51 protein-coding genes and 3 tRNA genes (1 of these 54 only partly in view) are annotated in these 57,671 nt (G+C 60.1%); 17 read left to right on the forward strand and 37 right to left on the reverse strand.

Annotation, left to right across the window (positions count from 1 at the left end; genetic code table 11):
- The 8 genes from PAB09_RS10200 to PAB09_RS10235 form a co-directional block, all read right to left on the reverse strand.
- A protein-coding gene (locus tag PAB09_RS10200; RefSeq protein ID WP_271033560.1) for a heavy metal translocating P-type ATPase crosses the window boundary here: on the reverse strand, positions 1-2,143 show its 5' portion. 167 nt of this gene lie to the left of the window's left edge; 2,143 of the gene's 2,310 nt are visible here — the first part of the coding sequence; it begins with the start codon at positions 2,141-2,143; its stop codon lies off the left edge, out of view.
- A 3-nt stretch (positions 2,144-2,146) separates the two neighbouring features.
- Entirely contained in the window at positions 2,147-2,377 is a 231-nt protein-coding gene (locus tag PAB09_RS10205; protein ID WP_271033561.1) for a heavy-metal-associated domain-containing protein, read from the reverse strand.
- Positions 2,378-2,479: 102 nt separating this feature from the next.
- A complete protein-coding gene (locus tag PAB09_RS10210) occupies positions 2,480-3,088 on the reverse strand; it encodes an ABC transporter ATP-binding protein (RefSeq protein WP_271033562.1) in 609 nt (202 codons plus the stop codon).
- Positions 3,089-3,095: 7 nt separating this feature from the next.
- Positions 3,096-3,809, reverse strand: a complete 714-nt coding sequence (locus tag PAB09_RS10215; RefSeq protein WP_271033563.1) for an ATP-binding cassette domain-containing protein — start codon at positions 3,807-3,809, stop codon at positions 3,096-3,098.
- A 38-nt stretch (positions 3,810-3,847) separates the two neighbouring features.
- Positions 3,848-4,717, reverse strand: a complete 870-nt coding sequence (locus PAB09_RS10220) for an ABC transporter permease (RefSeq protein WP_271033564.1) — start codon at positions 4,715-4,717, stop codon at positions 3,848-3,850.
- The gene (locus PAB09_RS10225) at positions 4,714-5,703 is read right to left on the reverse strand and encodes an ABC transporter permease (RefSeq protein WP_271033565.1); all 990 of its coding nucleotides are present in this window, start codon (positions 5,701-5,703) and stop codon (positions 4,714-4,716) included. The genes PAB09_RS10220 and PAB09_RS10225 overlap by 4 nt, the downstream gene beginning before the upstream one ends.
- A gap of 23 nt (positions 5,704-5,726) precedes the next feature.
- A complete protein-coding gene (locus PAB09_RS10230) occupies positions 5,727-7,277 on the reverse strand; it encodes an ABC transporter substrate-binding protein (protein ID WP_271033566.1) in 1,551 nt (516 codons plus the stop codon).
- Positions 7,278-7,681: 404 nt separating this feature from the next.
- On the reverse strand, positions 7,682-8,830 hold the full coding sequence (locus tag PAB09_RS10235) for a L,D-transpeptidase (RefSeq protein ID WP_271033567.1): 1,149 nt from the start codon (positions 8,828-8,830) through the stop codon (positions 7,682-7,684).
- 673 nt (positions 8,831-9,503) lie between these two features.
- Between PAB09_RS10235 and PAB09_RS10240 the strand changes: the two genes are divergently transcribed.
- The 3 genes from PAB09_RS10240 to PAB09_RS10250 all read left to right on the forward strand — a co-directional run bounded on the left by PAB09_RS10240 (position 9,504) and on the right by PAB09_RS10250 (position 10,992).
- Positions 9,504-9,576, forward strand: a tRNA-Lys gene (locus tag PAB09_RS10240).
- Between the two features lie 60 nt (positions 9,577-9,636).
- Positions 9,637-9,709 (forward strand) — tRNA-Lys (locus PAB09_RS10245).
- 608 nt (positions 9,710-10,317) lie between these two features.
- Positions 10,318-10,992 (forward strand): tyrosine-type recombinase/integrase, encoded by a 675-nt coding sequence (locus tag PAB09_RS10250; protein WP_271035370.1) that lies wholly within the window; start codon positions 10,318-10,320, stop codon positions 10,990-10,992.
- Positions 10,993-11,431: 439 nt separating this feature from the next.
- Here the strand turns inward: PAB09_RS10250 and PAB09_RS10255 are convergent, their stop codons facing one another.
- Together PAB09_RS10255 and PAB09_RS10260 are read right to left on the reverse strand one after the other, a co-directional pair.
- Entirely contained in the window at positions 11,432-12,445 is a 1,014-nt protein-coding gene (locus PAB09_RS10255) for an AAA family ATPase (protein WP_271033568.1), read from the reverse strand.
- Positions 12,442-12,837, reverse strand: coding sequence for a hypothetical protein (locus tag PAB09_RS10260; protein WP_271033569.1), 396 nt, complete (start codon positions 12,835-12,837; stop codon positions 12,442-12,444). Before PAB09_RS10260 ends, PAB09_RS10255 begins: the two co-directional genes overlap by 4 nt.
- Between PAB09_RS10260 and PAB09_RS10265 the strand changes: the two genes are divergently transcribed.
- Positions 12,820-13,143: a hypothetical protein gene (locus PAB09_RS10265; protein WP_271033570.1), complete on the forward strand. Its 324-nt coding sequence runs from the start codon at positions 12,820-12,822 to the stop codon at positions 13,141-13,143. The two genes, PAB09_RS10260 and PAB09_RS10265, sit on opposite strands and share 18 nt — an antisense overlap.
- Positions 13,144-14,301: 1,158 nt before the next feature.
- On the opposite strand, the gene PAB09_RS10270 is transcribed toward PAB09_RS10265, so the two are convergent.
- The 3 genes from PAB09_RS10270 to PAB09_RS10275 form a co-directional block, all read right to left on the reverse strand.
- Positions 14,302-15,039, reverse strand: coding sequence for a hypothetical protein (locus PAB09_RS10270; protein ID WP_197693080.1), 738 nt, complete (start codon positions 15,037-15,039; stop codon positions 14,302-14,304).
- Between the two features lie 133 nt (positions 15,040-15,172).
- A complete protein-coding gene (locus PAB09_RS13370) occupies positions 15,173-15,673 on the reverse strand; it encodes an SdpA family antimicrobial peptide system protein (RefSeq protein WP_442873750.1) in 501 nt (166 codons plus the stop codon).
- Positions 15,674-15,762: 89 nt separating this feature from the next.
- The gene (locus PAB09_RS10275) at positions 15,763-16,452 is read right to left on the reverse strand and encodes a hypothetical protein (RefSeq protein WP_271033571.1); all 690 of its coding nucleotides are present in this window, start codon (positions 16,450-16,452) and stop codon (positions 15,763-15,765) included.
- A gap of 289 nt (positions 16,453-16,741) precedes the next feature.
- Here PAB09_RS10275 and PAB09_RS10280 point away from each other — a divergent pair, with 289 nt between their 5' ends.
- Entirely contained in the window at positions 16,742-17,290 is a 549-nt protein-coding gene (locus PAB09_RS10280; RefSeq protein ID WP_271033572.1) for a recombinase family protein, read from the forward strand.
- A 55-nt stretch (positions 17,291-17,345) separates the two neighbouring features.
- On the opposite strand, the gene PAB09_RS10285 is transcribed toward PAB09_RS10280, so the two are convergent.
- Positions 17,346-17,624, reverse strand: a complete 279-nt coding sequence (locus tag PAB09_RS10285) for a hypothetical protein (RefSeq protein ID WP_271033573.1) — start codon at positions 17,622-17,624, stop codon at positions 17,346-17,348.
- A gap of 275 nt (positions 17,625-17,899) precedes the next feature.
- Between PAB09_RS10285 and PAB09_RS10290 the strand changes: the two genes are divergently transcribed.
- A complete protein-coding gene (locus PAB09_RS10290; RefSeq protein ID WP_271033574.1) occupies positions 17,900-18,454 on the forward strand; it encodes an isochorismatase family protein in 555 nt (184 codons plus the stop codon).
- A gap of 78 nt (positions 18,455-18,532) precedes the next feature.
- Here PAB09_RS10290 and PAB09_RS10295 read toward each other — a convergent pair whose 3' ends face one another.
- Positions 18,533-18,808, reverse strand: a complete 276-nt coding sequence (locus tag PAB09_RS10295) for a DUF3618 domain-containing protein (RefSeq protein WP_271033575.1) — start codon at positions 18,806-18,808, stop codon at positions 18,533-18,535.
- Between the two features lie 166 nt (positions 18,809-18,974).
- On the opposite strand from PAB09_RS10295, the gene bcp reads away from it, so the two are divergent.
- The gene (gene bcp / locus PAB09_RS10300) at positions 18,975-19,451 is read left to right on the forward strand and encodes a thioredoxin-dependent thiol peroxidase (RefSeq protein ID WP_271033576.1); all 477 of its coding nucleotides are present in this window, start codon (positions 18,975-18,977) and stop codon (positions 19,449-19,451) included.
- Positions 19,451-20,116 carry a TetR/AcrR family transcriptional regulator gene (locus tag PAB09_RS10305; RefSeq protein ID WP_271033577.1) on the forward strand — a complete coding sequence of 222 codons (666 nt, stop codon included), beginning with the start codon at positions 19,451-19,453 and terminating at the stop codon, positions 20,114-20,116. The genes bcp and PAB09_RS10305 overlap by 1 nt, the downstream gene beginning before the upstream one ends.
- Positions 20,117-20,149: 33 nt before the next feature.
- Here PAB09_RS10305 and acpS read toward each other — a convergent pair whose 3' ends face one another.
- On the reverse strand, positions 20,150-20,539 hold the full coding sequence (gene acpS / locus PAB09_RS10310; RefSeq protein ID WP_271033578.1) for a holo-ACP synthase AcpS: 390 nt from the start codon (positions 20,537-20,539) through the stop codon (positions 20,150-20,152).
- Positions 20,540-20,879: 340 nt separating this feature from the next.
- Here acpS and PAB09_RS10315 point away from each other — a divergent pair, with 340 nt between their 5' ends.
- Positions 20,880-22,004, forward strand: coding sequence for an HNH endonuclease signature motif containing protein (locus PAB09_RS10315; RefSeq protein WP_271033579.1), 1,125 nt, complete (start codon positions 20,880-20,882; stop codon positions 22,002-22,004).
- Between the two features lie 58 nt (positions 22,005-22,062).
- On the opposite strand, the gene PAB09_RS10320 is transcribed toward PAB09_RS10315, so the two are convergent.
- The 3 genes from PAB09_RS10320 to PAB09_RS10330 all read right to left on the reverse strand — a co-directional run bounded on the left by PAB09_RS10320 (position 22,063) and on the right by PAB09_RS10330 (position 32,180).
- Positions 22,063-31,116 carry a type I polyketide synthase gene (locus PAB09_RS10320; RefSeq protein WP_271033580.1) on the reverse strand — a complete coding sequence of 3,018 codons (9,054 nt, stop codon included), beginning with the start codon at positions 31,114-31,116 and terminating at the stop codon, positions 22,063-22,065.
- Between the two features lie 215 nt (positions 31,117-31,331).
- Positions 31,332-31,493 carry a hypothetical protein gene (locus PAB09_RS10325; protein ID WP_271033581.1) on the reverse strand — a complete coding sequence of 54 codons (162 nt, stop codon included), beginning with the start codon at positions 31,491-31,493 and terminating at the stop codon, positions 31,332-31,334.
- A 602-nt stretch (positions 31,494-32,095) separates the two neighbouring features.
- Positions 32,096-32,180, reverse strand: a tRNA-Leu gene (locus tag PAB09_RS10330).
- A 209-nt stretch (positions 32,181-32,389) separates the two neighbouring features.
- On the opposite strand from PAB09_RS10330, the gene PAB09_RS10335 reads away from it, so the two are divergent.
- A complete protein-coding gene (locus PAB09_RS10335) occupies positions 32,390-32,833 on the forward strand; it encodes a hypothetical protein (RefSeq protein ID WP_442873751.1) in 444 nt (147 codons plus the stop codon).
- Positions 32,834-32,856: 23 nt separating this feature from the next.
- The gene (locus PAB09_RS10340) at positions 32,857-33,213 is read left to right on the forward strand and encodes a DUF3817 domain-containing protein (RefSeq protein WP_271033583.1); all 357 of its coding nucleotides are present in this window, start codon (positions 32,857-32,859) and stop codon (positions 33,211-33,213) included.
- A 55-nt stretch (positions 33,214-33,268) separates the two neighbouring features.
- On the opposite strand, the gene rdgB is transcribed toward PAB09_RS10340, so the two are convergent.
- The 8 genes from rdgB to clpS form a co-directional block, all read right to left on the reverse strand.
- Positions 33,269-33,904 carry an RdgB/HAM1 family non-canonical purine NTP pyrophosphatase gene (gene rdgB / locus PAB09_RS10345; protein WP_271033584.1) on the reverse strand — a complete coding sequence of 212 codons (636 nt, stop codon included), beginning with the start codon at positions 33,902-33,904 and terminating at the stop codon, positions 33,269-33,271.
- Complete coding sequence (rph, locus tag PAB09_RS10350; protein ID WP_271033585.1) at positions 33,904-34,641, reverse strand: ribonuclease PH; 738 nt, start codon at positions 34,639-34,641, stop codon at positions 33,904-33,906. The genes rdgB and rph overlap by 1 nt, the downstream gene beginning before the upstream one ends.
- Positions 34,642-34,664: 23 nt before the next feature.
- Positions 34,665-35,432 carry an MBL fold metallo-hydrolase gene (locus tag PAB09_RS10355; RefSeq protein ID WP_271033586.1) on the reverse strand — a complete coding sequence of 256 codons (768 nt, stop codon included), beginning with the start codon at positions 35,430-35,432 and terminating at the stop codon, positions 34,665-34,667.
- Positions 35,433-35,495: 63 nt separating this feature from the next.
- Positions 35,496-36,314, reverse strand: coding sequence for a glutamate racemase (murI, locus tag PAB09_RS10360; protein WP_271033587.1), 819 nt, complete (start codon positions 36,312-36,314; stop codon positions 35,496-35,498).
- Between the two features lie 87 nt (positions 36,315-36,401).
- Positions 36,402-37,085, reverse strand: coding sequence for a rhomboid family intramembrane serine protease (locus PAB09_RS10365; RefSeq protein WP_271033588.1), 684 nt, complete (start codon positions 37,083-37,085; stop codon positions 36,402-36,404).
- Between the two features lie 34 nt (positions 37,086-37,119).
- A complete protein-coding gene (locus PAB09_RS10370; RefSeq protein ID WP_271033589.1) occupies positions 37,120-38,100 on the reverse strand; it encodes a P1 family peptidase in 981 nt (326 codons plus the stop codon).
- 31 nt (positions 38,101-38,131) lie between these two features.
- Complete coding sequence (locus PAB09_RS10375; RefSeq protein ID WP_271033590.1) at positions 38,132-38,680, reverse strand: DUF2017 domain-containing protein; 549 nt, start codon at positions 38,678-38,680, stop codon at positions 38,132-38,134.
- Positions 38,681-38,765: 85 nt separating this feature from the next.
- Complete coding sequence (gene clpS, locus PAB09_RS10380) at positions 38,766-39,113, reverse strand: ATP-dependent Clp protease adapter ClpS (protein ID WP_271033591.1); 348 nt, start codon at positions 39,111-39,113, stop codon at positions 38,766-38,768.
- 221 nt (positions 39,114-39,334) lie between these two features.
- Between clpS and PAB09_RS10385 the strand changes: the two genes are divergently transcribed.
- The 4 genes from PAB09_RS10385 to PAB09_RS10400 all read left to right on the forward strand — a co-directional run bounded on the left by PAB09_RS10385 (position 39,335) and on the right by PAB09_RS10400 (position 44,135).
- On the forward strand, positions 39,335-39,913 hold the full coding sequence (locus tag PAB09_RS10385; RefSeq protein WP_271033592.1) for a hypothetical protein: 579 nt from the start codon (positions 39,335-39,337) through the stop codon (positions 39,911-39,913).
- Between the two features lie 181 nt (positions 39,914-40,094).
- On the forward strand, positions 40,095-41,372 hold the full coding sequence (locus PAB09_RS10390; RefSeq protein WP_442873752.1) for a nicotinate phosphoribosyltransferase: 1,278 nt from the start codon (positions 40,095-40,097) through the stop codon (positions 41,370-41,372).
- A 248-nt stretch (positions 41,373-41,620) separates the two neighbouring features.
- On the forward strand, positions 41,621-43,546 hold the full coding sequence (locus tag PAB09_RS10395) for an ATP-dependent DNA helicase (RefSeq protein WP_271035371.1): 1,926 nt from the start codon (positions 41,621-41,623) through the stop codon (positions 43,544-43,546).
- Positions 43,547-43,580: 34 nt separating this feature from the next.
- Entirely contained in the window at positions 43,581-44,135 is a 555-nt protein-coding gene (locus PAB09_RS10400) for a GNAT family N-acetyltransferase (RefSeq protein ID WP_271033594.1), read from the forward strand.
- Here the strand turns inward: PAB09_RS10400 and PAB09_RS10405 are convergent.
- The 4 genes from PAB09_RS10405 to nrdF form a co-directional block, all read right to left on the reverse strand.
- Positions 44,132-44,923 carry an aminoacyl-tRNA hydrolase gene (locus PAB09_RS10405; RefSeq protein WP_271033595.1) on the reverse strand — a complete coding sequence of 264 codons (792 nt, stop codon included), beginning with the start codon at positions 44,921-44,923 and terminating at the stop codon, positions 44,132-44,134. The genes PAB09_RS10400 and PAB09_RS10405 overlap by 4 nt on opposite strands.
- Entirely contained in the window at positions 44,910-46,184 is a 1,275-nt protein-coding gene (serB, locus tag PAB09_RS10410) for a phosphoserine phosphatase SerB (RefSeq protein ID WP_271033596.1), read from the reverse strand. Before serB ends, PAB09_RS10405 begins: the two co-directional genes overlap by 14 nt.
- A gap of 109 nt (positions 46,185-46,293) precedes the next feature.
- Positions 46,294-48,021, reverse strand: coding sequence for an aa3-type cytochrome oxidase subunit I (gene ctaD / locus PAB09_RS10415; protein ID WP_271033597.1), 1,728 nt, complete (start codon positions 48,019-48,021; stop codon positions 46,294-46,296).
- Positions 48,022-48,530: 509 nt separating this feature from the next.
- On the reverse strand, positions 48,531-49,517 hold the full coding sequence (nrdF, locus tag PAB09_RS10420; protein WP_271033598.1) for a class 1b ribonucleoside-diphosphate reductase subunit beta: 987 nt from the start codon (positions 49,515-49,517) through the stop codon (positions 48,531-48,533).
- A gap of 682 nt (positions 49,518-50,199) precedes the next feature.
- Here nrdF and PAB09_RS10425 point away from each other — a divergent pair.
- A complete protein-coding gene (locus tag PAB09_RS10425) occupies positions 50,200-50,685 on the forward strand; it encodes a ferritin (protein WP_271033599.1) in 486 nt (161 codons plus the stop codon).
- Between the two features lie 179 nt (positions 50,686-50,864).
- On the opposite strand, the gene nrdE is transcribed toward PAB09_RS10425, so the two are convergent.
- The 4 genes from nrdE to ykgO form a co-directional block, all read right to left on the reverse strand.
- Entirely contained in the window at positions 50,865-53,018 is a 2,154-nt protein-coding gene (gene nrdE / locus PAB09_RS10430) for a class 1b ribonucleoside-diphosphate reductase subunit alpha (RefSeq protein WP_271033600.1), read from the reverse strand.
- Positions 53,019-53,155: 137 nt separating this feature from the next.
- Positions 53,156-53,644, reverse strand: a complete 489-nt coding sequence (gene nrdI, locus PAB09_RS10435; RefSeq protein ID WP_271033601.1) for a class Ib ribonucleoside-diphosphate reductase assembly flavoprotein NrdI — start codon at positions 53,642-53,644, stop codon at positions 53,156-53,158.
- Between the two features lie 170 nt (positions 53,645-53,814).
- Complete coding sequence (nrdH, locus tag PAB09_RS10440) at positions 53,815-54,048, reverse strand: glutaredoxin-like protein NrdH (RefSeq protein WP_271033602.1); 234 nt, start codon at positions 54,046-54,048, stop codon at positions 53,815-53,817.
- Positions 54,049-54,893: 845 nt separating this feature from the next.
- Entirely contained in the window at positions 54,894-55,016 is a 123-nt protein-coding gene (gene ykgO / locus PAB09_RS10445) for a type B 50S ribosomal protein L36 (protein WP_005511141.1), read from the reverse strand.
- 322 nt (positions 55,017-55,338) lie between these two features.
- On the opposite strand from ykgO, the gene nadE reads away from it, so the two are divergent.
- Positions 55,339-56,178: an ammonia-dependent NAD(+) synthetase gene (gene nadE / locus PAB09_RS10450; protein ID WP_271033603.1), complete on the forward strand. Its 840-nt coding sequence runs from the start codon at positions 55,339-55,341 to the stop codon at positions 56,176-56,178.
- Between the two features lie 44 nt (positions 56,179-56,222).
- Here nadE and PAB09_RS10455 read toward each other — a convergent pair whose 3' ends face one another.
- Together PAB09_RS10455 and PAB09_RS10460 are read right to left on the reverse strand one after the other, a co-directional pair.
- Positions 56,223-57,011 carry a fructosamine kinase family protein gene (locus PAB09_RS10455; protein WP_442873667.1) on the reverse strand — a complete coding sequence of 263 codons (789 nt, stop codon included), beginning with the start codon at positions 57,009-57,011 and terminating at the stop codon, positions 56,223-56,225.
- Between the two features lie 92 nt (positions 57,012-57,103).
- On the reverse strand, positions 57,104-57,532 hold the full coding sequence (locus PAB09_RS10460) for a pyridoxamine 5'-phosphate oxidase family protein (RefSeq protein WP_271033604.1): 429 nt from the start codon (positions 57,530-57,532) through the stop codon (positions 57,104-57,106).
- Positions 57,533-57,671 lie beyond the last annotated feature (139 nt).

Raw genomic sequence — 57,671 nt, forward strand, 5'->3', positions numbered from 1 at the left:
AAAACAGGTTGCCCTTGATCGTGCCCAAGGTTTTCCGCGACAGCCGGATGGCGTTGGCGGCAGACAACAGGTCGGAGTTCATCAGCGTGATGTCGGAGGCTTCGATCGCAACATCGGTGCCGGCCCCCATCGCAAGGCCAAGATCGGCCTGTGCGAGTGCTGCGGCGTCGTTAACGCCGTCGCCCACCATAGCCACCGTCTTGCCTTGTTCTTGCAGGCGCATGATCTGCGTGACCTTGTCCTGTGGCAAGACCTCGGCGATGACGTGGGATTCCTCGATTCCCACCGCGCGGGCAACATGCCGGGCGGCGTCGGGGTTATCGCCGGTCAGTAGCCACGGATCCAGCCCCAAGCGCTTGAGCTCCGCGATGGCCTGCGCCGAGGATTCCTTCGGGGTATCTGCCACCGTGAGCACCGCGCGCGGGGCGTCAGCAACGCTGAGCAACACCGGGGTGGCACCGGTTGCCCGCGCCTGGGTGAATGCCTGGGCAAGGACGTCGGGCAGCTCGCTGACGTCGGCCGGGCGGCCAACGCGCACGCGCTTACCCTCCACGGTTCCCACCACGCCGAGGCCTGCTAGGTTGTCGAAGTCCGTGACTGGCGGCAGCTCCTGTGTGCCCGCACCGCGCACGATCGCCTTGGCGATCGGGTGCTCGGAGCTGTGTTCGACGGCGGCAGCCAGGCGCAAGGCCTCCTGCTGGGAGATGGTTTCGTCGGCGGTAACCACGCCGGCAAAGGTCATCACTCCGGTGGTAACGGTGCCGGTCTTGTCCATGACGATGGTGTCCACCTTCTTCGTGGACTCCAGGATCTCCGGGCCCTTGATGAGCAGGCCGAGCTGGGCGCCACGGCCGGTGCCCACGAGTAGCGCGGTGGGGGTTGCTAGCCCCAGCGCGCACGGGCAGGCGATGATCAACACGGCTACGGCCGCCGTGAAGGCAGGCGCAAGGCCATCGTCGCTCAAGAAATAGTGGCCAAGGAAGGCAAGGACCGAGATGGCGATGACCACAGGAACGAAGATCTGGGAGATCTTATCCACGAGCTTTTGCACGGGTGCCTTGCGAGCCTGGGCGTCGGTGACCAGCTTGGCCATGTGGGCCAGAGTGGTTTCCTTGCCCACGCGGGTCGCCCGCACCACCAACTTGCCGGAGGTGTTTAGCGTTGCGCCGGTCACCGGATCCTCGGGATCCTTTTCCACCGGCACAGACTCGCCGGTGATCATGGATTCATCCACTGCGGAGTGCCCCTGGGCCACGATGCCATCGGTGGCGATCTTCTCACCGGGGCGCACGACAAACAGGTCGCCGACCTGTAAGGAATCCGCGGCGATACGAACCTCCTTGCCGTCACGCAGCACCGTCGCTTCCTTCGCCCCCATCGCCAACAGCGTCCGAAGTGCCGCCGAGGATTGCCCCTTGGCGCGGGTTTCGAACCAGCGGCCGAGCAGGAGGAAGGAGATGACCACCGAAGCGGATTCCAGGTAGAGCTCATCCATCGTGGAGTTGCCGGGCATAAGATGCATGCTCATCTTCATGCCGGGCATGCCGGCATTGCCGATAAACAGCGCCCACAAGCTCCACAGGTAGGCTGCGGAGGTGCCCATGGTCACCAGGGTGTCCATGGTAAAAGATCCGTGGCGCAGGTTGGTCACCGTTGCCTTATGGAACGGCGCCCCACCCCAGAAGAAGACCGGGGTGGCCAGCGTGAGGATCGCCCACTGCCAGTTGTTGAACTGCAGCGCCGGGATCATGCTGATGAGCAAAACCGGAACCGACAGCAGCGTGGAAATGATCAGGCGATGTTTGAGGTCTTCGGCCTCCGCGTCGCGGGCGGCGTCGATCGCCTCCTGCGCACTGGCAGGCTGCGCCCCACCGGCGCCCGCGTTGGCGTCCTTGTTCGGCGCCAGCGAGAAGGCATCATAGCCGGCGTTGCGCACGGTTTGGATGAGGGTGTCCTCATCGACGGTTTCGGGATCGTATTCCACGCTGGCAGACTCGGTGGAGAAGTTCACGCTAGCTTGAACGCCGTCAAGCTTGTTGAGCTTGCGCTCCACCCGAGCCGAGCAGCTCGTGCACGTCATGCCGGTAACCCCGAGGTCGATGTGGGCAAGTGGCTTTGACGTTTCAAAAGTCGGTGCAGTCATGGCCTAGACCACCTGGTATCCAGCCTCTGCGATCGCATCACGCACAGCCTGCTCAGAGATGTTCGCCCCTTCGACTACCACCTTGCCGGTGGCAGGGGTTGCAATGACGAGACTGACGCCTGCGACGTCACCCACTTCTTCCTCCACGGAGGCCTTGCAATGCCCGCAGGTCATCCCCGTAACGTCAAAAACCTTGGCATCAAAGGTTGCGGTTTCTTCAGCGGCGTTGCTCATGATGAGTCCTTCTTGCTTCGATTGTGAAAGCTGAATGCTTGTGGAGCCTTTCTCCACCCACAACCCAACTATACCCCCATGGGGTATATTGTCAACACCTAACTATGCCAGGGTCACAACCCGATCCGCGACGCGCTCGAGGATCACCTCGTCGTGGCTGACCAGTAACAATCCCACCTCATGGCGCCTGGTGTAGTCGATGAGAAAGCGCCAGATCTTCGCCTGGGTATGAAAGTCCAGCATGGTGGTGATCTCATCGGCAATCATAAAGCGAGGCTGTGCGGCAACAGTGCGCGCGATCGCTAGGCGCTGCAGCTGCCCGCCAGAAAGTTCATGGGGGAATCGGCTCAGCCACTCCTGCTCAATACCCAGGCCTGTGACGACGGTTCCCACGAGCGCGCCCGAGTGCCCGATGGAAGTGCCAACGCGCAGGTAGGGGTCGAAAGCCTGCTCCGGGTGTTGCCAGATAAGCTGCACCGGGTTCGGCTGGCCGGCCACAATCTGCGGCGGTGCGCCGTCGTAAAGCACCACGCCTGCGGTGGGGGCAAGGTAGCCGGAAAGGACCTGGCACAAGGTGGTCTTGCCGGTGCCACTGGGACTCGATAGCCCGACGCGCTCCTGCGTGGACAACTCAAGGTCGATGCCCGCTAAGGTGGGCGTTTTTGCGCCGGGGTAGCAATATTCAACCCCCCGCGCCTGAAGCGTGTGCATGGTTTCCTTAAACCTCCATCATCGCTTGTTGCCACGTTTCGAGCTTGCCGACGCCGAAGGTCGTGGCAATGCACCCCTGGTCGAAAATGGCCACCCGATCCGCGCAGGCCCGCGCGGCGGGAAGATCGTGGGTGATCAGCAGCACCGCCATGCCCTGGCCGGCGAGGTCCCTCAAATCGCCGACCACCTGTTGGGAAAGCGCCTGGTCTAGCCCGGGAGTGGGTTCATCGGCAAGGAGAAGCGCAGGCGAACCCATCAGCGCCATCACCAGCAATACCCGGCGCGCCATTCCCCCGGAAAGCTGCGTCGGATACATGCACTCGACCTCGGGACCAAGGTTGTAGCGCTGCATCAATGCACGGCGGCGGGCAGGCTCACCGCCGATGGCTTGGCCCACCCGCATCCGCGGATCAAGCGCGTCGATCGACTGCGGCACGTAGGCAATCTCGTGTCCACGCAGCCGGGCAAGCGAGAGTGCGCTTTGGGTTTCTCCGTCGAAACTCACGTGCCCGGTAACGAAGGAGTTCGGCTCATACAACCCCAGGATCGACTCGGCAAGCAGGGACTTTCCCGCCCCGGATGCACCCAGAACCGCCAACACCTCACCTGGGTAGATCCTTAAGCATAGGTCTTCGATGACGGGGGTCCGTTTCTTCTTCGCCCGCCAAAAAGCCCCCGACTCATACATCTCGAAACCCACCGTCAGGTGGGAAATCTCCATCAGCGGGCGCCGATTTCCTAACGCATCCACTCTCGTACCTACTTTTGTGATTGTTGGGGATCGAGCATGACCCGAAGGCGCGTACCTGTGGCGTCGATAAGCACGATGAATGCGATGAGCGCGCAACCGGGCAAGACCGCCTGCCACCAATTGCCCACGGCAATCTGACGGGAGGCCTCAGCGAGGATGATGCCGATGCTGGGCGTTTCCGGCGCAAGACCAAACCCCAGGAAGGTCACCGCTGCCTCGTGCAAAATGGCGTGTGGAAACATCAGCACCACCCCTACCAAAAACTGCGGAAACACCGCCCGCACCACGTGGCGGGTAAACACCTGCAGCCGGGTCGCACCCAATTGGCGCGACACAGCCACATATCTACTGCTGCGCACCTGCATGACCTCGGCGCGAATCACCCGCGCCAGGCTGGGCCAGTGGGTCAACGCAATGCCCACACTCACGCCGACGATGCCCTTGCCTAAGGCGAAGGCCACCAGAATCAGCGCGACAAGGTGTGGGATCGACAACATGAGATCGATTAACCATCCGAGGAAAGCATCCACTCGGCGACCACCGAGGCCCGCGGCCACCCCGACGATGACTGCGATGACCGACGAGACGACCGCCGCCCCACAACCGATGGCCACACCGATCGCCAAGCCCGAAATCGTGCGGGCGAACAGGTCGCGGCCGAGCTGATCGGTACCGAACACATGCCCGGCACCCGGCGCGGCATTTTTCGCACCCAAATCGCTGCTGATGGCCTCGGGCCACAATAACCACCCGGCGAGCGCGAGACCCACAACCACACACGCGCAAGCCACAAGCAGAACCAGGGTCGCGCGCCGATTGTTGCGGCCGTGGGCAACCGGCAGGTGAAACACTCCCTGGGTCACGTTCGTGCCGATCATCTATTCTCCTTCGCCAGCCTAGGCCCTGCGCCCTGCGGTCCCAGGCCCCGGCTGATGGCATCGGCAGCCGAGTTGCCCAGCATCACGATCACCGCGGAAACCACCGCGATGCCCACGAGGAGGTCGGCGTCGCCGCCAAGGCCCGCCACCACGGCCGCCTGCCCTAGACCCGGGTAGGAAAAGACCTGCTCCACCAGCACCGAACCCCCAAAGATCTCCGCAACCGACGCGCACTGCACAACCAATGCGGGAACGGCGACGTTGCGAACCCCATGGCGCCACGCCACCTGCGCGCGCGAATAGCCGCGGGCCTGCGCGAAACGCGCGTACGGACGTGCCATCACATCGATGGTCTTCTCCCGGGTATGCAGCACGATCTGGGGCATGCCCACCAGCGCCAGGGTGAGCGCAGGCAAGATGAGGTGGCGGAGGCGGTCAACGCCTTGAACATCGGCGGCCGCCACCCCGGCCGGGGCGGACAGCCCCGACGGCAGCCACCCCAGCCACCCGGAAAACACCGCGAGGATCACCAGGCCAAACCAAAACGCCGGCGCCGACGCCAGCACCAGCATCACGGCCTTGATCACCCGGTCGACTACCCGCCCCTGACACGTCCCGGCGACCATCCCTAGCGCGAACCCGACGAGGCCCGCAAGCAGCCATGCCACGAACATCAGCAGCACGGTATTCCCGGCGCGAGAGACGAGCACGTCTACCACGGGCTGATTAAACCTTAAGGACACGCCCAGATCGCCGCGCAGCGCATTCCGCAGCCACCCCATCCACGCGGTGCAAAAACTCTGGTTATCGCCCCAATAATCGGCAAGGCGCTGTCTTTGCTCCTGCCCGAGGCCCGCCATACCCACCTGGCCAACATTCGTGCTCAAAGGATCCACCAGCGAGGCCTTCACCAGCGCGATCGTCAGCGCGCTCAGGGCGATAAGCAGGGCGGCCATCCGCGCCAGATACCCGATCAGACCCCGCACCTGCACCATACTAGGCCGGTGGGTCACTGCCAGCCCCAGCGATCCACATTGTTCACCAACGACCAGCCGTGACCATGCGGATGCGGCTTTTGGGCGCCCACATCGAGGCCATCGCGCTTGAAGTAAAGATGATTGACATTGGCCAGCCAGATCCAGCTCGCCCCGCCCACCGGCGCCACCCCCTCGGCACCATCCCACTGGGCCAGCTTCCACTCGTTATAGGCCCCTTCAACCGTGGGCGCGGCCAGCGCTGCATTAAGGTGGGCATCGACGGTGGCATTGCGGTAGCTGGAGAAGTTAGAGGCGCTGGTGCTAAAGGTGAGGTCGTAGAGCTGGGTGGGGCTGTTGGAACCCCAACCCCACACGATTGGATCCGCATACTGGTGCGCATATAGCCCATCGCTGTCATACGTCCAGGTTGCACCGCTGGTGTGGACCTGGATGCCAAAATCTGTCAGCTGATTCTTGATTTCCTCGGCAATGGCCTGACGGGTGGAATCGTCGGTGGGATACATCAAGGTAAAACCGGCCAGCTCCCGACCACGGGCGTAGACCCCCTCATCGCTTTTCGCCCATCCTGCCTGCTCCATGAGGGCGGCTGCCTGTTTCCAATCGGTAACCACCTCCATAGCCGGGCTGGCCCACGGCAGCCCATCCGCGACACCATAGGCGATGCGCGCATGACCGGAGAAGACATGATCGATCAGCTGCTGGCGGTCCACCGCCAGGTTGAGGGCGCGACGCACAAGCACATCACTGCTAAATGCCGCGCCCACGGGAAATTCGTGGCCCTGGCCATCGGTGGTGGGTGCCTCCGGTTCCACACAGGGCAAGGAGATTCCTCGGCAATCATTCGTGGCGCACTCCAGCAAGCTATATCCGCTCATGCGAGCCTGCGCGAGGGTGGCGGAAGTATAGGCGATATCGACCTCCCCCGCCCTAGCGGCGGCGAGTGCGGCGTCCTCCTGCATAAACAACACCGTAACCTTCCTCATCGAGGGCGGCGTGCCGTAGTAGGTAGGGTTAGCCTCCAAGATGACCTGCTGCCCACGATCCCACTGCACCAAGCGATAACGCCCGGAGCCGATGGGGGCCTGGCCATAGGTGGCCGCATCATAGGAGGCCTCCGGGATGATTCCTACTACCGCGAGGGTGTACAGCAAGGCGTTATATGGCTTGGTGAGATAGATGACCGCCTTAAAATCAGTCTCGGCGACCGCCCGGTCCACGTAGCTAAGATCCAGTTGGGAGCCCGCCGAGGCCTTGACCGCGTTGATGCTAAAGGCAACGTCGCGCGCGGTAAGCGCGGTGCCGTCGGAGAACACGACATCGTCGCGGATGTCGAAGGTCCAGCTCATCGCGTCTTCGGCGACGGCATAGGAGGTGGCAAGATCGTTGACGAAGGCGAGGTTTTCATCAGTGGTGATCAGCGTGGACTGGATGAGCGGCTCATGGACATGCTCACCACAACCCCAGTTGAAACACGGATCAAAGCCGGCATCCGGCTCGCTGGTGGTGTTCATCACCACGATGACCTCATCGTCATTGCCGGACACACCTCCCGTACCAGTCATCGCGGAGTTAGCCCCCGAATCCCTGCTGCAAGAGGATAGGGCCCAAGCCCCGCCGGCAAGGCCTGCCACTTTGAGCAGCGATCGCCTCGTCAAAGCCCTCGAAGTCGCTGCCACGAATCAGTCCTTTCTCCTCACCATGCCGCGGATTGTCCTTGTTAGCGGGCCATCCCATCCACCATGCGCACGGTGGTGGTTGTCGGGTTCCATGCTAGGCCACCGAGAAATACCGTTCCTATTGCGCAGCAACGCAAAAAGTTGCACAGCGCAAAGCCCCGCCGGGTGCCCGCAGAAAAACACAAGCTTTGCTGCATGTTTTAGACACCCCGGCGGGGCTTAGCATTGACACTCTCGTGAAACTATCCAGGCAACGCAGGAGTAGCAAACTACGCTACCGCGCAGTCGGGCTACGCGTTGCCGGCGCTCCAGGTCTCCCACGGGATCATCCAGTCACCCAAACCGTCCAAACCGTTAAGCTCGCCGCCGACGGTGTTTTTCACCGTCACGAGATCGCCGCGCTTGACAAAATCCTGGAACCACTGGGCATTCTCGGTGCTGACGTTGATGCAGCCGTGCGAAACGTTGGCGACACCCTGCGATCCGACCGACCACGGCGCGGCATGGACATAGATACCCGAGTAGGACATCTGGGAGGCGTATTGAACGTTCGTACGGTAACCACCCGCATCCAAAGCTAGGCCGTAGGTGGTGGAGTCCATGAGCAAGCTTGGGTAAAGGTCACCGATGGTGTAGACACCGTTGGGGGTCGGGTTGGCGTTCGACCCCATCGAGATCGGCATGGTCTTCACCGCCTCGCCGTTTTTGTACACGGTCATCTGCTTCGTCGCATCATCGGCGACTGCCTCGACGCGGTCACCGATGGTGAAGTTGGTGGAGTTATCATCCGATCCGTACACCCCGCCGCCTAGATCAACACCGTACAGGTTGGCCTCGACGTTGACGGTTGTGCCCGGTTCCCAATAGTCCTTCGGACGCCAACGTAGTTCAGTCGCCGTGAGCCAGTAGAATGCACCGTCAACCTTTGGCTCGGTGGTAATCGTGATGGCGTCCTGGGCCGCCTGACGATCCTGGATGGCAGTGGAGAAGTGGAATTGGATTACTTGACCCACGCCCACAGTGGAGTCCGGGATCGGCGTCAGCGAGGCGGAATCCGTAGCCGCCGGCGTCATCGTGGAGAAGGCGGTGGTGGAGGATTCCCCGTTCTTGTCCTTGGCGACGATGGTGTAGTGGCGGTTGTATCCCAGCTGTTCGGTGGTGTGCCAGGTTCCATCGGCGCCGATCTCGGCTTGGATAACCTTGCCTTCCTCGTTGGTCATCGTGACCTCATCCAGCCCGTCGCCGAGGGATTTAACAACCACCTCGGTGGCAGGGCTGACGTCGGTTGCACCGTCGCTAACGCTTGCCACCGGTGCCAGCGCCTTCTCCACCACAGGGGACGTCTGGGTGTCCACGGTCTCCTGTGCCTGCTCGGCCCTGTCAATCGTGCATCCGGTCAACACGAGCGAGGCCGCCAGCACTGCCGATGCCACGGACATTCCCTTGAGTTTCAAAGACCTATTCACCGTCTTGTCCAACACTTAAAAGTTTCCTCTTCGCATTTCACAACGCATCAATAATTAAAACCACAGGGCGCAGTACCGAGTCCGCAACCTAATGGTGCAATCCTACGACCGATTTGCCCGAGTTCTCCCGACAGAAATCAACTCGTTGCCCAACTGTTATACGGGCGCCGAGATATCGCAGGCATCCACCGACGAGTCACACCAGTTAACAAGCGCCCCAGCAGTCCATTTCATGAATGGAAAGTGGAAATCACCACCATCCCTTCCATCGCATTTCATTCAGCGCCGTTACCCATACCCGGCCTTGACGCCTACACCCATCACCCCCCGGAATCACCCGTCCGTGTTCCACGCGCCCCACTCGGCCATTCATCCACATGGCAGAAACATTAAGACCTCATTGCGACATCACACTCCGATATTTCGTACATGTGTTCGATGTCTTTGCTTAACGACGAACGTCGCGCAGCACCACACAGGCGCCATTACGCCAGCACCGTTTCCATACCCAGTGCACCCTAGCGACACCCGCACCACCAGCACTCACCCAAAACAAGCGCTGAGCTGGGGATTTTACAAGCTTCACCCCGGTGGGTAATATTTCTCTTCGTTGAACGGCAGCCCGAAGGGTGGCCGGAAAGCGGATGCGCCATTAGCTCAATTGGTAGAGCAACTGACTCTTAATCAGTGGGTTCGGGGTTCGAGTCCCTGATGGCGCACTCATGAAAAGCCAGATGGTTTAACGCCGTCTGGGTTTTTTCTTTTCATGTTTCCACCATGCGCCATTAGCTCAATTGGTAGAGCAACTGACTCTTAATCAGTGGGTTCGGGGTTCGAGTCCCTGATGGCGCACAATAAGGCCAGGTCAAACGGTATTTTTACTGTTTTGAACCTGGTCTTTTTTGGTAGTCAGCCCTGCTTAGGACAGGAATTAGACTATCACAACCCCCGGCGCGTCTTCGCTGTCCGCGACGCGTTTGGAGGAAGGTTTTAGGGCACGCGTGGGCACAAATTGGGCACGCGGATTCGGGTCAGTACGTCAGCTTCGCTCTGGCAGATTCCAGGCGCGCTACACAGCACCCGATGGCAACCGATACAAGGCCGAAGACACATTCCCAGATGAACTAGCCGCCTTTGGATGGCTGGCAGATGTTCGCAGGAGCATCGACCTTGGTACATGGACACCGCCACAGGACAAGCCTGCTCCCCCGAAGATTCCCACCGTTGGGGAATTTGTTCGGCATTGGCTGGAGGTGCAAGCTCCCAACATTCGGGCATCGACGTTGAACACATACACCGAAGTACTTTCGAGCAGAGTGCTTTGCCACGAAGGCCTGTGCAAGACTCCTGTAGATACGCTCACCCCGAAGAAAGTCGCTTCGTGGTGGCAAGACACTGTTACCGCAAACGCTGGCACAGCTCACAGAAACACGAAGGCCTACCAGAAACTAAGGTCGGTGATGCAACTAGCCGTTGAGTACGGATACATCACGTATAACCCTGTCTACGTCAGAGCAGCAACGAAGCGAAGCAAGCCGCATCGCAAGGAGCTACCAGACACCGCAGAGCTTCGGGCAATCCTTGACGAAGTACCTCACAAATACCGCTTAATCACCGTTCTTTGCCTGTTTCACGGCCTTAGGATCGGCGAAGCACTTGCACTCAAGGGACAGGACATAAACCCGTCAAACGTGCGTGTACGCGGCACTTTGTCACGGGTTCCCAACGGAGTCGGTGGCATGAAAATGGCGTTGCATCCGCCGAAGACGATGGCAGGCTATCGCACCGTACCTGTCCTTCGTGAGTTCCGAAGCATCATCATCGACCACATCACCACCTACAACCCCGGCATGGATGAGTACGCCACCATAACAGACAAAGGCAGCGTTGTCTTCGATACCAGCTACCGAAGCATCTTCAACAGAGCGAAGGCGAAGGCAGGAGTTACTTCGGAGATCACGCCACATTACGGGCGTGTGTACCTCATCACCCGGCTTGCCGAAGCCGGTGCCACTCCATCGGAGATAGGCCGGATACTAGGACAGGAGGATACAGCCACCATCGTTGGCACGTACATGCGAGCAAGGGAACACAGGCCACAGGAGTTGATGGATCACCTCAACCTTGGAGACTGATCGCGCCGGGTTGTCCCCGTCGCTCATCTCGAGGGTACGAACGAACACCTGGGGCGGTGTGAGTGAGTAGAACGAGCCTTTTTTCGGTGGCCGACGAAGATCATCATTCTTCGGAGGCCTACTAGGTGACGGAGATGCTTAGTCATCGACGGAACCACTATTCTCCACTACCCCGCCGGGGCTTGGTGCCCGGCGAGGGAATATAACTTAGTTATCCTTGGTCGGCTGGAGCTTGATGGCTCCAGCCTTCCACTGTGGTTGGTCGTTCATACCCAAGGCCAATCCCCAATTGGCCGTTGGATATTCACTCTCCGATGAGACAAGAAAGAATTTTGACCAGGGGATACATAAGGGGAAACTTCGGTCAGAAGTCAAGCCTGTGACCAGCGGTTATATGACCACTTGACCGACTTGACCGAAGCCCCATCGGTCAACTTTCCTAGGTGAATCGCTTCGATTCGGCATCCCATCGCAAGGATGAGTCATCGGACTTCACCATCTGGTTGATGCGATTCTTCACCGTGTTTTCGCTGTATGGCGTGCCATTGGCGTTGTATACGCCTTGCCGGTCCAGCTGGGAGGTGACGTAGCGGAACACATCGGCTTTGGATGTACACGAAGCCGGGGCGCTTCGTGCCAACTCTGCCATTGCAGCCAATGCCTTGTTAGCTTCGGATGCTTCGGGCTTTGCATCCTCCACCCGTTCAGCCTTGCCGTTCTCGTCAAAGCGGATGCGTAGACTCCCACTGTCTCCTACATTGCCTTCGGTGGTCAGCTTCACCGCATCCTTTGACTTCACCACGCCCACGACGTGGCGCATCAATCCGACGATGCCGTTGTTACCCATCGACGCAGCCAACGGGTCACTACCACTTGCCTTGGCACTGTGGTGGATGAACACCACAGGCACCCCGGCGCGGTTAAACCGCTCTGCTACTTCGGTCAATGCCGTAATAGCTTCGGGCTTGTTGATGTCGATGCCACGGCAGACACCTAAGATGTTGTCGATTATGACCAGGCCGACGTTTCCAGCTTCGGCAGCTTCGTAGGACAGCTCTGGTACGCCTTCGATGCCAACGCGGTTGACGAAAGCGTGTTGCAGGTCAACACCCAGGGCTTGCAACCTTCTAACGTTCTCCTTCTCACCATTGGCTTCGGTGGTGACAATTAGGACGTTATTGCAGCTCAAGGCCTTCGCAGGCGAAACACCTATAAAAGGTTCACCGGAGATAAACGAAGCGGCAAGGTTCACTGCAAGTAGCGATTTACCTTGTTTGGGCTTGCCGACGAACATCGTGTAGCTATCGCAGACGAAGCCGGGATAAACCCACTCCTCAAGATCGCCGTTGAGTCTTTGGGCGATGTCATAAGCCGAAGGCGTTGGCAGAATCGAAGCAAAATGCTCATCTACCAGGCGTTGAATGTCCTGGTCGGTGTATGCATCGACGGTCATCGACCACCGCCCACGGTGTCATCTTCGGGCACGTAGAACGTGATGGCAGGGGAATCGCCGTCGCTCCACCCTTCGATTCGCGCCGGGGCGTTGGGGTTGCCGTAGCAGTCAGTGCCCGCCATGCCTTCGGCAAAACCTGCATAGCATTGGATGGGTTGGAGATGTTCCGGGGCGGTCATCACGGCTTCGATGGCACGCTTATCACGCTTGAAATTGTTAAACGCCTTGGTGGCGGGTACTACGTTGCCCACAGAGTGCGTGGAACGCGGAGCGCTCATCGGCTTAACATGGTCCAGCTCCATGAACGTGCTGGCATCGGACTTGTCATTGCTTTGCAACGGGGTTCCGGTGTAGTAGCAGCGATCAATGTCAGCATGGCGTTTCTTGACCATGTGCTCCTTCCATTCCCCAGGCGTGAACGGATAGACCCGCTTGCCGTTCCTTCGGAATCGCTTAACCGCAGAGTCAAGACGGCCTTGGACACCGTTGGCTTTTCGGGCACGGTTGCGCTGGCGCTCACTCTGGCATGGCTGGCACTCTCCCGCCTTGCCACGATTGCCCTTCTTATCGTTGGGGAATGCATCGAAGTCGATGACGTCGAAACAGGTCTTGCAAAGGCGCTTGCCTTGCAGTGCGTAGAACTCTCGGAGTTCAGAGAAAGACTTTTTGACTTTAGAAATAGGAATCTCCTTTGTTAGTTGGGTGATGCTGTCAACGTGATATTGGACAGCGTTGGGTGAGGGGGTGTAGTGTCGTGGCTACATGATTTTTCGTACCTCCTTGACTTTGTTGTGCTCGGGAAATTGTGGGCGCATGGCAGTGCGCCGCAACTGAAAAATGACAGACTTCTCCTGTGGGCATCGGGGTTCACTGTTCAGTTCTCACATAGCAAGCTAGAACAAGCGTTCGACAGAAACGCAGAGTCTAGCCCTCAACACTACAGCAACCCCTTTGGCAATATCAAGTCAGAGGGGCGTTTTGTGATGTAAATTACAGACTTTTCCCCCAAAATGTCGAAAACTCCAGGTAGTTCACAATGCAAAATAGTTGGTGAACACCAACCATAAACCTCAGACTCGTACACGAACTGACACCCGCATTACGCTTCGGTGGCACCCCCAGGGCAGGGGTATACCCCCCTGGGGTACGTAGGCCATGCAAGTCAAGACTGCCTTCCCGGAGTTGAGTATGTGCCACCCGCTCAGACATTCCCGATCAAACCTCACCAGAATTGGGACGGCTACAGCATCCCAACTGCAAACGCTCCCCAATACATCCCAAAGGCCACACAGGACAGCAAGCCCAATCCACGCCGCAGGCAAGGCCATCCATCCCACCATCCCGGCGCGAGGACACTATGCCACCCCGAAGCGATGCCATACCCAAACCTGTCCGTTGGACTATGCTTTTGGTTGCCAGTTGTGTCGGCACCGGGGGCTTAACTGTGAGAAGCGGGTCGAATAGCGGAGTTCTCCGCTAGGAGGTGTAAAAATTCCTCTGGGTCTTTAACCGTCAAGCGAATGGGTCTTCCGATATTGCGGTGTAGGAGGATATTTGCAGAACCGGCATGGAATGAAATAGTGCCATCCAGGAAGTGAACCCCAAACGTTTGGGATTCGAGTATGGGGCCCGAGGGAAGGATCTCCGCCCCCTTCAGAGATTCCAAACGAACGTTGCTAACTGGAATGCCAAGAACTGAAATCCGAAGGATTTCATCATTCAGCAACACCCCGACATTAAAGAAAATTGCCAGAGACACTAAAAGACCGCATGTGATAAAGGCGGTTTGATCTCTTCTGGTCAAGAAGTAGACACACAATAAGAGTACTGCGAAGATAAGTACGATCCGACTAAAATTATATCCAAATACTCTTGATCGATAACTTGAACCAGTCATGAATATCACTCAACTTCCTTCCAACTATCTTCATGGGTAGTAAGGCGAAAATCACCACTGTGAGCATCGTGAGGGAGAATGAGGTAATTCCCATGAATAAAGCAATTCCCCCGTGCAAAAACACAGCTGCCAAGATCGCCGTAGATTTCCATTTGTCGGATGCGAAAGTAGCTGCAGCTATGTACAGCTCAACCGCAATAGTGCCCCAAGTGAGAAACGTAATAAAAGCGGGGCTCGCTAAAATCGGAGCAAAGAGGATTTGCCTGAGCCCAGTGAGCCCGAAGAATGGAGAAATAAGGTCATAATAGACTTCAGTCCCATTTGCCCAGTTGTCTACTCTAATTTTTGCGATTGCCGCATTTGCATAAACAAATGCCACCTGAACTTTAAACAGTAAAAATGAATAGAAAGCTAGAAGGTAGCCAAGCCGACGTGTCGGGAATTGCTTGATGATCCATCTTGCCAAACCGAGGGTCAAGCAGAAGATACTCGCGATCAAGCCAATCTGATCGCCTCCGTCTGGAGTGATTGCCGTATTGTGTAGAGAGTAGAAGATCCACGCTACTCCAATAGAGGATGCCCCCAATATAGATGCTAAGCACAGTATCAGGCCTATAACTCTTGCAGCTTCGGGATGATCGCTGAGGATGAAGAACAAGGAAAGCTTGTTTATCCCTTCGAACACTGGATTGGGCACTTCGCCTATAAACCGCGGGGGAACTAGTTTATCCCCGGGCGTAAAAAGGAGTGTGGCACCGGCGCAAGCCGCGAGACCCGACCGAAAAACTGAGAAACTAGGGCCAATTACATTCGGCAAAAATACTTTAGATTTAAGGCCTGCTCGCGCAGTGTACGTCAATTCTTGCGAATCTGACGGCGATGATATCTTCATCAACATAGCTCCTATACATGAAATCAGCGGGCTTAGTTTCTAAGAGCATTATTTCTCCGCACAAACTGGGGCTTCTCGTAGTGGAATGCACGCTAAACTTGTCGCCACCTTCTACCTTTGCTTTCTGCAAGCATCTTGTAGGGGGGGCTAGGTCGGCACATGAAGTCCACTGTTCATCGGAAAGTTGGCTCTGGAGAGATCCAACTTCCACGCCTTGAGCCCGTCCCTCTCGATTTAGTCCAAAGAAATTCACCCAGCGAGAAGTCGGTAGGTGCGAGAGTGGCAAACCATCCTTGCTCCAAGGAGTTACCAAGGGCTCTTGGGCGCTTCTAGTGAAGAAACCCCACCCTTGGGGGAAAACATGGCCTTGTATACTTTCCCATTTCGTCCCCTTCCAGGGGGGATCGAACGCCAATGTAGGTAGTGCTGTAAACGTCATTGTTAAAAAGAGCACTGAAAACACGAAACTCAGGATGTAATGGGAACTCCTCCGCAGAGGCACTGCTGTCGATGATCTATTCCCTGAGATCACGGGGCGTAAGTCTCCAAGATCGCTGTAACAACTCGCTGACGCTCCAGACTTGCCTGCTCCTCGGAAATGACAGCCCTGGACTCAGCGAGCTTAACCTTATGATGGACAAGCGCATACGTCTCAATATTTACGGCCGCACCGTAGTTGACCAAAACAGCGACTGCCCAGGCAAAAACGAATGCGCATTGTGGGGATGCGTTTGCGCCTGAATTGTTTAGGTCATTTTCAAGGGACTGGGTAATGAGATCGCTTCCTCGTTCGAGCGCCCTTTCGATCCGATAAGGGTTTCCAGTCGCGATTTCATTGTTGAAGCCCTCTACAAAACCAGGCTCCATGGACTCAACCTGGGTCCTCACCTTTAGGTGAAGTTCATCATCCTCGCGGGATGCCTCCTTTTCTTTAGCTAATGAAGCGTAAATGGGATCTTTTAGGTTCTTTGCGAGGATCTTAGCGTTGGGGCCATTGCCGAAAAATATTTCATCAAAAGCATGGTCCGTTTTTGAAGTATTGGACGATTCTTGTGCTTGGTTTCCCAAACCTCTGGACATTTCTCCAGTGTGCCGCGTTGTTACCCTCCCTTCGTCGTCTTCCTTATTCCATACATCCTGGGCATTGGCTGTTGCCCCTGCGAAGACTGCGCTTGCAGTTACAAGGGCAAGACCGGTGAGACGTTTTCTGTTCTTCACTTAAAATCTTCCTTCATGAATGCGGTGTGAGAAAGGGAGGTGTAGCCTTGAAAAGTTTAAGGTGGTTCTACCACAATTAGGTTTGCAAAATGGATGATTTTTCAGAAAGGTTCTCAATTCGGATTGCTGCCTTAAGGTCCTAATGTGTGTATAGCGTACAGCCATACGTACATCACCACCCCAACCTGTTCCCGCTGTACGTTAGGGTCAAATCTCCCATTGTTTGACAGTTGTCCGGTTAGGTCTTAGACTTATCCGTACACACCACGGCAACGAAGGGACTAGGACAATGGCAGTGATCGGATACCAGCGCGTTAGCTCTGTAGGCCAAAACGAGCAGCGGCAATTAGAAGGCATCCACGTCGATGAGATGTTTACCGACAAGGCAAGCGGCAAGGATGCGAACCGTCCACAGCTGCAAGAAGCCATCCGCTACGCACGCAAAGGCGATACCTTCACCGTCCACAGCATGGACAGGCTGGCGCGTAACATCGTTGACCTTCGCACCATCGTCGAGGAACTGAACGGCAAGGGTGTCGCTGTCCGATTCATCAAAGAAAATTTGGAGTTCACCGGCGAAGACTCCCCTATGTCCAACTTGCTCCTGAACATGTTGGGAGCCGTAGCAGAGTTTGAACGTTCCATGATTAAGGAGCGACAAGCCGAAGGCATTGCCATCGCAAAGGCACAGGGCAAGTACAAGGGCCGCAAGCCATCGCTGTCTCCAGAGCAGATGCAGCAAGTGCGACAGCTCAAAGCCGAAGGCGAAAGCATCTCTGCCATCGCCAAACAGTTCGGAGTTTCTCGGCCATCCATCTACCGGGCGTTGGAAGACTAACCACGAACACGACGAAGCCCCCACAGCGCGAAGCTGTGAGGGCATTTTTCATGTCTTAGGCGAACCAGCGTACACGTTCCAATGTGGACAGGTATTGTTCAGATTCCCGCGTGATGTCGCTATCCGCCACCAACCCGGCGCGCCGGGCAAGGTCAATCACGGGGGAGATGATCGGGTGTTCGTCACTCAAGTTCTCATCATGGATGAGGAAAATGCGGCCGTCTTCAACGCCTGCGAAGGCGATTCGGTCAACATCAACTAGATCACACTCACCTTTGATGACGATGGCCTTCAAAGCTTTATCTAGCGTCAGCAAGTCTTGAAACAACTTCATGGTTTTACCTCTCTCTGGGCACGAATTGGGCACAAAGCCCGTGTATGGTTATTTTCCAGAGCAGAGCATCTACCAAAGTATGCCGTTGACCAGTGCAAACGCACTGTTATTCAGCTTCTAAAACCCTTCGGGGTTCGAGTCCCTGATGGCGCACTGTTTTCCCAGCACAAGACCCCCGCCAGGCAAGCGCAGCCTAATTTGGCGGGGGTCTCTTGGCGCCGCTTAGGGGTATTAGATGGGGGCAATGCCCAGGTTCTAGGTAAAATGTCGGAAGTATGCGAGCACTTGTCATCGTCGACGTTCAAAACGACTTCTGCCCCGGCGGTAGCCTAGCCACCGCCCGTGGTGACGCAGTGGCCGCTGACATTGCGGAATTCGTTGCCACGCACCGCGATGAGTATAACTTCGTTGTCACCACCCAGGACTGGCACATTCAGCCCGGCACCCACTTCAGCGCGGCGCCGGATTTTATCAGCACCTGGCCACCACATTGCGTGGCTGACTCCCACGGCGCCCAGCTGCACGAAGCGCTCGCCGGCACGCCCACCGACGCCGCCTTCTTCAAAGGCCAATACACCGCCGCATACTCAGGCTTCGAGGGCTTTACCAATGACGGGACGAGCTTTAGCAACTGGATGCGCAACCATCAGGTCGACGTCATCGACATCGTCGGCATCGCCACCGACTACTGTGTGCGCGCAACAACCTTGGACGGGCTCAAAGAAGGCCTCAAAGTGCGCGTATTCTCCAACCTGTGCTCCCCCGTTGCCGAAACGACCGGCGAGGCAGCCTTGGAGGAAATCGCCACCGCCGGCGCTGAAGTAGCCTAAGCCAACCACCTGCAGCGCAACAGGCAAAGAAAAGCTTGCCGACGCGCGGGCTGGCTACGTCGGCAAGCACAAACGCCATTAACGAGATGCCAACAGGCGCTGGATCTCCTTGAGCTCCTTGCGCTTGCGGGAGCTTCGAGCAAGCGAGAAAACTACCAGCGTAGCCACAGCTGCACCAACGCCGGCCAGGATCTTCTGAACCTGCGGATCCTGCAGCTTGGAGGTCACCTGCCCCTTCGCCTCATCGACCAAGTTCTGCGGCTTGGTGCGATCCGCGATCTCATCGAGGGTGCTCGCAAGCTGGCGGCGGGTGCGCTCAATATCGCGCTGAATATCATCAATATTGCGTGCCACTGGGTTTCTCCCTACGTTCCTTTTTTTAAAAGTCTTGTGTTTGCCGCGCCGGAGCGCGATCGAGCACTAAGTCTACTCTTTCCCATCTACAAGAGTGCCACAACCTGAGGCGAAAACACCGATCCGGCCAGCAAGATGCGCGCCTTTTTTGGCTATCCTTAAAGGTATGACTGTTTTCCCACGACTGGAAGTAGGCGCGATCGCACCCGCCTTTAGCCTTGCCAACGATTCGGGCTCGACCACCTCGCTGGCTGATTTCGCCGGGCGCAAAGTCGTAGTGTACTTCTACCCGCGCGCCAACACCCCAGGGTGCACCAAGGAGGCCTGCGACTTTCGCGATTCACTAGCTCAGCTCAACGACCTTGGCATCGATGTCGTCGGCATCTCCCCCGATACCCCGGACAAACTGGCCAAGTTTCGCGACGACCACGGCCTCAACTTCCCGCTTCTTTCCGATCCCGACAAACAGGTCATGCAAGCATACGGGGCGTTTGGTGAAAAGAAGAACTACGGCAAGATCGTCGAGGGCGTCATCCGCTCCACCTTCCTCGTCGACGCTGACGGAACCATCGAGCTTGCTCTGTACAATGTGCGCGCAACCGGGCATGTTGCTCGCGTGCTCAAGGAGCTGAACAAGGCCTAATGCCGAACAAGGCGGCGCCGGAGCGCGCGGGGCAGGAACCGGGGCAGGAGATCCTCCTACCCCGCCGCAGGCCTGCCCAACAACGCTCCCGCGAGCGCTTCTCCCGCATCCTTTCTGCTGCCCGCAGCGTGCTCGTTGACGTGGGTTTCGAGTCCTTCACCTTCGACGAGGTGGCCAAGCGCGCCGAGGTGCCGATCGGTACCTTGTATCAATTCTTCGCCAACAAGTACGTCCTCATTTGCGAACTCGACCGCGAGGACACTGCCGCCACCATTGCCGAACTGCGCCGCTTCGCCGAACTTGTCCCTGCCCTCCAGTGGCCAGATTTCCTCGACGAGCTGATCGACCACCTCGCTGGAATGTGGCGCGCCGACCCTTCCCGGCGGGCGGTGTGGCACGCCGTGCAATCCACACCCGCCACTCGCGCCACTGCTGCCGATACCGAGCGCCCCATGCTCGAAATGCTCGCAGAGGTACTCAAACCCTTGGCCCCGATGGTGACAGACGATGAACGCCGGGCCGTTGCAGGACTTTTGGTCCACACCGTGGTTTCCCTTTTGAACTATGCCGTGAACTCCTCGGCCGATGAGCAGGCCTTTGAGGCCACCGTTGCCGAGATCAAACGCATGATCATCGCGTATCTCTTCGCCGTCGCCACCGGCTAATTTTCGCTTGCCGACGACCACTGCGCCCAATAACTATCGCTCGATTATGCACGTCGCTGTTGCATAGTCCCCGTCGTGGCTAATGCTCAGCTGCACACGTTCCATTCCCGACGCCTCACGCACCTTCCCACGCGGCTCGACCACGACCCTTCCAAAGGAATCCGCAACAACCTCTATCTCAGAGAAGTCCACAGCGTCAGGGGCAAGTGGCGGCGGGAATCCGAACAACGACTGCGACCAAGCCTTGATAAAGGCTTCCTTCGCCGCCCACCGCCCAGCCAAATGTTCCTCGCGGCGTTGCTTGGTCGATGCAAGCCGTAGCTCCCGTGAGCTAAAAACCGCCTCGAAGCGCGAACCGGGGCGAGCTAGTTGTTCCGTAAAAGCGGGTACGTACACCAAATCGGTGCCCACAAAGTAGGTCATGACAACCAAGCATATCTACAGAAAACAGATGCAATGCCCACAGGCAGTGCAGCACTATTTGATGCGTGCCTTTTGCTTGGCAAAACCTCTTGCCCTTCCTATCTCCACAATTGGATGCGAAGCATTACCTTCCTCACGCCCTCATTTAAGCGACCGAACTCATTCGATCTGCGCCTGAAAGGGCTTCAAAGCGATTCCAAAAACCACGTGAAAATGTCTTCGAACATTGCGTTGCATAAACAATTTTTCCCCTCTACTACCTGGTAGTTTATCCTTTCTTGCCCCAAGGATAGCACATTTGTTCTAGACGCATGCCACATTTTCAATTATCGTGTGAACCATGACACTTCTACAAGCATTAGCGATGATGACCACCTCCCCGGTCGCGCTTCTGCGCGATGCCAGGGAATCGACCGTTGCTCTGGAGGAACTAGGCATCGAAGAATCTGAAGCCAATTGGCTTCGCTCGATGACAGAGACGTATTTCGTGTTAGGACACTACAAAAGCAAGGCCGCGCAGGTGCTTCGCCTTATTTCCGAAAACGGCCACACCCTTAATGGGCTGAAATTCGTCGAGGACTACGCGCGCAAGCTATCACGCAAGAAGGCTTGGCAGCTTCGGCTAGCCGTATTTTCACAGCACCCGAAGAACTTCGCAGACCTCAAATCCATCGCCAAAAGGGAGCATTCTCGCCTCAAGCCTCCACCGCGCAACCCAAAGAAGGGCGTCCGGATTACCCATCACAAAGGTGGCGCGTTTAGCCTCAACATCACCGGTGACCCCGAGCATGTCAACTCCATGCACGAAGCTCTCAAGGGGCTAGCTGATCCAGCAGCCACGATCGTCGAGAAGGGACACCAACCGCTGCACACCAACCAAGGCTCCGACCTGAGCTCCGATGAAAAACCGAGGATGAGCATTCCCCGAATCGGAGCTGACCTCGTCTTACACCCCATCATACAAATCCCATTGGATGTGGCCGACAAAGTTCTTACTCAACCCGACGGCACCGTGATGCTTGAACGCTCGGACGGCGTGCGAATGAGCGCAATGGATTTCATGGCTTCACAGATCTCACCGGAATGGGGAATCGCCCTTATTCACCCAGTTCTCGGTTCTGTCGAGCTTGGCCGTGCCTACCGCTTCGCTTCTGAAAAGCAGAGGGTTTTGGCCATGGCCGAAGCCAGCCATTGCATGTGGGGAGACTGCCCTGTACCGGCCGAGCATTGCCAAGTCCACCACATCAGGGCATGGAAACACGAAGGAAAAACCGACCAAGAAAACTTAGTTCTCCTGTGCCCAGGGCACAATCTCATCAATAACGACGACCCAGGACGCGCAAGCACGTTTGGCCACGTGATACGCACTGAATTCGGGTTCCGGAGAGTATACCGAGAATACCGCGAGGCCTCGAGCCCACAGTGGGAGGCCAAGGTTGCCTACGCCAGGGGCCACGCAGCATAGCGGAAGCGGTGACTTTCCTTCGAATGGGAAAATCACCGCTGAAGCTCAATGCTCACAATTAGGCTTGAGCCCCTGGGAGCAAAACGCCATCAATCAATCGTGCAGAGTCATCGAGCAGAATCGCTGCCTCGCGTTCCTTAGCTACCTTCCCGGTTCCACCAAGGTTACGGTCGACAGGGCGTTCGTACAAGGCGGCTCCGCCGTGCATTCCTTCGAGGATGCGGTCGAAACCAGCGGTCTCGCGGGCAACCGCGCGTCCTCGCCAAACATCCACTGCGCTTTCACCAGACTCGACTCGCAGCGCCTCGACGAAGGCCGCAGGGTGAACAATGGCGACCAGCGCGGAGACGTGTCCGAAACCGAGCGAGGTAACCAAGCCAGCCTTCGGCGCCCTGCTGGATAGATCTAGCGGCTCACGCAGCCACACGAAGTGCTCGTTCTCGGCCAACACCGGGTCGACGCAGTCCAGGCTTCGGTTCGCGGGAACAAGGCCAGTGCGCAGCACCTGGGTCATTCCGATGATCTGGAACGCAGCCGCGCCACCCTTCGCGTGACCGGTCAGCGTCTTTTGAGAGATGACGTAAAGCGGGTTGCCGTCCGTGCGTCCAATCGCCCGAGCAATGCGCTCGTGCAAGTCGGACTCGTTTGGATCGTTGGCGGTGGTAGAGGTGTCGTGCTTGGAGATCACCGCGATCTCGTCGGCACGCACACCCACCTTGCGCAACTGCTTCGCGAAACGGGACTCTACCCCGCCACGAGCGGCGCCCAAGGCTCCCAGACCAGGCGCTGGGATGGAGGTGTGGGCACCATCGGCGAAGGACTCGGCAAAGCCGACCACGCCCAGCACCGGTAGGCCCAGCTCAGCGGCCAGCGAGCCACGGGCCAGCAGGACGGTGCCACCGCCCGCGGACTCGACGAAGCCTCCGCGGCGGCGGTCGTTCGCGCGGGAGAAGTAACGGTCATCGATACCCTTTGCAGCCATCTCGCCGGAGTCTGCGGTGGCAGCCATGTCACCAAAGCCCGTGATTCCTTCGACCGAAAGGTCATCGTAGCCACCAGCGACTACGAAGTCGGACTTGCCCAGCTTGATCTTGTCGACGGCCTCCTCGACGGAGACGGCCGCGGTGGCACAAGCAGCCACGGGATGAATCATCTGGCCATAGCCACCGACGTAGGACTGCATGACGTGAGCTGCCATGACATTGGGCAGCGCTTCCTGCAGGATGTCGTTGGCACGAGGCTCCGCCAGCAGTCGATCAATGTAGAGCGATCGCATGGATTCCATGCCGCCGAGGCCGGTGCCCTGCGTGGAGGACACACGAGCCGGATGGATATGGGCGAGCAGCTCCGCAGGGTTAAATCCAGAGGAAAGGAAGGCATCGACGGTACACACAATGTTCCACAGTGCAACGCGATCCAGGTTGTCACACATGTCAGCGGGGATGCCATAGACCGAAGGATCGAAGCCTTCAGGGATCTGACCGCCCACGAAACGACTCATCGCCATGCGGCGCGGGACGCGCACTGCCGAACCGGCCTTGCGGGTGACGATCCACTCCCCGGTCGCCTCGTCGAAGGAGGCGGTGGTCAACTCCGGCTCGGAGTCAACAAAGGTCTTCGCCGCTTCCTTGGAAGAAACATTGAAGGACAGGTCCTTGTCGAGGTAGATGGTGGTCAGCTCCGGCGCGAGATTGTCGACCATGCCGAAGTCGTCGTGATAGCGGCGCACGCCGACGCGAGCGAGTACTTCATCGTGGAAGCGCTCGTAAATCTCTTCTTCGGCAATAGCCTCATCGTTGGCGTCGTACCAGCCCGGCTTCGGGTCCGTATCCCAATGGATCAGACCCATAGTCCAGGCAAGCTCTACCACGCCTGCTGCGGAAAGATCCCCGGTGAGCTCGGCGTCGAAGCGGGTACGCGCGCTACCCCACGGCCCAAGCTCACCAGCGCCGACGATGACGACCATCTCGTCCAAATCCTGCGAGACCTGACCGGTAAAATCGGGCGTCGTTTCGGCAACGGGGCGATACGGGCTCGGCAACGCCTGGACGGTAGCGGGGACGTCTTCTTCCCCACCGGCCGCGTCACGGGTCGCGGCGCGAGCAAGTTCGGCGAGGTTGATGTCATTGTCACCCAAGCCACCTGTGAAGTCAGCAATGACCGGAGCCTTCGCCGCAGCCGCTCTTACCTCCGCAGTAACCTGCTTGATGAGGTTTTCGGCCATCTCCTCGGTAGAGAAGGTCGTGACCCCTGCCGCCTCGACTGCGGCGACCAGTGGATCGTTGCCGCCCATCAGTCCCGTGCCCCGCACCCATCCGATGAGCACGTGGGCGAGTGAGGTGAGTGGCTTCCAGCTCAATTCCGCGTTCCAGCGAGTAACTAGTGCGTCCAGGGAGGCCTTGGCCTCGCCATAGGCGCCGTCGCCGCCGAAGCGTCCGCGGTTCGGGGAGCCTGGCAATACCACGTGCAGGCGCTGCCCGACGTGGGTGTCGGTGCCGATGGCGGACAGGCCAGCGATGAGTCGCTCGACGCTCCAGAGCAGCAGTCGCATCTGCATCTCCGTCTGAGGCCCGACCTCTTGGAGCGAGCCGGATACTCGAGGTGCGGCAAACGGGAACAGCAAGGTTGGCTTGAGCGCCGGCTTGATGAGCTTAGTCGCGCCATTGACGGTCGCGGTCTGCTCATTGCCGATCCAGTTAATGAGGGCATCCAGATCCGCAAACGAAGACAAGTTGGCCGGAACCACCCACAAGGCTGCGTTGCCGCGCGCCGACGTGCGGTAGGCGCGCTTGTAGTATTCGAGGCGAGAGTGCGAAAGCGAGGACGTCGTCACGATCACGGTCGCGCCTTCTGCCAGGAGCTTTTCGACGACCGCTGCCGCGATCGAGTTCGGGGAAGCACCAGTGACGACCGCGATGTCTGTGGCATACGCCAATGGCTGGGTGTCTCGTGCCTGCGCGGCAAGTTCGGGAAGACCAAGGTAATCGGCTTGGCGGGCCACGGATTCCCCGGCGCCGGTCAGGTCGAGTTCGCTGGCGTCTAGCACGCCTGCCGCAACGCGGCTGACGTCTTCGCGGGCGCTGGCCCAGCGATCGTCGATAAGCACCGCCTTATTCTCATCAAAGGATGGGGAGACCAGGCGTGGCCAGTCTGGGCCGAGCTCCGCGGAGACCAGCTCGAACAAAGCGGCATCAGCGTCCGCGTCATCGAGGTCCGCACCTGCTGCCTCGTCATTGAGCCCAAGGTTGTTGAGGATGGTTCGAGCCGTAGCCGCCAGCACGCCCTCCTTTCCTGTCACCGCCTCAAGCGCTGCGGAATCTACCATTGCCCCACCGGCGCTCGCCCCGCCGCCGGGCAGGGAGACGCTCACGCCGCGGGCTGCCGCCACGGATTGCACGGCGGCATCGATGAGAGCGTCAAGTTCGCTCGCGTTGGATGGCGCAGCTGGCTGCAGGGTCGCGAGGTCGCCGCCACGCAGGGAGGCTCCCTCGCGCGCACCGATGACCACCGCGGCGACCACGTGATCGGCCCAGCCACTTCCCAGTTCCCAGACCCCGGTTACTCGCTCGGCGATGTATGCGGGGCGCTTGCCCGTGGGGCCGGTGATGCGGCGCAGGGCGTCGGCCGCGGAGTCGGAAAGCACGGGGCCAAAGGCCTTGTATCCCTTCGCCATGCGGGACACGGTGGCCTTGAGGTCATCGAGCTCGGCATCGGCCGCGCCGTCGATGGCACCCAGCCCAAATTCCACGCCGAGGTCCAGCAAGAGCTGGTTGCAGCGGGAGGAGACTCCCTCGACCAGGGCTTCGATCGAGTCGCTGGAACTCATCTGGTCTGGTCGGACCTTCGTCCACAACGCGATGAGCATTTCGGTGGCGTCAGCCGGGGTGAAGGCGATATCGTCTGGACGTGGACCGCCGCTAGATGCGGCCACCGGCGCCGGCGCGGCTTCCACCGGGATTGGGGTAGATGCGGTTGCCACATTCTCTACCGCCTCGGCCTCTTGCTCGGGGTGGTCTACCTCGAAGGTGTATTCGTCGGCTGCAAAAACGACGGCGCGCTCGCGCTCGACGTTGAGGATTTCAAGTTCGCGGCCCGCGTACTGCGGCATCGCCACCGTCTGTGCCATCATGTTGGCCAGCGTCGGGGCGGCACCCACGCCTACTTCGACGAAGCGCTCCGCCCCCAGGCCGCCGTGCTCGGTGGAGCGCAGCAGCAAATCCTGAGTTTCAATCCAGCGTACCGGGGAGGCAAACTGCCAGGCCAGCAGCTCTACCAGCAGCGTTCGGCCAAGCTTGACCGGGTTTTCGGCATGGGCGGCGAAGTTGGAGACGATGTCCTTGACGATCGGGGCGTCTACGACCTCGAGGATGGAACGCGCGAATTCTTCCGTGAGCTCGAAAGGCCGAGCCACCAGATTCGGGATGTAGCGACCGACCAGGGTGTCTAGGTCGATGTTCTCCGGGATCAGGGAATCGAGGTGCTCGCGGAAGTCGTCCACCCCATTGAGCAAGTGAGTGGAGTGGAACGGCACGTCGATGCCCGGGATAATGACCAGGGCACGCTGGCCGGGTGCCTTGGATTCGGCGTCAGCGCCCAGGGCTTCCAGGCCCTTGGCGGTGCCTGCGACGGCGTACTGCTTGCCGGCAAGGTTGTAGTTGACGATCTCCAAGAACTCGCCGGATTCCTCGGCCACGCCCGAGACGTAGTCGAAGACAGTGTCGGCGTTAAGCCCCATCTTGTGCGGGCGCAGGGCAGCCAGACCATAGTTGGAGTTTCCGTATTCATCACGCTCGACGAGGCGATGCATGGTAAGGCCGCGGCGGTAGACGATCTCCACCACGTTTTCCAATGTAAGCACCGCAGCGTAGGCGGCCAGCGCGTTGTATTCGCCCACGGAGTGTCCAGCAAACCAGGCGCGCTGATTGAGCGCGTGCGCCTCTCGCATTTCGGCAATCTGAGCTACGCCGAGAGTGGCCATGGCAACCTGGGTGAACTGCGTCAGGAACAGCACACCCTTGGGGTGGTGGAACACCTCACCGTCGACGACAACCTCCTTGGGGTTGTTCTGAACGATTTCCAGCACAGAAAAGCCCAACTTGCTGCGGGTGTGGCGGTCGGCGCGGTCCCAGACCTCGCGCGCTGCGGCGGAGCGGGAACGCGCTTCCATGCCCATGCCCTGTGACTGGATGCCCTGTCCGGGGAATGCGTAGAACGTTGCCGGTGCGGCCATCACGGCGGTGGCGGTGAGCACAACCTCTCCATTGACGGTCGCGGTGACTTCTCGCACCTCGCCATGGTGGGCGCGGGTGTCGAGCCCGGAACGCTCCACGAGGAACTCCACCTGCTGCCCCGGCAAGACGGGGGCGAGCATGGTGGCGGTGTATTCCACGACGCGGGAGGCGGCCGTGGTGACGTTGTCGTCGGTGTAAGCAGCAGCGGCGATCAGCTCGGCGACGGCGGAGGTCCACATGCCATGGACGATGACGCCGTCGGGAAGACCCGCCAGCTTTGCCGCGATCTCAGAGACGTGGATCGGGTTGCGGTCACCGGAGACGATGGCGAACGGCTTCATCGACGTCGGCGCGGTGACGGTGGCGTGCGCCCGGAAGGAGCGCGGCGCATCGACATGGGTGGGCAGGGCGGAGGTATTGGTGCGCGCGGTGGACTGACCGCGGCGGCCGCGGATGGCCATGCGCTCGGACAGCTTTGCCAGCGGCTTGCCGTTGGCGCAAAGCTCTGCGCGAACAACCACGATGCGTCCGATTTCGGTGTCAACGACCTCTTCTGCGCGGGCGGTGACGTCGATGTTCGTGCCGTCAACCAGGGAGTCGGCAAGCGGTGCCTGCACGGTGAGGTGGTGTTCGAGGTGGACGAGGCTGAGCATTCCTTCGACGACGCTTGCGGAGTCTGTGCCGGGGATGGTGGCCGCGCGCACGGCGGCGAAGATCGCGGGCCAGGCGTAGCCGACGAGAACGTCCGGCGCCGTGCCTGCCGGGGTGATGGCCTGTGGCAGACATCCCGCGGTGACGTTGGTGTAGTCGGCGACTTGGGCGGCGTCGACGGTGGTGTGCCAGGTGATTTCGCCGTTTTCTTCCGTCCCCAACGTGCCACCGGCAGCGATGCGGGTGAGCTCGCCCATCGCTGCCTCCGCGTCGGCCTGGGTTACCTGTGGGACGGCACCGCCGGGCGCGTCGTTGTCCACGGTGAGGCGAATCCGCAGGCTGGCGTTGGTGCCGTGCGCGGTGGAACCTGCGAGCGGGACGGTGAGCACGGCGTGGGTGGCATCTTCTGCCACCAGGTTCGCACCTGTGGTCGCATGCGTTGCCACGCTGTGGTCGTCGGAAAGCTGCCATGCGTCGACATCGCCGAGGCGCTGGATGAGGGAGGTTTGGTTGCGGCCTGCCCAGTAGGTGCCTGCGGCCCCCAGGATGCGCGTGATGAGTCCGCGGTCGGTTTCGGTGACCTGTTCGCCGCTGGCGCTGAGGCGGTCGATGGTGGCCTGGTTGAAGCGCTCAAGAAGTTCTGCGACTGGCTCGTTGGCCTGAGTGATGCCAGCTACTGCGGCAATACCTGGGATGATGGCGACTTGATCGGCATCATAGCGCTCGTCGTGGGACTGCCACAGGGAGTCCGAGCGCCACCAGCGGCGCACGTCCTTGTCGATGACAGGCACGAAGTTCACGGGCTTGCCCGGGGTGCGGGCAAGAGAAAGGAACCAGGCGCGATCGGCCGGATGCAGCGTAACGGTGGCGTCGTAAAGGTCTGCAAGCTTACCGACGGCCACCTGCGGGTCTTCCTCCACGCCCAGCGTGACCTGCGGGGTGAATGCGCCGTGGTCGAGGTCGATGAGGCGAGCCTCGGCGCGCTCGAGCATAGAAACGAAGCGCTTGTACCAGGAGATGTCAGTCCAGGCCCCCCGATAAGGACCGGACAGCTCCAAGTAGCGGTTGAGCCACTCCAGGTAGGTCATGCCTTCGAGGTCACCGAAGTAGGGCTTTGCGGTCTTCGCGATAGCGGCAATAATCTCCTCGCGGCGGGCGGCCACGGCGGCCTCGTCGCCTGCGACCTCGTCGAGCAGGCGCCCGGCCTTGGCGAAGGAGTTGTCAATCTCGTGGATGTCGGCGCCGAGCTGGGAGCGCCCGGAGGCCATGCCGCCTGCGGCCTTGCCAGCACCTACCCACCCGTCGATGCCCGCGGTCTCCACGAGCAGCTGCTTGACGGACTCGGAGGTGGTTGCCTCCTTGGTGGCCATGGCTGCGGTGCCGATGAGGATGCCGTCGACGGGCATGGCGGGCAGGTCGTAGGCCGTCGCCCAGGAGCCGGTGAGGTAGTCGGCCGCTCGTTCCGGGGTGCCGATGCCGCCACCGACGCACAGGACCACGTTGTCTTGGGCACGGATGTGCTCATAGGTAGACATGAGCAGGTCGTCGAGGTCTTCCCAGGAGTGGTGGCCGCCGGCCTTGCCGCCTTCGAGGTGCATGATGATCGGGGTCTGCGGAACCTCAGCCGCGATGGCGAGTACGGCGCGCACCTGCTTGACCGCTCCCGGCTTGAATGCGATCCACGGGAACCCACCGGCGCGCAGCTCCTTGACCAGCGCCACGGCCTCGTCTTTTTCCGGGATACCCGCTGTGATGACGATGCCGTCGATCGGGGCGCCGGCCGCACGGGCCTTGGGTACGAGGCGTTTGCCGCCGATCTGCATCTTCCACAGATAGGGATCCAGGAACATGGAATTGAACTGGGCGTTGACGCCCGGGGCCAGCAGGGTGCCTAGCTCGGCAAGGTGGGCCTCGAGGATCTCCGGGGTGACCTGGCCACCACCGGCGAGCTCGGCCCAGTGGCCGGCGTTGGCTGCGGCGGCGACGATCTTGGGGTCGACGGTGGTCGGCGTCATACCAGCCAGCAACATGGGGCTGCGCCCCGTGAGCTCGGTGAACCTGGTGGCAACGCGCACCCGGCCGTTCTCGCGCACCAGCTTCGGAGCGAATGCCGAGTACGGGGTGGGCAGTGACGGGGCGCGCCCGGTGTCAAAGAGTGCGGATTGCCCCTCGTCGCCGTCCACGGCGAAGGTGGCGGCACCACTGCCTGCGATAAGCGGCGTGGTCAGCGAGGTAACGCCGCCGCCTGGGCCGACGTCGAGTAGCCAGAGCGCCCCTTTGTCGAGCGCGCGGTTGACCTCGGCCGGCCAATCGGTTTCGGTGACGAGCACCTCCTGGGCGTTGCGGCGCGCCAATTCGGTATCGAGGCCTGCGGCCTGAGCCCATTCGACGATCTGCTCAACGCCAGCCTGCATGGCCGGGTGGTGGAAGCCAACCTGGACCGGCAGCGGGGTGAAGGTGGGTGCGAAGGGCTTGCCGCCGCGCTCCTTGTTGTCGATTGCGCGGGCGTCCTTGGCTGCACGTGCTGCGAGGTAGTCGAGCACGCGCTGGTTATCGGCGGGGCGGCCGACGAGCACGTAGGCGGTGCGACCGTTGCGCAGTCCCACCACTGGCCGGATGGCCTCCTCCATCGCGCCGCAGGTCGCGGTGATGGCCTGCTCCAACTGCGCACGGGTGATGCCCTCGATGGCGATCATCGGCATGGCCTCCCCTTGTGCGATGAGACCCGTCTGGCGGGCTCGGCGGGTGATTCCCGCGCCGATGAGCTGGGCAATGGCGAGGACCTCTGCCGCACGGGTGAGGTCTTTCAAGGCGCTAACCCCCAAGCAGCCCTGCGAGTGGCCGATGGCGATGCTCGCGGCGTCTAGGTCCAGTCCCTGGGCTTCGAGCTGGTCAAGGACCGCGAGCTGGGCGACGAGGATTCCCGGCACGCTGATCGCTGCCTGACTGGTGTCCAGATTCAGCTGTGAGGCGTTGACCCACCCGATCGGATCGAAGCCCCATGGGCGGGTTCCTGCGAGCTGGTCAGCCACGGGCTCGAGCAAGACTGCTGCCTGTTCGACGAGGGGAGTGATCGTGCGTCCGGCACCGTGTGCGACGGCGGTGCGCAAGGTGGCTACCCAATCGAAGCCCTGGCCGGAAAAGATGAGGCCGAAGGGCTGCTCGTTGCCTGCGCCGAGGCGAGCTACGAGGCGGTCTGCTCCTTGAACCTGGATGCTGTGTTCGGTCACCTGGAAATACTCCTGTTTGACGTGTGTTCGACGATTCTTCGGTCTCGTGTGTCCGCGCATGCGAAAAATGGCATGGGTGGATCACGGAAAAACTTTTGCCCACCTAATATGCCACAAAAGGTGAGGGTTTTGTCATCTTTTGCAGGCCCGGTCGTGTCCTAAATCTCATTCTTGAGTAAATATGCACAACCTGACAATGCCGCAAAAACCGGCATTTAGCTGCGCATTATCAGCTCGATCGCACGCTGTGCCGATTCCAGCTCGGCGCCGGGCGCCTCGGCCACATAAATCTCGCAGGCCCCCGGCTGCTCAACTTCGGCGCTAATGGTGATTCCTTTGTCCGCAACGTAGTCATCGAATTCGCGGGAGATACTCATGAGCGCTCATTGTAGCCCCCGCATCTTTTCATTACGGCTGGCCAGACACGTTCGCGCGGCGTGACGTCATGCAGTGCGCTTTCCGACGACCACAGGCCGCCACCCCCATGAGCATCACAAAGACCCGAAAGCATGCAACGCGCACGATGCCGCAGAACGCGGCGCGGAAACGACCTCACCAACGTCGGCAAGCTCCCTGTTATTCAACGAGGGGACATTGAAGGCGACAGTGCCCAGCGCCACAATATTGACTACCTCGCCCATATAATCGTCGCGATCCCGAGTCCCTTCCACACTGGCGGACCGCAAGGCATAAGACCATGCCCCCTGAAGCCAAGGCCGGTTTAAATCGGCCGAGCGGATCCAATACGGAGTTTCGCAAGAAGGACGTTATGAGATACAGGTGCCCGTCACAGCGTTTTCAATGGGCGACAATAGGCGTGTACGACCTGCACCTTTGAGCGACGCTGGCAGGCCACGCCATGTCATGTCCGCTACCCTGTTCCGTTCTTATTGTTTTCCCAATTCTTGCGGGACAGCTGCGGGACGCGCCGATCCCACAGGAAACGAAAAAACAGCGTTTACAAATGTAAACGCTGTTGTGGTGCGCCTGGGGAGACTTGAACTCCCACGTCAAAAGACACTGGAACCTAAATCCAGCGCGTCTGCCAATTCCGCCACAGGCGCGGGCACGGTTTCCCAGTATAAAGGGTCAACGCGCGCTTAAGCCAAATCGGCCCCTTCCCATGCCGGCACCCTCCCCCTGCCAGGGGTTCTTTTTGCGGGTGAAGGACTCATACTTTGGTTGGACTAAGGTAAAGTGTCCCCTTGTGAGTTCCCAACCTTCCGGCGCACACGTCGACAAGTCAAGCGCAACGCCAGCAAAAAGATACAAGGTGCGTCTGTGGCACCTGCTGTTTCTCGCCGTGCTGGTGATCGCCACTTTCGGCCTGGCGTGGTGGCAGTGGACCCGCTATCAATCCGGCAGCGGCACCTTCCAGAATTTAGGCTACGCCTTCCAGTGGCCGATGTTCGGCGCTTTCTTTGTTTTCGCCTACAAGAAGATCTTGGAGTATGAAAACGAGAAATATGCCATCGAGCACGGGGAACTCAATGAGGGAGCTGGGGTCGCGGTGCCGGACACCGCCGAGGAGGAAGAAGCTGCACCGCACGCGCGGCCGTATGTGGCGCCCAAGCGCGACGCCGGCCCGGAGGAGATCAGCGAAGACTTCCTCCCCAAGCGTCCGCAGATGAGCGTCGAGGAATTCAACAGGCAGTTCGAACCGCGTCGTCGGAAAGCACAAGGCACCGAAAGCGACCGCGACGAGACTGCTCGCTAATTCACATAATAGTTAGGAACGAAATGACCAATCCGACCATTCACCCCGATCGCAAGCGCCGCGTTGCGCAGGCGTTGAAGTTGTACTCCGTGGCCGCCTGGGTCACCGGTATCTGGCTGCTCATCCTCGTGGGCCGCATGATCCTCGAGTACGGCTTCAACATGGATCTGCCAACGTGGGCGCGCTACATCGGCCAGGTCCACGGCCTGTTCTACATGCTGTATCTGGTTGCCACGCTGAACCTGGGCACCAAAGCCCGCTGGGATCCAACGAAGTGGGTCGTAACCGCACTGGCCGGTACCATCCCCTTCCTCTCCTTCTTCGTTGAGGCCTGGCGCCGCAAGGAGGTTACCCAGGCTTTCCAATTGGACAAGGCTTAGACTACGTCCACAACGACAATCGCCGCCCCATGACTATGCATAGTGCGGCGATTTGTTATTTCCCTGCTTCGCTTTTCTCGACGAGTTCGGCGATGATCGGCACCAACTGTGCCAACGCGCGGGCGCGGTGGGAGATGGCGTTCTTTTCTGCCGGGCTCATCTCGGCGGAGCTGCGTGCGGTTCCAGCGGCGTCCTCCTCGGCGGGGACGAACAACGGGTCGTAGCCAAAGCCGTTGACGCCGTGCTCCTCGCGCAGCAGGCGCCCCGGCCAGCGCCCCTCCACCACGTGCTCGTAGCCATCTGGGGTCACCAGCGCGCAGACGGACACGAAGGCCGCCTGGCGGCGCTCGTCGGGTACGTGCGCCATCTGCCCCAGCAGGAGATCGTTATTGGCCTGGTCATCGCCGTGCGACCCCGACCAGCGGGCGGAAAGCACCCCCGGCATGCCGGAGAGCTCGTCGACGGCCAACCCGGAGTCATCGGCGATGGTGACAAGACCCGTGTGCACCACTCCGGCGCGAGCCTTGATCAGCGCGTTGTCGGCGAAGGTACGGCCATCTTCCACAGGCTCGGGGTAGGCGTCGACGGCCGACAGCGGCACAACCTCCACCGAGCTAAGACCCGCATGGTCCAGGATGGTGGCCAGTTCCTTGAGCTTTTTTGCGTTATTGGAGGCAACCAGGATTTTCATCAGATCCCCAGCGCCGCCTTCTGCGCCTCGATGAGCTCGCGGCAGCCCTTGGTGGCGTAGTCGAGCAGCTCGCCGAGCTGGGCGCGGTTGAAGGTGGCGTGCTCGCCGGTGCCCTGGATCTCCACGAACTCGCCGGATTCGGTCATGATCACGTTCATGTCCACCTCGGCACGGGAGTCCTCCTCGTACGGCAGGTCCAGGCACACGTGGCCGTCGATAAGCCCCACGGAAACGGCCGCAACAGGCGGCAGCAGCGGCTCGCCGGGGACCACGCCGGCCTCCTTCAGGTGGGCGATGGCGTCTGCGAGCGCGACGTAGGCGCCGGTGATCGACGCGGTGCGGGTGCCGCCGTCGGCCTGAAGCACGTCGCAGTCAATGTTGATGGTGTTCTCACCGAGCTGGGACAGGTCCACTGCGGCGCGCAGGCTGCGGCCGACAAGGCGGGAAATCTCGTGCGTGCGCCCCTTGACCTTGCCCTTCATGGATTCGCGGGGCATGCGCTCGTGGGTGGCGGCGGGCAGCATGGCGTATTCGGCGGTCAGCCACCCCTCCCCGGAGTCCTTCTTGAAGCGGGGAACGCCGAACTCAACGGAGGCGGTACACATCACACGGGTGTTGCCGAACTCCACCAGCACGCTGCCGGCGGGGTTGGTGGTAAAGCCTCGGGTGATTTTGACGGTGCGCATCTGGTCGGTGGCGCGCCCGTCGGCGCGGCGAAACGTTGTAGCTGAAGTCATGTTCTTCACACTACCCTGCCCTGTTAGAGTTCCAACTCCAGCCCTTGGGCACCGTAGATGACTTCGCCGTCAAACTCGCGGCGGGCAGCGGCGATGGCCACCTCCGGATCCCCCCACGGCGGGATGTGGATCAAAACCAGCTTCTTCACCCCGGCCAGGCGGGCGATGCGCCCGGCCTCCTCCCCGGACATGTGCATGTTGGCTGGCTGCCCCTGGCCGTTATCGCCCCAGGTAGCCTCGCACAAGAACACATCCGCCCCGCGGGCGCACTCAATCAGCTGCGGGGTGTAGGCGCTGTCCCCGGAGTAGGCCAAGACCGCGCCGGAGTGGTTGTCGACCACGCGCAGCCCATAGGTCTCAATGGGGTGAATCATGGGATACGGCGTGATGCTGACGGCGTCGACGAGTTCGGTGCGCCCGGCCTCCCAGGCGGAGAAGGCAAAGGTATCAGACATGTCGTCGACCTCATCGATGTGATCGGCGCTCATGCGCCCGAGGTGGACGGGAGCATCCTTCGGCCCTAGGCACAGGTTGCGGCCCTTGGCGGGCGCGGAAGGATGGAATCGACGCCAGACCATAAGCCCGGGGAAATCGAGGCAGTGGTCGGCATGGAGATGGCTGAAGACAACGTGAGCGTCACAGGGGTCCTGGACTTCCTGCATGGCCGCGAGCACACCGGGGCCGATGTCCACCAGGACACTGGGGGCGTTGTCAAAGGACAGGAGGTAGCCGGAGGCGGGATTTCCGGGCTGGCCCATGGAGCCGGAGCTTCCGAGAATGGTCAGCTTCATGCGTTTTACTTTTTCATGCCATCGAAGGTTTTGGGGAATTTTTCACTATTTTTGCTTGGTACATTACACGCCACGCGCCTGCTCGACGTGCGTCACATGCGGACCGAGGAAACGGGTAGCAAGCTGGGCAAACACCTCGGGATCCCCGGTGGATTCGAAGATTTTGGTCGGCGTCGGGTTGTTTTCTTCGTCGGCAAGCAAATCCAGCTCGGTGAGTTTTCGCATCACGTCTTTTGTGGTCTCTTCCGAAGAAGACACCAGCGTGACATTATCCCCGATCGCCAGCTGAATGACACCGGTCAGCAGCGGATAGTGCGTACACCCCAAAACCAGGGTGTCCACGCCTGCTGCCTGCAGTGGCTCCACATACGCTTGGGCCACCCCGAGGATCTGACGTCCGGAGGTGATACCACGTTCGACGAAATCCACGAAGCGCGGGCAGGCCTGCGCATAGGCCTTAACGGTGGGATTGACGGAGAAAAGATCCTGGTAGGCACCGGAATTGATGGTGCCTTTCGTGCCGATCACGCCTATCTTGCCGTTACGAGTGGTGGCGATCGCGCGGCGGACGGCGGGCTGGATGACCTCGATGACGGGCACGTCGTAACGCTCGCGGGCATCGCGCAGACAGGCCGAGGAGGCGGTATTGCAGGCGATGACAATCATCTTGCAGCCGCGTTCGACCAGCTCGTCGGCAATCGCCAGGGAAAACTCGCGCACCTGCTGGATCGGGCGCGGACCGTAGGGGCCGTTTTTGGTGTCGCCGATGTAGATGACCGATTCGTTCGGCATCTGCTCGATGATCGTGCGCGCCACCGTCAGCCCGCCCACCCCAGAGTCGAAAATGCCGATCGGTGAGCCTGGGGTGATTGCCTGTTCCACAACGTTTCCTTCAATCGAAAGACGGGCGCTTTGCGCAGCGCGTTTACCTTAAGTTCTGCTTGTGCTTTCCGACGTCTACAGCGCGGACTACCTCAATCGCTTCTGCTCCCGCCGCGCCCGCAGCGCAGGGGGATCGTCGGAGGTAATGGTCGCCCCGGCGATAATGCCGCCGATGGCGCCGAAGAGGTGGCCTTGCCAGCTGACTCCCTCTTCGAGGGGAAGCACGCCCCAGATCAGACCGCCGTAGATAAAAGCCAATCCAATACCCACGAGCACCTGGGTAAGGGAGCGGTTGAAGATGCCGCGGATGATGAGGTAGGCCAACCAGCCGTAGATCAATCCGGACGCGCCGATGTGGGTGGTGCCCACCCCACCGGTAAACCACACGCCGATCCCTTCCACGATGAGCGCGATGAACGTGACTTCCCAAAACACCTTCGCCCCCGACAGTCCGATGAGGAAGCAGAAGATAGCCCCCGGCACCGAGTTGGCTGTGATGTGTTCCCAGGAGCCGTGCAGGAAGGGGGAGGTAAAGATGTGCAGCAGGCTGGCGGGGTCGAGGGGGTGAATGCCGAAGTAGTTCAGTGCCCCACCGAAAAACACCATGTTGAGGAGGTAGACCGACCAGATGGCCACCAGGTATCCCACGGCGCATCCAATGCCGGTACCGATCCTAGGCCCCGTCCAGGCACGCAAACCCCGCGGCGGATGCTGGTTGGGTAGGTAGCCGTTGCCCCCGGCGCCGCCCATTCCTTGCGGATAGTAGCTCATGGGGTCACCTTTCCGATCTTCATTCAGGCGTCTTTCATGCTGTGACGATGTCTTGCCATGCGGTGACCCCGAATTCTAGCCCAGCCGCGTGACGCACCGCGGTGGCGATGGCTCCTGCCACGACGTTTGCCGCAGCCGCGCTTAAATGCATCATGGCTTCGATGTCGACGCCGCCGTAGCCTTCTGGATTCGGCGCGGGGGCCGTCGATAAGCAAAAAAGCGTATCGCCGTCCAACGGCGAATGCGCCGGACGCACGGCAACGGCGATGCCATCATGGCCGGCCATCGCCAGGCGCTTGGCCTGCGCCTTGGTGATCGGAGCATCGGTGGCAATCACGCCGATGGTGGTGTTGAGCCGGGCTGCCAGCGGCACGAGCGCGGCGAAGGCCTCGGTGTCCACGCGCGGACCATGTGGCTGCGCCCATAACGCGCCGGTTGTCGGATCGATGACGCTGCCGACGGGGTTGGCAACCACGAAGGCCTCCATCGTCCACTGTCCCTTGGGCCCCACCTGTTGGCTCGCTCGCCCAAAGCCGCCGCGCAAAGCGCCGGCGGTAGCCCCAACTCCCGCGCCTACGCTGCCCACGGAAGACTCGAAGCTGGCATCCTCCGCATCCGAGAATGCCGCGCGCACCGCGGCGGCGCCATCGGTGGCACCCGGCCGGTGACTGGCCTCGCCGAAAAGAAGATCGAAAATTACCGCACCCGGCACGATCGGCACGATGGGCCCCGGCTTGCCCTCTCCCAGCACCGGGAATCCGATGCCGCGCGACTCCAGCTCGCTCATGACCCCGCCCGCAGCATCCAGCCCGAAGGCCGAGCCCCCGGTCAACAAGACGGCGTGGACGTTTTGGACGGTGTTGGAAGGATTGAGCAGGTCGGTCTCGCGCGTGCCCGGCCCGCCACCTCGCACATCGACCGAACAGACTGCGGAATCCGGAGCGACCAGCACGGTGCAGCCGGTATCGCCCATGCTGTGATGGCCCAGCAACAGGCCCGGAATTGTCGTTTTCATCTTTTCCCTACCGCCTTGTGGCTTGCTCTATCTAGTCCAGTGGCCCCATCATGGTCTGCAGCAGGCTGTCCTGGTTGAAGGCCAGCCACTCGACAACGCTGTCGCGGTCCGCGGCGAAACCGGGCGGGCCTGCAACATCGCTGGAGGCCAGGTAGAGGCGGATGTCATTGACCGCCGCTACCCAGGCCCGCGCCTGGGCTTCGTCCACGGTGACATTGACAGATCCATCCGGACCTAACTTTTCGACAATGACCTGTAGGTTTTCCAGCTTTGCGCGGAGAATATCATTTTCGTGCAGGGAGCGCAGCAGGGCATTATCGCCCTCGAATTCCTCGTCCCCTTCGCGCTCAAAGTTAGGCAAGAGGCGGGCTAGGCCAGGATCGGACGGGGGCTCCTTATGTCCGCTGCTGATCCCAGTGAGCTCGGCCAGCGGATCCTTGGGCGCAGATTGGGCGCGCGCGATAAGCGCCTCGCTGACCGCGGCGGCGAGATCGCCGAGTACCTCGCGCTCCATCGGCTCAAGCACGCACACGAACCTTGGCTTGCTCAACAGCCCTTTCTTCTTTTTCCACGCCTGCATAGCGTTGTGACATTCCCTTTCTTCTCATTCTTCTGCCGACCAGCCGACGCCAACTCCGTGAGGGTGAGGGGCTTAAGACGTGTTGCTAGCCCTGCTGCATGGTGGCCCACAGGCCCGCGGTGTGGAGCTTTTTCACGTCGGCTTCTACCTTGTCCCGCTCGCCGGAGGAGACCACCGCCTTGCCTTCGGTGTGGACCTGCATCATCAATTCCACGGCACGCTTTTTGGAATACCCGAGCACGGTCTGGAATACGTAAGTCACGTAGCTCATGAGGTTGACCGGATCATCCCAGACGATACACATCCAGGGCAGGTTCTCCGATGACTGCACCTCAACTTCGAGGCTTTCTTCCAACTCCGGGGTAGCCATCGGCATGGAGGCCACCGCGGGTTCCCAGCTATCCATCAAGCGTTTTTCCATGCGTTCGTTCATGCCGTTCATATTAGTGCCAATTGCACTGCCTTTGCGCCCCGGCAAGGATTTTTTAAGCCCGCTTGCTGCGTGACACATGAAAGCCGCGACCATCTTGTTTTGAAAAGCCTTGGCGAAAAACTGCTCATGTGGGCCGAGATTCAAGTATGAATGGAGTACAACAATTCCCTCATCGCCTCATCCCTTTATCGATTCTTCACCAGAGCCGGAAAGTGCAGCCTATGAACAACGCGATTGATCTTCTTGAAAGCTTCACCCACGCTGTCGGGTTGGACCGCTACCTGAACCAAGCACACATTCAGGCCTGGGTGAGCATCATCGCCACGGTTGCGCTCCTGCTTTTCGGCCTTGGCGCCTTCGGGTCTTCGCCGTCCACGAGCCCCTCGGCCCCCGGCGGATCCAGCGAAAGCGAGGTCCAGGATGCGCCGAAGGCCTACCCCATCGACGTCGATCGCTTGGTCGCCGACCAAGAGATACGCCCGACGATGCTGCTGTCACTATCGGAGGTACGCACCAACGCGGGGCTCGGCTCATTGGCTCTTTCGACCTCCAGCACCGCCCAGAAGGTGGCTGAGAATAACGCCCAGGCCGGTGCCTACACGGGCCGTGCTGTGGCCGGCCGGGGCCTGCTGCAGGCCAACCTTGAATCCCCGCCCGCCACCGCGGGCAGGTTTGTCACCGCCTGGGTCAAAGACCACGCCAGTAGTTCGGTGCTGGCGAATCCGTCCTACACCACGGTCGACATTGGAGTAGCCTCCGCCAACGGCCTGACCTGGGCCGTGATCATATTGTCATCCTAGGACCCGCGCGAGCCCTTTTTCGACGACACCTAGGTGCGGATACGGCGCTTGGCAAGACACATGCTTGCGTGGCCACTATGATTTCAGGAAGGCAAAATGCGCATGCGGCTACTGCACCATAACGAAAAGGTCTACAGTGGTAGGGGTGACTGCTAACACATCAACGGCCCTACTTACGGATATGTACGAGCTGACCATGCTGGAGTCAGCCCTCAAAGACGGCACCGCCTTTCGCCAGTGTTCCTTCGAGGTCTTTGCCAGGCGTCTGCAAAATGAGCGCCGCTATGGCGTCGTCGCAGGCATCCCGCGCGTGCTTGAGGCCGTTAGCAAATTCGTGTTCACCGAGCAGCAGCTGGCCTCGCTCGATTTCTTGAGCGATGAAACCATCAAATTCCTGCGCAACTACCGGTTTAGCGGCCAGATCGACGGCTACCGCGAGGGCGAGCTGTACTTCCCCAACTCCCCACTGTTGACGGTGCGCGGCACCTTCGCCGAGTGCGTGGTGTTGGAAACGGTCATTTTGTCGATCATGAACGCGGACTCCGCGATCGCGTCGGCCGCAGCCCGCATGGTGACCGCCGCCGATGGTCGCCCCATCATCGAGATGGGCTCGCGTCGCACCCATGAGGCGGCAGCTGTCACCGCCGCCCGCGCCGCCTACCTGGCTGGGTTCGTCGGCACCTCCAATCTGGAGGCCGTGTGCCGCTACGGCATCCCCGGCGCGGGTACCGCCGCCCACGCGTGGACCTTGTTGCACGTCAACGAGGACGGCACCCCCAACGAGGAGGCGGCCTTCCGCTCCCAGATTGAGACCCTCGGCGTGGACACCACCTTGTTGGTGGATACCTATGACATCACCAACGGCGTGCGCACCGCGATCAAGGTTGCCGGCACCGAGCTAGGTGCGGTGCGCATTGACTCCGGCGACCTGGGTGTGATGACCCGCAAGGTGCGCCAGGAGCTCGATGCGCTGGGCGCCTACAACACCCGCATCGTGGTGTCTTCGGATCTGGATGAGTACGCTATTGCCGGACTGCGCGGCGAGCCGGTGGACTCCTTCGGCGTGGGAACCTCCGTGGTGACCGGTTCCGGCGCACCGACCGCGGCGATGGTGTACAAGCTCGTCGAGGTCGATGGGCACCCAGTCTCCAAGCGTTCGCGTGGTAAGAATACCGTCGGCGGCGCCAAGCGCGCCCTGCGTACCCACCGCGCCACCGGCACCGCGGTCGAGGAGATCGTCTACCCCTTCGACAGCGAGGCGCCCACCTTCGCCAACCTGAAGTTCACCGAGCTCACGATCCCGCTCATGCGCGACGGCTTGGTCGTCGAGGGGCTGGCTACGCTCGAGCAGTCCCGCGACTACCTGGCTCAGCAGTTGGTCACCCTGCCGTGGGAGGGCCTGGCCCTGTCCAAGGACGAGCCGGTGCTGCAGACCCGCTTCGTGGGTTTTAACAAGTAGCCGTCGTCCGAATCTTCACAAAAAGGCTGCTCGTGTGCGTTCACGGGCAGCTTTATTGCTTGTGCTTGCCGACGCCCACCGCGCGCCGTTAGCATGTGTTATTCGTCGTATCCTTGTGGGAGTCTGTCGCGCAGGCGCGATCGTTTCCACTTTTCTTACCAGGCCAGGAAGGAATTGCCGTGCCCTCGCCCTCCCCTGACACCTCTCCACCAGGCACTGAGGTTTTCGAGGTCCCGGAGGTAACCACGCTGCTTGCCCAGGCCGTTGAGGCACTCGGCGGTGCCGAGCGGACAGGACAGGTTGCCATGGCCCAGGCGGTGGCCAAGGCTATGGAAAACGAGCGCCACCTCGCGGTGCAGGCTGGCACGGGCACCGGTAAGTCCCTCGCTTATCTCGTGCCCGCCATCGCGCATGCCCAGGAGACGGACTCCACGGTCATCGTTTCCACCGCGACCATCGCGCTGCAACGCCAGCTCGTTGACCGTGACCTGCCCCGGCTTGCGGACGCCCTCGAGCCGCTACTATCACGCCGTCCCACCTTCGCGATCATGAAGGGGCGCTCCAATTACTTGTGTCAGCACAAGGTCGCGGCGGCCGAGGAGCCGGAGGATAGCCTCATCGACGAGGAGGAGCTCTCGTGGCTGGGCAAGCACATTCTGCGGGTGCGCGAGTGGGCGAACGAGACCGAGACCGGCGACCGCGATCAACTCGAACCCGGCGTGCCCGACCTAGCCTGGCGCCAGGTCAGCGTCACCGCCCAGGAATGCATCGGGGCCACCCGGTGCCCGCACGGCGATTCCTGCTTCGCGGAGCTTGCACGGCGCGCCGCCCAGGATGTGGACGTGATCGTCACCAATCACGCGATGTTGGCCATCGACGCGCTTTCCGATGCCACGATCCTGCCCGAGCACGAGGTGGTCATCGTCGACGAGGCTCACGAATTAGACGGTCGCATCACCTCCGTGGCCACCACTGAGATCGGATCGAATGCGCTTACCCTGTCTGCCAAGCGCGCGGGAAAGATCGGCGCAGACGGTGCCGATACCAAACTCATCGAAACTGCCGAGGAGTTCGACCTCATGCTGCGCGGGCTTGAACCGGGCAGGCTCCTGGGGCTGCCGGATGAGCTGCGCTCGTTGCTGGTTGCCACCCGCGATGCGATTTGGCGCTGCCGTCAGGCGATAGCCACAGCACCGGCCGGCGAGGCGGCCAACGACCCCGAACGCAATGCCGAACGCCTCACGCTGGCCAATCACTTAGGCGACCAGGCCGACGGCATCATCCGCATTCTCGAGGTCTTCGACGAGGAAGACCCCGCCAAGCAGCTCGACGTCGTGTGGCTTGCCGACGACCGCGACCGCCTCACCCTCCGCGTTGCCCCCTTGTCCGTATCCGGCCTGCTAGCGAGCCGCCTTTTTGCGGAAAACACGGTGATTTTGACGTCTGCCACCTTGACCATCGGCGGCAACTTCAACGCCATGGCGGCCTCCTGGGGGCTTGCCAAAGGCTCGTGGGATTCGCTCGACGCAGGCACCCCCTTCGACCCAGCCCGCCACGGCATCCTTTACGTTCCCCGGCATTTACCCGACCCCGGACGCGAGGGCCCAAGTCCCGAGACCCTCGACGAGATCTATGAGCTCATCATGGCAGCTGGCGGGCGCACCCTCGGCTTGTTCGCCTCGCGGCGCGCGGCCGAACAGGCGACGGAAAAGCTGCGCCCGCGCCTTCCCTTCGACATCTTGTGCCAGGGCGAGGACTCCACCGGCGCGCTCGTGGACAAGTTTTCCAAAAACGAGAACACCTGCCTTTTTGGCACCTTGACCTTGTGGCAGGGCGTGGATGTGCCGGGGCGCTCGTGTTCGCTGGTGATCATGGACAAGATCCCCTTCCCGCGTCCCGACGATCCCCTGCTCCAGGCGCGCAAGGAGGCAGCCGACGCCGAAGGACGCTCTGGGTTCATGGAGGTCGCCGCCACCCATGCCGCCTTACTCATGGCCCAGGGCGCAGGACGGCTGCTGCGCCACGTCACCGACCGGGGCGTGGTGGCGGTCCTCGACAAGCGTCTGGTGGAAAAGCGTTACGGCAGTTTCCTGCTTTACTCCATGCCGGCCTTCTGGCAGACTGCAGAACCCGCGGTGGTGCGCGGCGCCCTCAAGCGCCTAGTCGCCCGCTAACCCACGGGGACGGCCTCGCCTATCATGGGCGGGTATGGCAATAGCCGAGGTTGTGCTTTACGACGTCCCCCCTGCCGATTCCCGAAGCGAAACCGGAACGCTCATGTTACGCCCGCTTAATGACGACGACATCGCGGACATCGTTGTCACCTCCCAAGATCCACTCACCCAGGCCTACACCACGGTCCCTTTTCCCTATACGGAGCAGGACGCGCGCTGCTTCCTCGAGGATCACTCCGCCGTGCGCTGGGCGTTATGCCTTCCCGACCAGGGCGGTCGCTACTTGGGCACCATCGAGCTCCGGGAGGTCAACCAGGCAGCCAGCTTTTATGACGTGGGCTACGTAAGCGCCCCTTCAGCCCGCGGCAAGGGGTTGATGACTAGGGCGCTCAAGCGGGTGATCGCCCACGCCATTGATAGCGGTGCCCACCGAATCGAGGTGCGGGTGCGCACCACCAATCAGGCCAGCAGGAAGGTGGCCGAGGCCGCCGGATGCCAGCTCGAGGGGATAGCCCGCGGCTGGGAATTCCACCGCGGGCAGTACCACGATCTGGCGATCTATTCCTTCCTGTCCGGCGACGTCCGCTAGGGCTTTTCCCACGGCACCGGGAGGGCACACACGGTGATGGAATCCGGTGCAACCTCGGTAAACCCGGCGTCTTGAACCGCAACGGCGCCGGGTTGCGCACAGATCTCCTTAAAGGTTGCGGCATCAACGCCACGCACCTGCAGATCGAAACCGGTCGCAGCCCACGCGCGGGCCTCTTCTAAGCTCATATGCGCGGCCAGCAGCATGGAGGCATGTCCCACCTGTGCTGCGGCCTTCCCCGCCGACATCGACAGCGCAACATCCACATACAGGGTAGGTACTTCACGCACGGGTATGTCCGCATAGTCCACCGCAGGCACGTCGGTGTTGCCGATCTGCAACTTGCCAATGAGCGGATCCACCGCCTCGACCGCGGAGGGAACAAACGCCCGAGCCGAGGCGGTTCCATGGCTTGCGGTCACCCCGGCCAAGACCTGAACATTATTCCAGCCACTGTTGCGAGCGCGGCGGGCGATCTTGCGGATCCGGTGCCCGTACCAGTTTCGGATCCCCTCCCAAAAGGCACCGTCTTGACCGGCCCGCTCATCAAGGCACACACCGACTACCGCCTGAGCGGCGGCGGCGAGCAGATCATGGCGCAGAGGCGGATTGTTCTTCGGGATGTGCAATGCGATTTGCATCGCCTGCACCGTCTCCGGGCGGGTGGGATCTTCCGGATCCTCCCGCCAGCTACGGTCAAGACAATAGGCCACGAGACGGGCGTGAGCACGAGCGAAGTCGTCCTCGTAGACCGCTGACTCGTCGAAGCGCTGCTTAGGCATGGACATCGAGCGGGACGCGGCGCAGGGTGCCCTCTTCCTGGTCAGCCGCGTCGATTTCCGCGCGGGTAATGCCCAGCATATGCAAGACCTCGTCGAGGAACGGGGAGTTCACGGAGGTATCGGCGACTTCGCGCAGGGCCGGCTTGGCATTGAAGGCAACGCCCAGGCCCGCGGCGGAGATCATGTCGATATCGTTGGCGCCATCGCCGACGGCCACGGTCTGGTGCATCTCCAAGCCGGAATCAGCGGCAAACTCCCGCAGAAAATCCGCCTTCGCGGCGCGATCGACGACCTTACCGATCACCTTTCCGGTGAGCTTGCCGTCGACGATTTCCAGGGTGTTGGCGCGCACGTAGTCCAACTCCAACTCCTCGGCCAGCCCCTCGAGCACCTGGATGAAGCCGCCGGAGACCACGGCCGTCTTATAGCCCAGGCGCTTGAGTGTGCGGATCGTCGTGCGCGCACCCGGGGTAAGCACGATATCGCGGGCGACCTCGTCGATGACGGAGGCATCCAGCCCCTCTAGGGCACGCACACGCTCGCGCAGGGACTGCTCGAAATCCAGCTCGCCGCGCATGGCGCATTCGGTGACGGCGGCAACCTCGGCCTCACGGCCGGCGTGGGCGGCAAGCATCTCAATGACCTCGCCGGTGATCAGAGTGGAGTCGCAATCGAAGCAGATCAGGCGCTTGGAGCGACGCATGAGGCCCGCGCGCTCCATTGCGATGTCCACTCCCAGCTCCGGGGTGAGCTTGGCCAATGCCTTGCGCAAAGGCTGAGCCGCACCAGGTGCCGCGTTGGCTACGGTGATCTTCAGTTCGAGGCCGGTGACCGGATAATCCGCGATGCCGCGAATGGTGTCGATATTGGCACCATAGTCTGCCAAGGTCTGGCCGATGCGCGAAACGGCCTGGGCGGACACGGGGTTGCCGAGGATGACCACCTCATGGGTGGAACGCGGGCGGGAGGATTCTGCAACTTCTTGGATCTCAACGGTGACTTTCTGGCCGTGGATCTTGAGGGTATCGTTCAGACCCTGCGTGAGGGTATCGACCGTATCGGGGTTAAGCCCGACGAAGGCGGCCAGCGACAAGAAGCCGCGGAATTGAGACTGCTCGACATCGAGGAGCTGGACGCCATTGGCGGCAAGCACGCGGAAAAAGGCTGCAGTCACGCCCTGACGATCGGGGCCGGAAGCGGTGACGACGGCGGGCACGAGCCCCTCGGCCAACGCCACAGTCAAGTTCGAAGATTGGTTCGTAGTCACCTTGAGAATTGTGTCATAAATTGCCCCCGACATGCCAAAATCCCCCCGTTCGTACAACGGACGGGGGGATTGTTCGCAAATTTAAGTCAGCCAGGAAGGAGGGTCTTCCTTAGACGTTGGCGGGTTGCTTGTTCACCGGCTCAGTGTGGTGGCCGACGTGTGCCTCACGGCGCATGGTTTCGACCATGTGCGGGTAGTGCAGCTCGAACGCAGGACGCTCGGAACGGATGCGAGGCAGGGAGGTGAAGTTGTGGCGTGGCGGCGGGCAGGAGGTAGCCCACTCGAGGGAGTTGCCGTAGCCCCATGGATCGTCAACGGTGACGATCTCGCCGTAGCGCCAGGACTTAAACACGTTCCAGATCAGCGGGATCACGGAGGCACCCAGCAGGAAGGAACCGATGGTGGAGATCTGGTTCAAGGTGGTGAAGCCGTCAGAGTCGAGGTAGTCGGCGTAACGACGTGGCATACCCTCGTTGCCCAGCCAGTGCTGAACCAGGAAGGTGGCGTGGAAGCCGAAGAAGGTGATCCAGAAGTGGATCTTGCCCAGGCGCTCGTCGAGCATGCGACCGGTCATCTTCGGGAACCAGAAATACACACCAGCGAAGGAGGCAAACACCACGGTACCGAAAAGGGTGTAGTGGAAGTGAGCGACCACGAAGTAGGTGTCGGAGATGTGGAAGTCCAGCGGCGGGGAGGCCAGCATAATACCGGTGAGGCCACCGAACAGGAAGGTCACCAGGAAGCCGAAGGCCCAAATCATGGGGGTCTCCCACGTGATGTGACCGCGCCACATCGTGCCCAGCCAGTTGAAGAACTTCACACCGGTAGGAACGGAGATGAGGAAGGTCATGAAGGAGAAGAACGGCAGCAGCACGGCGCCGGTGACGAACATGTGGTGAGCCCACACGGCCATGGACAGCGCACCGATCGACAGGGTAGCGAAAATCAGGCCGATGTAGCCGAACATTGGCTTGCGGGAGAACACCGGAAGAATCTCAGAGACGATGCCGAAGAATGGCAGTGCCAGAACGTAAACCTCGGGGTGGCCGAAGAACCAGAACAAGTGCTGCCACAGGATGGCACCGCCGTTGCCCGGATCGAAGATGTGGCCGCCGAGCTTACGGTCGTAGAGAACACCGAGGGCTGCCGCGGTCAGCAGCGGGAAGATCATCAAGACGATGATGGAAGCGACGAAGATGTTCCAAGTGAAGATCGGCATGCGGAACATGGTCATACCCGGTGCACGGAGGCAGATCAGGGTGGTGATCATGTTGATGGCGGAGGCGATGGTACCCACACCGGTGGCGCCAACGCCGACGATCCAGAACTCGGTGCCCACGCCTGGGGAGTGGATGGCATCGGCCAGCGGCAGGTACATGGTCCAGCCGTAGTCAGCTGCGCCACCTGGGGTCAGGAAGCCGCAGAGCATGGCGATGACGCCGACCTGGGTGACCCAGAAACCGAAGGCGTTCAGACGCGGGAAGGCCACGTCCGGAGCACCGATCTGCAGAGGCAGAATGTAGTTAGCAAAGCCCCACACGATTGGCGTACCAAACGCCAGCAGCATGATGGTGCCGTGCATGGTAAACAGCTGGTTGAACTGCTCGTTGGACAGGAACTGAAGTCCCGGGGAGAAAAGCTCTGCACGAATGAGTAGAGCCATCAAGCCACCGACAAAGAACCAGATGAACGACATCACGATGTACATGATGCCGAGCTGCTTGTGGTCGGTGGTGGTTAGCATTTTCCAGGCCAGCTCGCCCTTGCGGGCTCCGCCGGTCGGTGCGGGCCTGGTGGGCTCGGAGTAATTCTCCAGCCTCGGCGCCACAGCGGTCATACGATCCTCCTGACTAAGGGGTACCCTCACCCGCTAGCAAACCTTCGGCGAGAAACGAGTGAGTGCATCCAAAATTTACACTGCCTAATCCTAAGGCAGCATAAGCCTTGAAGCCAGCCACTTTCGGCTGGGATGGTCACTAGCTTAACCGGCCAAAACTGTTTTCCGAAACGTTTTGCCAGCATTACCTTTACGATGTGGGCGCCTCAGCTTCATTTTCCCTGAATTTAAGTGACTGGCACCACAAATGTGACGCCTGTGAAGGGTGCTAAACCCCCCGGTTTGTGCCCCCTCCTATGCCCCCAACAGTAATCAACCTAAAGGTTGACTGCGGTGTCGTTTGACGCCCCTCCCCCACTCTTGGTTTAGGCATCCCCCTTTTCCCACAATAGAAACGATGCCGATGCCAAGAACAAACGCTTGACATCGGCATCGTTTAACCACGCCAAGGGAGTAATTTTCACGTCGGATTCGGTGAAAATGCCCCCTCAATCCTTAACTTTTGACGGCTAGAAATCCCAGTCCTCATCGGTGGTGTTTTCCGCCTTGCCAATAACATAGGAGGATCCCGAGCCCGAGAAGAAGTCGTGGTTTTCGTCCGCATTGGGGCTGAGCGCGGATAGAATCGCCGGCGATACGCGGCACTCGTCAGCCGGGAACAATCCTTCGTAGCCCAGGTTATTCATGGCCTTATTGGCGTTGTAGCGCAAGAAGCGCTTGACGTCTTCCGTCCACCCCAGATCGTCGTAGAGATCCTCGGAGTACTGGGTCTCGTTGGCGTATAGATCAAAGAGCAGATCGAAGGTATATTCCTTGAGCTCATCGCGGCGCGCCTGCGTCTCCTCCTGGAGTCCGACCTGATACTTGTAGCCGATGTAGTAGCCATGGACTGCCTCATCACGGATGATCAGGCGGATAATGTCTGCGGTATTGGTGAGCTTGGCGTGGCTCGACCAGTACATCGGAAGATAGAAGCCGGAATAGAAGAGGAAGGACTCGAGCAGCGTGGAGGCCACCTTGCGTTTGAGGGGATCATCCCCCTCGTAGTAGCTCAGGATAATCTTTGCCTTGCGCTGGAGATTCTCGTTCTCTTCCGACCAGCGGAAGGCCTCGTTAATTTCCTTGGTGGAAGCCAGCGTCATAAAGATGTTGGAGTAGCTCTTGGCGTGCACAGACTCCATAAAAGCGATGTTGGTATACACCGCCTCTTCGTGCAGCGTCTTTGCGTCGGGAAGCATAGAAACCGCACCCACAGTGCCCTGGATGGTATCCAGCAAGGTCAGGCCGGTGAACACCCGCATAGTGGTCTGCTTCTCAAGGTCATTGAGAGTGTTCCAGCTCTTGATGTCATTAGACACCGGCACCTTCTCCGGCAGCCAGAAATTGCCCGTGAGGCGATCCCAGACTTCGAGGTCTTTTTCGTCAGGAATGGTGTTCCAGTTAATGGCACTAACCGGCTTGGGATGGTTGGAGATATAGGATTCGTAGTTTTCCATGGTTGCGGTTTCTTCCGATCTCTTCCTTGAATAGTTTTCTGCGCGAGGCGCTATACCTTTATATATATGTTCATTTAAGTCTGTGACAGGCCAAGGCTATGACAGCAGAGGTGGTTCGTGCGCACACTGCCCAACTCAGCACCTCAACGACTTTTCCCAACAATGATGACAAGGTCAGTGAACGGTCGTTGAACCGCGATAGGGCCCGCCTTGATGCTTGCCTACGAAACCCACCTTCCGCGCGGTGGATGCGAGCAATACGTATAAGGGTCTTCAGCGGCGCAGTACCAGCAGCACCCACGACACTAACGCCTCACAATACCGCAGTTTGAGGGCCAAAGCACCTTCCCTAAATGGACAGGCAGACTACCTTCCTTAGGGATGCCGGCGCGCATTTTCTTCAATTTTCACCCGTCCACAGGCCGCAGATTTTGTGTTTTTGGTCACATTTTTGAGCGCATTTTTCGTGAGGGCACCCTCAGTGGTTTCGTTACATCAACCCGTGTTCCAGCCACGCAACCTTTCATGAGAACCGTCGCAAGCACTCCATTTAGATAGTTATCTACTAACAATCAGACGCTATTTATTGGTAGCAAATGTAGGCTACCCTTGCTGCCACGAGGCAACTTATGGTGGGCTAACCATAGCTGACACCATGCCAATCCTCCCTTACCATGCAGGTATGGCTATCAACGAGAAACTTGCAGCAGCATTGAACAATCAGGTCACCGCCGAACTTGAGGCGTCCATCGTCTACCTCCAGCTCGCTTATGTCCTCGACGACCTCTCCCTGACGGGTATGGCTTCGTGGATGAAGAAGCAGTACAAGGAGGAGCAGGGCCACGCAGAGGCTTTCGCCACTCACCTGCTCGACCGCGACTACCTCCCACAGATCGGTGACATCAACCCGCCGAAGGTCGACGTCTCCTCCGCCATCGAAGCTTTCGAGGCATCCCTTGCCCACGAGCAGAAGATCACCGGCATGATCCGCGAGCTGGCAATCCTGTCCGACTCCGTCAAGGATTATGATTCCCGCGCCCTCATCGACGAGTTCCTCTCCGAGCAGATCGAAGAGGAGTCCACCGTCAAGACGATTCTCGACCGCCTGCGCCTGGCAGATACCGGTTCCGGCATCCTGCACATCGACGCCGAGCTCGGCGAGCGCTAAACCACAGCTCACACGCAGCAACCCGCCTGAGGCATCAGAATCCTGATTCCGCAGGCGGGTTTTTCTAACATGAGCGGTCTCGCTCTTCCCGCTTGGGTTGCTTTCCGACGCCTACGGTGCGCAAACCTTTAACCCCAACCATGCCCGCGGGCGGGTCGGGGTTAAGGTGCGCCAAGCGCCTAGAGCATGCAGGAGACGCAGCCCTCGACCTCGGTGCCCTCGAGGGCGACCTGACGCAGGCGAATGTAGTACAGGGTCTTAATTCCCTTGCGCCAGGCATAGATCTGTGCGCGGTTGATGTCGCGGGTCGTGACCGAATCCTTGAAGAACAAGGTCAACGAGAGGCCCTGGTCGACGTACTTGGTGGCCACGGCGTACGTGTCGATGACCTTCTCATAGCCGATCTCATAGGCATCCTGGTAGTACTCCAGATTGTCGTTGTCCATGTGCGGCGCCGGGTAGTAGACGCGGCCGATCTTGCCCTCCTTGCGAATCTCGATCTTGGAGGCGATCGGGTGAATCGACGAGGTGGAGTTGTTGATGTAGGAGATCGAACCGGTCGGCGGCACCGCCTGCAGGTAGCGGTTGAAAATGCCATCGGCCATCACTGCGGCCTTGAGCTCGGCCCACTCCTGCGCCGTGGGCGTGCTAATGCTCGAAGCCTCGAACAAGGCCTTGACCTTTTCGGTCTTGGGGGCGAAGTCCGCCGGGTCGAATCGATCGAAGTAGGAGCCGTTGGCGTAGTCGGAATCCTCGAAACCGGCGAAGGCGTGGCCGCGCTCCACTGCGAGCTTGTGGGAGGCGCGCAAGCACTGATAAAGCACCGCGGCGAAGTAGGCGTTGGTAAAGTCCAAGCCCTCCTCGGAACCATAGAAGATATGCTCGCGCCCAAGGTATCCGTGCAGGTTCATCTGACCTAGGCCGATGGCGTGGGCTGCCTCGTTACCCTTCTTGATGGAGGGCACGGACTCGATGGAGGTCTGCTCGGACACGGCGGTCAGGCCACGAATGGCGGTCTCGATGGTGCTGGCGAAGTCCGGGGAATCCATCGTCTTAGCGATGTTGAGCGAGCCCAGGTTACAGGAGATGTCCTCGCCGACCTCGGAGTAAGTCAGGTCCTCGTTGAAATGGGATGGGGTGTTGACCTGTAGGATCTCTGAGCACAGATTGGACATGTTCACGCGACCGGCAATCGGGTTGGCGTTGTTGACGGTGTCTTCGAACATGATGTACGGGTAGCCGGACTCGAACTGAATCTCGGCAATGGTCTGGAAGAACTCGCGCGCGTTGATCTTCTTCTTGCGGATCCGCGGATCCTCCACCATCTCCTCGTAATGCTCGGTGATGGACAGATCGGCAAAGGCCACGCCATACACGCGCTCGACATCGTACGGGGAAAACAGGTACATGTCGTCGTTGCGCTTGGCCAGCTCGAAGGTGATATCCGGGATGACCACGCCCAGCGACAGGGTCTTGATGCGCACCTTCTCGTCCGCGTTCTCGCGCTTGGTGTCGAGGAAGCTTAAGATGTCGGGGTGGTGGGCGTTGAGGTAGACCGCGCCAGCACCCTGGCGCGCGCCGAGCTGATTGGCGTAGGAGAACGAGTCCTCGAGCAGCTTCATCACGGGGATGACGCCGGAGGATTGGTTCTCAATGTGTTTAATAGGCGCGCCGGACTCACGCAGGTTCGACAGCAGCAAGGCCACGCCGCCGCCACGCTTGGACAGCTGCAAGGCGGAGTTGATGGAGCGACCGATGGACTCCATGTTGTCCTCGATGCGCAGCAGGAAGCAGGACACGGGCTCGCCGCGCTGGGCCTTGCCGGAGTTAAGGAAGGTCGGCGTGGCCGGCTGGAAGCGGCCGGTCATGATCTCCTCGACCATGTTGGAGGCCAGCTTCTCATCGCCGGCAGCCAGGGTCAGCGCGACCATGCACACGCGATCCTCGAAGCGCTCGAGGTATCGGCTGCCGTCGAAGGTCTTCAGCGTATAGGAAGTGTAGTACTTGTAGGCGCCGAGGAACGTCGGGAAGCGGAATTTGTGCGCATAGGCCTGCTTGAACAGGTCCTTGATGAACTCGAAGTCGTACTTTTCCACAACGGCGGGATCATAGTACTTGTTCTTGATCAGGTATTCGAACTTTTCTTCCAGGTCATGGAAGAACACGGTGTTCTGATTGACGTGCTGCAGGAAGTACTGGTTCGCGGCCTCGCGGTCCTTGTCGAACTGGATCTTGCCGTCGGCGTCATACAGGTTCAGCAGTGCATTCAGCGCGTGATAATCGAGCTGCTCGTTGATGCTCGCAGGCTCAGCCACCAGCCTACCGACGTTCATGCTTTTCTCCTTCACGTGTTCTAACGCACCTTTTCTGTCGTAATTTCTCTGTTGTTTTTTGAAGTCTTGTTTTACTTTGCTTGCCGACGTCTACAGCTGGCACGGCGTCATGTAAGAGACAAGCCTTGAAGCAAAGTCTAGTGACCCGCGGCCACTTCGGCAGAGCCCGCCGACATACGCTGGGCTTCTTCGCCGCCAGGCGGGGGCACTAGTCCCAACGCCGTGGCGTTCTCGATTAATCCGGCCTTCACAATAGCCACGTCCTCCTGTGTGCCTAATAGCTCGAAGCGATAGACATAGGGCACCTTGCACTTGGCCGCGATGACGTCGCCGGCCTTACCGAAGTCGGTTCCGAAGTTGGAATTACCCCCCGCGATCACCGCGCGTATCAGCGATCGATTGTGCTCATTATTGAGGAAGTGAATGACCTGGGTAGGCACCGGACGGGTATTTTGGTGGCTGATTGAGGCCCCTCCACCGTAGGTGGGACACACCAATACATAAGGCTCATCGACGATGAGCTCCGGGTCAGTTTTCCGCATCGGGATCCGCTTCGAGGGCAAACTCAGTTTTTTGACAAACCTGTGCGTGTTTCCCGTTGCGGAGGAGTAATAGACGACGAGCATGTGTGATGCTCACCTTCTTTCGACGACCGGGGGCCAGCCACGAGCAGGAACCACCCGCTCACAGCTTGCATAGCAGAGCCCCCCCAGCTGACGAACGTTTTCTCGACGAGGGAGGGCCTTGTTGATATAGCTGGCACCGTGGTTAGCGGCCCAGATGAGCGCGGGGCCTCTTAGGCAACCTGTGCGACAAGCGAGCTAATGCGCTCGGGGCGGAAGCCGGACCAGTGCTCGCCGTTAGCCTCAACGACCGGAGCCTGGAGGTAACCCAAGGCCATCACATAGTCGCGAGCCTCATCGTCGACGCTGATGTCAACTAGGTTGTAATCGAGGCCGGCGCGATCCAGAGCCTTCTTGGTTGCATTGCACTGGACGCAAGCGGGCTTGGTGTAAACGGTGATCGACATGGCGCTTCCCTTTGATAGAAATTACAGCTTTTCAAGTTTGTCGCTCCCCCGCCCGGCATCTTCCCGAAACGAGGAACTTCGCTCCCCGAACCCTCCGAGCCACACGGCAGGCAACCGCTCACTCTTTTTCAATGGCGATTGTCCACGAGCCGTGGCGACGACCCTTCCCGGAGCCGCATCAGGTGAGGCTTTCTATGATCCTCGCGGTTGATTTAGCAAGTCCTACAAAGCTTCACGCGGTGTTCGTGGCGACTGAGATAGACACTATACTTTGTGCCAATTTCCCGCAACCGACCCTATATATTGTGGCTCTCGCCCACATATCCCCAGCACACCTTTCATCCCAACCCTACATCTTGAGCCGAAGAACTCAGCCAAATCACAACTTTGTGACTCCTGGTTTTCCCCATCCTGCGGTTTTAGAATCACATCGCTGAAATCTGTGAATTACTCAACTTCAGCCACACTTTGTGACCACTTCCACCCTGAACCCCGCCCGGATGGCCAGACCCCCCAGACGTCAAGAGCGGACTCTTTACACCTACCTGACACGCACTAAACCCCACCGCCGAGCACGCGCTTGCCTTTTTATTCCCTCCCCCTCCGCCTCCCCCATTAATCAAGGCAGTCCGGCTCACCCCCACCAGCCCCAGTCCCGAGTGTGCACTCACAGCGATGCAGACACAGCCGGTTTCCGCCAATGCCAATTCCGACTGGGTCTTCATGCAACTTCCCCCAAAGCCCGCAACGACACTTGAAAAGTCCGGACATGCCAAGGCACCCGCCTCCCCTACATAAGGGAAACGGGTGCCTTAAAATCCAGCGAAAAATCTCAGGTAAAGAGATTAGCCCTGGCGAGCCTTGAAACGAGGCTCCTTCTTGTTGATCACGTAGACCTTGCCACGGCGACGCACGACCTGAGCGCCCGGCTTGTTCTTCAGCGACCGAAGGGACTTGCGGACCTTCATCGGGCGCTCCTTTCTTTAAAATCCCAGCAGCAAGGTGAAAAAGACCTTGCTGGTTTAAACAGTGGCGGCTATCCACCCGCCAAATGCGGCGAGGCAGCCAGCCACGACACGAAAAGCTATGTTATAACACAACGCATTCAAATGCCAAACCATTGTCCACACCGCTTGCTCATCATTTCCTACTCGCCACCTCATGCGGTACGAAGCGAGCGGGACGGATGACGGCGGATGGCAGTCCTTCCCGGTGGACGTCGGAAAGCAATGGCCGCCCCTCCTTGCGCGACCCTGTTGCCTAATAGAAATTCCATCTAGGATAGGTGCCATGACTACTACGTCCCACTTGCAAGCAAAAATCATCGAAGCGCTAGAAACCAAGCCCGCCATCGACCCAGCGGCCGAGGTGGCGGCACGCGTGGAATTCCTCGCCGACTACGTGCGTGCCACCGGCACCAAAGGCTTCGCCCTGGGCATTTCCGGCGGGCAGGATTCCACCCTGGCAGGCAGGCTCGCGCAACTGGCCGTAGAGAAGCTGCGCGCCGAGGGAATCAACGTCACCTTTTACGCCATCCGCCTTCCCTACGGCATCCAGGCCGATGAGGCCGATGCACAGACTTCGTTGCAGTTCATTCGCCCCGATCACAGCGTGGTGATCAACATCAAGGAAGCCTCCGATGCAGCCGAGAAGGCCACCGCGACGGCGCTAGGTGTGGACAAGCTCAGCGACTTCAACAAGGGCAATATCAAAGCCCGGCAGCGCATGGTCGCCCAATACGCGCTGGCCGGGGAGAAGGGTCTGCTCGTCATCGGCACCGACCACGCCGCCGAGAACGTCACCGGCTTCTTCACCAAGTTCGGCGACGGCGGCGCGGATATCCTTCCTTTGTTCGGCCTGTCCAAGCGCCAGGGAGCGGCACTGCTGGCACACCTTGGTGCACCGGAGTCCACATGGAAGAAGGTACCCACCGCCGACCTTGAGGAAGACCGCCCGGCGCTGCCCGACGAGGTTGCGCTCGGCGTGACCTACCCCGAGATCGACAACTACATCGAGGCAACCGGAGAGGTCACCCCAGCCGCCCGCGAACGCATCGAGCACCTGTGGAAAGTGGGACAGCACAAGCGGCATTTGCCCGTCACCCCGCAGGATACGTGGTGGAAGGCCTAGTCTTTTTGCCTTTTTGCCTTTTGTCTTTTTGCCTTTTAAGGCGCTCAACCGAGGAAGGTCCTTTCCACCCTGCGCGCACACGCAACCAGCTCGCGGGCATACCCCGGCCCATGCGTCACCGCATGTACCGCCAGCGGGTGCAATTGGTGCAGGGGTAGGTGGGCACGCCAGCCGCCGGGAAGCCCTGATTGCGCCTCGTATCCCGCAAAAACGGCCTCCTGGAATGGGCAGCCAAAAAGATCGAGCATGGCTAGATCGGTCAGGGGGTGCCCGCCGTGGGCCGCCGGATCGATAAATACCGCACCCTGGGTCGTAAACAGCAGGTTTCCTGCCCACAGGTCGCCGTGGATCCGGCTTGGCTGGTGGCTGAACCCGGAAGTAAAAGCCTGCTCGGCGGCCTGTTTTTCGCCGAGGCGGGAAAGAAGCTGGCTGAGCCGTGCCGCGTCATCGGGTAGGAGGTTTCCCACCGCAACTGCGCGCTCGAGGAACACCTCGACCCGCTGCGTGGCATAAAACTCCCACCAATCGGCGGTGGGCTCACAAGGTTGGGTCTGGGTTCCGATGTAATTCGGCCCCTCCCAACCAGCCGGTGGGCTGCCGTAGGCGGGCGCGCCCTGGGCATGGATCCGGGCCAGCTCGCGGCCTGCCTCGAACGCCGCCTCCCCCGTAGGATCGCACGGCTGCACCCGCTTCGTCGCCAGATATCCCTCGGCAACATCCACCACCTCGGCTACCGGCCCTCCGGACTCCCCGAGCCAGGCAAGCCCGGCCGCCTCACACTGGGCAGCCGATGGTCCAGTGGGGCGCTTGATAAACACCTCGATTGAGTTCACGTCTAACCAAAATAGTCCGCCTCAAGCGCGGCTCGCGGAAAAACTCCCACACGTGGCACCGTCGGCGGACTCCATTGTTATCTCTTCGTGGTTTAGTAGCGTTCCGGCTCATCACCCAGGTCGAAGTGGCGCCCCGACATGGTCTTCGGGCTCACGCGCACCCAGTTGTATTTCAAGGTAGGCACCCACGGCTTCAGCGGCAGTTCGTCTGCACGCTGAATTTCATCGAAATCAGTCACGGTGGCGGCATCGCCCTTGAGTACCACCGACCATGCCTCCTCCCCCGCAACGTGGTCGACCTCGAAAAGAACATCGGCATTGAGCGCGAGGCTAAACAGCTTGTTGCCCTCGCCCGTGCGGAAATAGACAGCCCCTTCGCTGACCACATAGTTCACGGGGAAAATATCCATGTCATCCTTGCGACGCACCACGATGCGCCCGAGCGACTGCGTTCCCAGAAACTCCCAGATCTGCTGCTCGTCAAGGATGGTGATTGGGTCGTTGCCTTCAACGTAAGTCATGGTTCAATTGTGACACTTGCTAGCCTGATTGTGTTTGCTTTGCCCGTTTTACGGGCATGCATTGCCCCTTTTAGGGTTAGCCCAAGCCGAGTATTCGCTTGCCGACGACCACTATCCCCGCATGAAGAAACGTTTAAGT

The organism is Corynebacterium sp. SCR221107, from assembly GCF_027886475.1.
In the GTDB taxonomy this organism is placed as follows: Bacteria; Actinomycetota; Actinomycetes; order Mycobacteriales; family Mycobacteriaceae; genus Corynebacterium.

Excerpts from the sequence above, each read along its gene's own strand:
- PAB09_RS10205 (WP_271033561.1), bottom strand. The coding sequence starts at position 2,377 with ATGAGCAACGCCGCTGAAGAAACCGCAACCTTTGATGCCAAGGTTTTT.
- PAB09_RS10210 (WP_271033562.1), bottom strand. The coding sequence starts at position 3,088 with ATGCACACGCTTCAGGCGCGGGGGGTTGAATATTGCTACCCCGGCGCA.
- PAB09_RS10215 (WP_271033563.1), bottom strand. The coding sequence starts at position 3,809 with ATGGAGATTTCCCACCTGACGGTGGGTTTCGAGATGTATGAGTCGGGG.
- PAB09_RS10220 (WP_271033564.1), bottom strand. The coding sequence starts at position 4,717 with ATGATCGGCACGAACGTGACCCAGGGAGTGTTTCACCTGCCGGTTGCC.
- PAB09_RS10230 (WP_271033566.1), bottom strand. The coding sequence starts at position 7,277 with ATGACTGGTACGGGAGGTGTGTCCGGCAATGACGATGAGGTCATCGTG.
- PAB09_RS10235 (WP_271033567.1), bottom strand. The coding sequence starts at position 8,830 with ATGTCCGTGGCATCGGCAGTGCTGGCGGCCTCGCTCGTGTTGACCGGA.
- PAB09_RS10250 (WP_271035370.1), top strand. The coding sequence starts at position 10,318 with ATGCAACTAGCCGTTGAGTACGGATACATCACGTATAACCCTGTCTAC.
- PAB09_RS10255 (WP_271033568.1), bottom strand. The coding sequence starts at position 12,445 with ATGACCGTCGATGCATACACCGACCAGGACATTCAACGCCTGGTAGAT.
- PAB09_RS10265 (WP_271033570.1), top strand. The coding sequence starts at position 12,820 with ATGGCGTTTCTTGACCATGTGCTCCTTCCATTCCCCAGGCGTGAACGG.
- PAB09_RS10260 (WP_271033569.1), bottom strand. The coding sequence starts at position 12,837 with ATGGTCAAGAAACGCCATGCTGACATTGATCGCTGCTACTACACCGGA.
- PAB09_RS13370 (WP_442873750.1), bottom strand. The coding sequence starts at position 15,673 with ATGACGTTTACAGCACTACCTACATTGGCGTTCGATCCCCCCTGGAAG.
- PAB09_RS10280 (WP_271033572.1), top strand. The coding sequence starts at position 16,742 with ATGGCAGTGATCGGATACCAGCGCGTTAGCTCTGTAGGCCAAAACGAG.
- PAB09_RS10285 (WP_271033573.1), bottom strand. The coding sequence starts at position 17,624 with ATGAAGTTGTTTCAAGACTTGCTGACGCTAGATAAAGCTTTGAAGGCC.
- PAB09_RS10290 (WP_271033574.1), top strand. The coding sequence starts at position 17,900 with ATGCGAGCACTTGTCATCGTCGACGTTCAAAACGACTTCTGCCCCGGC.
- bcp (WP_271033576.1), top strand. The coding sequence starts at position 18,975 with ATGACTGTTTTCCCACGACTGGAAGTAGGCGCGATCGCACCCGCCTTT.
- PAB09_RS10305 (WP_271033577.1), top strand. The coding sequence starts at position 19,451 with ATGCCGAACAAGGCGGCGCCGGAGCGCGCGGGGCAGGAACCGGGGCAG.
- acpS (WP_271033578.1), bottom strand. The coding sequence starts at position 20,539 with ATGACCTACTTTGTGGGCACCGATTTGGTGTACGTACCCGCTTTTACG.
- PAB09_RS10315 (WP_271033579.1), top strand. The coding sequence starts at position 20,880 with ATGACACTTCTACAAGCATTAGCGATGATGACCACCTCCCCGGTCGCG.
- PAB09_RS10325 (WP_271033581.1), bottom strand. The coding sequence starts at position 31,493 with ATGAGTATCTCCCGCGAATTCGATGACTACGTTGCGGACAAAGGAATC.
- PAB09_RS10340 (WP_271033583.1), top strand. The coding sequence starts at position 32,857 with ATGACCAATCCGACCATTCACCCCGATCGCAAGCGCCGCGTTGCGCAG.
- rdgB (WP_271033584.1), bottom strand. The coding sequence starts at position 33,904 with ATGAAAATCCTGGTTGCCTCCAATAACGCAAAAAAGCTCAAGGAACTG.
- rph (WP_271033585.1), bottom strand. The coding sequence starts at position 34,641 with ATGACTTCAGCTACAACGTTTCGCCGCGCCGACGGGCGCGCCACCGAC.
- PAB09_RS10355 (WP_271033586.1), bottom strand. The coding sequence starts at position 35,432 with ATGAAGCTGACCATTCTCGGAAGCTCCGGCTCCATGGGCCAGCCCGGA.
- PAB09_RS10365 (WP_271033588.1), bottom strand. The coding sequence starts at position 37,085 with ATGAGCTACTATCCGCAAGGAATGGGCGGCGCCGGGGGCAACGGCTAC.
- PAB09_RS10370 (WP_271033589.1), bottom strand. The coding sequence starts at position 38,100 with ATGAAAACGACAATTCCGGGCCTGTTGCTGGGCCATCACAGCATGGGC.
- PAB09_RS10375 (WP_271033590.1), bottom strand. The coding sequence starts at position 38,680 with ATGCAGGCGTGGAAAAAGAAGAAAGGGCTGTTGAGCAAGCCAAGGTTC.
- clpS (WP_271033591.1), bottom strand. The coding sequence starts at position 39,113 with ATGAACGAACGCATGGAAAAACGCTTGATGGATAGCTGGGAACCCGCG.
- PAB09_RS10385 (WP_271033592.1), top strand. The coding sequence starts at position 39,335 with ATGAACAACGCGATTGATCTTCTTGAAAGCTTCACCCACGCTGTCGGG.
- PAB09_RS10390 (WP_442873752.1), top strand. The coding sequence starts at position 40,095 with ATGTACGAGCTGACCATGCTGGAGTCAGCCCTCAAAGACGGCACCGCC.
- PAB09_RS10400 (WP_271033594.1), top strand. The coding sequence starts at position 43,581 with ATGGCAATAGCCGAGGTTGTGCTTTACGACGTCCCCCCTGCCGATTCC.
- PAB09_RS10405 (WP_271033595.1), bottom strand. The coding sequence starts at position 44,923 with ATGTCCATGCCTAAGCAGCGCTTCGACGAGTCAGCGGTCTACGAGGAC.
- ctaD (WP_271033597.1), bottom strand. The coding sequence starts at position 48,021 with ATGACCGCTGTGGCGCCGAGGCTGGAGAATTACTCCGAGCCCACCAGG.
- nrdF (WP_271033598.1), bottom strand. The coding sequence starts at position 49,517 with ATGGAAAACTACGAATCCTATATCTCCAACCATCCCAAGCCGGTTAGT.
- PAB09_RS10425 (WP_271033599.1), top strand. The coding sequence starts at position 50,200 with ATGGCTATCAACGAGAAACTTGCAGCAGCATTGAACAATCAGGTCACC.
- nrdE (WP_271033600.1), bottom strand. The coding sequence starts at position 53,018 with ATGAACGTCGGTAGGCTGGTGGCTGAGCCTGCGAGCATCAACGAGCAG.
- nrdI (WP_271033601.1), bottom strand. The coding sequence starts at position 53,644 with ATGCTCGTCGTCTATTACTCCTCCGCAACGGGAAACACGCACAGGTTT.
- nrdH (WP_271033602.1), bottom strand. The coding sequence starts at position 54,048 with ATGTCGATCACCGTTTACACCAAGCCCGCTTGCGTCCAGTGCAATGCA.
- ykgO (WP_005511141.1), bottom strand. The coding sequence starts at position 55,016 with ATGAAGGTCCGCAAGTCCCTTCGGTCGCTGAAGAACAAGCCGGGCGCT.
- nadE (WP_271033603.1), top strand. The coding sequence starts at position 55,339 with ATGACTACTACGTCCCACTTGCAAGCAAAAATCATCGAAGCGCTAGAA.
- PAB09_RS10460 (WP_271033604.1), bottom strand. The coding sequence starts at position 57,532 with ATGACTTACGTTGAAGGCAACGACCCAATCACCATCCTTGACGAGCAG.